This window comes from Bradyrhizobium sp. dw_411, from assembly GCF_018449695.1.
Lineage (GTDB): Bacteria > Pseudomonadota > Alphaproteobacteria > Rhizobiales > Xanthobacteraceae > Bradyrhizobium.
The window spans coordinates 1-57671 of sequence record NZ_JAAVUY010000030.1; the positions used below are offsets into that span (position 1 = coordinate 1).

Here is a 57671-nt window from a genome sequence, read left to right on the forward strand (position 1 = left end):
AGCCGGCCGTGGTGGAGGCGAAGGTCGCGTCAGTCGCAGACGGACCGGTACCCAGCAGGTTGTCGGCGGTCGCGCCGCTGATGGCGCCGGTCGTTACGTTGGATTTGGTCGAGTAACCGACCGGGCTTTGCAGCACCTGGTTGGCGATCGACTGGGCGGAGGCGACCAGGCTCTGCAACGAGGTGATGCCGGTGTTGGCGGCCTGCAGGACCTGCACACCGTTGCCGATGCCATCGAGCAGGTTGTTGATATCGCTGGCGCGGTTGTTGAGGCCCTGCGCCGTGAAGAATTCCGTGGGATTGTCCAGCGCCGAGTTGACCTTGTTGCCGGTGGAGAGGTCATTCTGGGTGGTGGCGAGCAGTGACGCGGTCGACTGCAGGGAGAGAAGGTTCTGGCGAACCGAAGCCGAAAGAACGATACCTGACATTTTCATACCTTTCTGGTGTGAAATTAGAGTGCGAGCGTAATCCCCACCTTTTCTGATCGGGGAACCGGGTTACGTTGGGAGCTAGCCGCTAACAAAGCATGAATCGGCATGTGGACTTCGGCCTGCCGGCCATGCCGACAACGCGCCCCACATGTTTTCCCTTTCGCACAATTTGCAGAATCGCATTGATACGACTGCACATTTTCGTACCGCCGCCGCGCATTAACCAAGCGTTAACTACAATCGGAAAGGATTGCGTTCGCGTTAGCCGGCAGAGCGACAGTTGCGTCGCCGGCGCGACCCAAACCGATACTCGTTCGAATGCATTGATGACGCCCCCAGAGGCGGCAACGGAGAACAGGCATGGCCCTAAAAGTCGAGCTCAAGCCGCACGAACGGATCATTATCGGTTCTTGCGTGGTCACCAACACCGATCAGCGCGCCCGATTGCTGATCGACGGCGACAAGATTCCGATTTTGCGCGAGAAGGACATCATGACGCCGGCGATTGCCGATACGCCGGCCAAGCTGGTCTATCTCGCCGTGCAGCTGATGTATATTTCGCCGGATCCGCAGATCAATCACGGCACCTACTTCAATCTCATCCGCGATATCGTCACCGCCGCACCGAGCGCCTGGCCGATCATCGAGGGCATCAACACCAATATCCTCAAGGGCGATATGTATCAGGCGCTGAAGGAAGCGCGCAAACTTGTCGCCTACGAGAAGAAGCTGCTGGATCTCAATGCGGCGCGCAACAAGGCCAAACTCGAAGCGCGCAAATCGGCCTGACATAAGTCTGCCTGATAACGGACGACTTATATCGACCACGACTTATATCGATAACGGCGGAGCTGGCGCGGCTTCCGGTCGCCGCCGTCAGGCCGCCGACCGCCGCGCTCCGAATTCAAGCACCGCCGCAATCAGCGCATCGAGATCGCATGTATCGGTGCGGTGATTGACGATCGCCGCGCGTATCGCGAGCTGGCCATCCAGAACCGTGGTCGACGGCGCCGCGATTCCCGATTCCTGAATATCGGCGACAACAGCGTCATTGAGCCGGTTGAGTTCGTCAATCCGGTTCGCGTCATCGGCGCGATAACGGAAGCAGACGATATTAAGCTGAACCGGCGCCAACAACTCGAGCCGCGGCTCGGCCAGGATCCGCGCTTCCAGATATCCGGCCAGCGCGCAGGTGCGCGTAATCATCGCACCGAGCTTATCCGCGCCGTAGGTTTTCAGCGTGAACCACGTCTTGAGCGCGCGAAACCCCCGCGACAAATCCGGACCGAGATCGCACGGCCATGGTGAGCCCGCGGCGAGGCCACGGGTTTCCCGGCGCAGATACGCCGCCGGCGCCGCAAAGGCTTCACGATGCCTGACGCCGTCGCGCACGATGAGGAAACCGGCGTCATAAGGCACCTGCCCCCATTTGTGAAAATCAAGCGCGATGGAATCCGCGTGTTCAAGTCCGGCGAGCCGCGGCGCCAATGCGGGCGCGAGAACGCCGAGCGCGCCATAGGCGCCGTCAACATGAAACCAGAGTTTCTCTTCGCGGCACAACGCGCTCAACGCGGCGAGGTCATCGATGCCGCCGATATCGACCGTTCCAGCCGAACCGACCACCATAAAAGGCATCAACCCCGCTTCACGGTCAACCGCGATCTGGGCGCGCAACGCCACAACATCGATGCGGTGCGATCGATCGGTGACAATGCAACGCAGCGCATCGCTGCCGAAACCTGCGAGATCCATCGCCTTCGACACACAGCCGTGCGCGGCGGTTGACGTATACGCCGTGAGCAGAGCGCCTTCGCTTCCAATGCCATGCCGCCGAACCTGCGCTCCAAGCATCGACGCGCGCGCCACCAGCACCGCCATCAAATTCGCCATCGACGTGCCGGTGACGAAAATTCCGCTCGCCTCAGCCGGGAAGCCGAACATCACGCGCGTCCATTCGACGATCTGACGTTCGACCTCGATTGGAATGTGATCGCGTCCGCCGAGATTGGCGTTCAATCCCGCCGCCAGCATCTCGGCCAGCATGCCCACAGCGGTGCCGCCACCATGCACCCATCCCATGAAGCCGGGATGCACGTTGCCCGTCGCATACGGCATGATGGATTCGGTGAATTCGCGATAGACCTCGCCGAGATCGGAGGGTGCTCGCGGAAGATCGTCGCGAAACCGCGCGCGGATATCATCCGGTATCGGGCGCCAGACCGGTCGCGCGCGAATATTGGCGGCGTAGTCGATCATGTCATCGAGCATGCGATGACCCTGGGCGCGAATCTCATCCCAATTTTGCGGATCCAGCGTTTCACTCGACGTCGAGATCAACGGCGCCTCATTGGGTGGCGCAGTCACGCCGCCTGCTCCCGCGCATGCCGCGCGCGACGCTCCAGCATCGCCTCAAATGCATCGAACACTTTGCGCATCTGCGGCGCCTTGTACGGAAAAATCTCGGGCGGATCCATGTTATGGACGATCGCGGTATTGTCCGCCTCGAATATCAGCAACGATCCATCTTTTGTTTCCGCGCAATCCACCATGAAATAATCGAGACCGATGCGATCGATCATGCCGGCCAATGCCGTTGCGTGCCGGCGCGCAAAGCCGATATCGAAAGTGTGCATGAACGTTTCTTCCTCGAGGCGCTTGCTCGCGCTCTGCGTCATGCCGGCGTTGAGATACCAGATATCCCAGCGATCGGCGACCGCCAGATGGCACGCGTAAGGTTTACCGTCGACGATGACGATGCGGAATTTGCGAAACAGGCCGTCGTCGCCGGAATAATCGACAAAGCGCGAGACGAAGAATTCCTGCACCTGCTGTTCGCCGAGATAATTTTCGAGAGCAGATGCATCGTCGATCTTCGCCAATCCCTTGCCCGCATGAGATCCGCGCGGCCGCACGATGATGGGAAACGCAACATCATCAGCGGCAAATTGCGCACGATTCACAGCGATCGTTGCGGGAATCTCAAGACCCTCGATGCCCGTGAGCAGACCGTGCAATTTGTCGCGATCAAGATTGCACACGCGATGCGGCGGATTGAGCAACGGCCGCGGCCAGCTAGCGGCGACGTTATCGATCATGCGAAGCGTATCGCGGCAATCTTCCGAGTCCGACGCGATCACGATCGCGATGTCATGCTCGGGAAGCGGGCGCGGCAATTCGACTTCCGGAATGACATAGAGCGTCATCAGCTCGACGCAGGGATTTTCGAGCAGGAATTCGATCGGCGTGTTGCTGCCCATATCGGTTGCCGCGGCGAGCGCCAGCACACGCAGCGGCGGCTGCTGCACCGAACATTTCGAGCGAAACAATTGATGCGATTTGAGGATCTCATGCTGGATCGCGAGACCGGCCTCCTTGTCGCCGAGCAACTGCGCGATCAGCGACAGATCAAGTCCCTCGCCGGCTTCGATGGTGCCATCCATCAGCTTGGCGATCAGCGCATTCCACAGCGGGCGAAGATCGGCTCCCGTGGCGGCCATGGTGGTGAGCTTCGCAAGACCGACGCGGTCGGCGCAAGGCAATTGCGCTGTCGCGATCCCCTTGGTGACGGCGGCGTCCATCTTACGCCGCATCGGTCGCGAGCGCCGGCACCGGTGCTGCGAATTGCGACGAGATATCGCCGTGGAACACGGACGGCCCGACATGATCGAGGCGGCTCTGAAGATCAGTCCAGATTTCGCCGCCGATATCGGTCCAGCGTTTGCAGAACGCAAAGTCCTCGCTCAGATAAGTCCCGCTTTCCGGATCGATCATGCATTCGAACAAGGCAAACCGGTTCGGGCTTCCCGCCAACGCATCGCGCGAATGTTCGCGAAAGAATTGCAGCGAGGCATAGTCGGGATGCGCGCACATCTTCTCGAAGACATGACGGCGGATCATCAGGAATCCGGTGCCGGCGTAACGCACGCGGGTAAAGCCGTTGACCACGGCGACATGATCCGGGTTTTCGATCTCCAGCACATAATCGAGTGCGGCGGCAGCGACGTTCGGAAGCCCGGTATCGATGGCCCGCTTCGCCTTGTCCCAGTTGACCCGTTTGATCGGATAGGAGCCAGCGACGACGTCCGCGCCGGATTCGATCAACCGAAACACCTGGTCGGGCGTAAAGCCGATATCGGCATCCACGAACAGGAAATGCGTCGCTGTCGGATCGTTGAGGAACAGCGTCATCAGATTGGCCCGCGCGCGCGTGATCAGCGCATCGCCGTCCCGCATCTCGATCTTGAGTTTCACATTCGACAGCGAGCGCACCGCGCTCTGCAGATGGAAGATGGAACTGGCATAGATGGTGGAAACCTGGCCGCCAAAGCAGGGCGTGGCCACCACCAGATGAACTTGCTCGGTCATGAAGGGCTCCGAAGGTGGCGGGTGCGGTCCGCAAATCCTAACCAACAGTAAATAGACGTGGTTAACGAAATCCTAACGCCGGTACGCGGGCCCCTGCCCGGCCCCTCTACCCAGCCAAGTGCCGCAACTCATCGTGGAGACAGCCGATCACGCTGTCCCAATCGCCAAATTCCGGCTGCCGAACCAATTTGGCCTGGGGATACCAGGGGCTGTCATCGCGGCCCCGCAGCCAGCGGAAATCGGCCGCATAGGGCAGGAGAATAACGACCGGCTTGCCCATCGCACCCGCCAGATGCGCCACCGCGGTATCGACGGAGACGACCACATCGAGCAGCGCGATGACGGCAGCGGTATCGGCGAAGTCGCGGAAGGAATCGCCGAGATGAATCAGGTTCGGAAGCCCTTTCAGAACGTCTTGATCGGCGACGCGCATCCCGCTCTGCAGACTGAAACAGCGCAACTGCGGATTCTCGAACAACCCGGCGAGACGCTTGAGCGGAATCGACCGGTTGGCGTCGTTTTTGTGCGACGGCTGACCGGACCAGACGAATCCAACGCGTGGCCCACCCGGCGGCAAACGATCGCGCCATTGTTCCAGCAGCTCAGCCGGAGCCGCGAGATAGGGAATGGCGGCGGGGATCGTGGCAGGCTGCGTGCCGAACGCGAGGGGAAGACTGAGCAAGGGACAATGCAGATCGAACGCCGGCAGCGGCGCGCCTTTGGCGATGACGGTGATATCATGACCGTTCTCGATCTGCGCCAGCAACGGCTGCAATTCCGGCTGAACTTCGCAGATCACCTTGGCGCCCTGCCCCGCGAGCAGCGGCGCATAGCGAATGAACTGGATGGTGTCGCCAAATCCCTGCTCGGCATGCAACAGAATGGTCTTGCCGGTGGCGGGCGCGTCTCCCATCCATAGCGGCTTTTGAAATTGCCGGCGCTGCGCGGCAAAGGCGGCGGTGCGCCAGCGCCATTCATAGGCCTTCCAGCCGGCCGCGAAATCGCCGAGCGAAAGCCGCGTCATCCCAGCCTCGAAATGAGCCTCGGCAAAATCCGGTTTCGCCGCGATGGCGGCTTCAAACCCGGCCAGCGCCTCAACCGGCCGGTCGAGACGGCGCAGCGCATGGCCGCGATTGGTCAGGATCTGCGGATGACCGGGCATTTTCGCCAATGCAGCGTCATAGCTCGCGATGGCTTCAACGGGCCGGTTGAATCGCAGCAGCGTGTTGCCGCGATTGACCAGCGCGCCGACATGATCGGGGGTCTTCGCCAGCGCCGCATCGAAATGCGAGAGCGCATCGTCGATACGGTTCAGCTCGAGATACGTATTGGCGAGATTGTAGAGAATTTCCGGATGGTCCGGCGCGAACTTCAACGCGTTGCGATAGCTTGCGATCGCCTCTTCCAACCGTCCGGTCGCATGCAGCGCCAATCCAAGATTGGACATCGCATCGGCCGAAGTGGAATTGACCCGCAGCGCCTGCGACAGAAAGCGAAGCGCCTCCGTCAGGCGATGGCGTTGGAAGTTGAGCACGCCAAGCAGATGAAGCGCGTCGAAATCTTCCGGCCGGTACTCCAGAATGCCGGCGCATAATTTCGCGGCGCGATCGAGATCACGCTCCTCGAACGCGCTGTAGGCCTGCCGCTGCAGGCGCGACAGGTTCGGCATTCCCGCGGAGGCATTTTTCCACTTCGCCGACAACAGACCTTCTCCGCCAGGACAAGCCGCTTCGAAAGCCTGCGCCGCTCAAGCGATCACTTTCGAATCAGCCAATGCCCGGCAAATTATCATTTTCCGTGAGCGACCGCCCTCGTGCACGCAACTTTGACGCAGCGGCAATCCGGCGTTCTGGTCCGCAACTTGCATTGAAAATCATAACAGTTCTGCGAAATGGGTGATCCAATGCGATTTTATCCGATTTCCTGCGTTATCGTGCTGGCCGCATTACTTCTGTCGCAACAACCCGTTCGGGCCGATACGACGCTTCGCATCGCGATGACCGCGGCCGATATCCCGACCGCGACCGGCCTTCCCAATAACGGCTTCGAAGGCATGCGTTTTCTCGGCTATCCGATCTTTGAAGGACTGGTGCTGTGGGATCTGGCGAGTACCGATCGTCTGGCGGGCTTGCGTGCGGGACTTGCGGAGAAATGGGAGCAGGCTCCTGACGACAACAAGACCTGGATCTTTCACCTGCGCCACGGCGTCAAATTTCACGACGGCAATGATTTCAACGCCGATGCCGTGATCTGGAATCTCGATCGCTATTTCAAAAGCGACAGCCCGCAATATGAAGTGGCGAGTTCTGCGATGACGCGCGCACGGGCGCCGCTGGTCGCGTCTTACAAGAAGATCGACGACGACACGGTCGCGATCAGCACGACCAAGCCGGCGTCCTATTTTCCGTTCATGGCGGTCTATATTCTGTTCACCTCGCCCGCATCTTTTGAGAAAGCCGGCCATGATTGGGCTGTTGTCGCCACCCTGCCCGCGGCCGGCACCGGACCTTTCAGGATTTCGAAAGTCGTGCCGCGCCAGGAAGTCGATCTCGACCGCTGGGACGGTTATTGGGACCCGGCGAAGAAGGCCAAAGTGGATCATCTGGTGCTGATGCCGATCCCCGAAGCCAATGCGCGGCTCGCGGCGTTACGTTCGGGCCAGGTGGACTGGATCGAAGTGCCGCCGGCCGACGGCATTGCGTCGCTGAAATCCGCCGGCTTCAATGTCACGACCGGTTCTTATCCGCATGTCTGGCCATGGTTTTACAACATCGGCGCATCAGGCAGTCCCTTCAAGGACGTCAAAGTTCGCCAGGCCCTGAATTACTGCATCGATCGCGAGGGCCTCGTGACCCTGCTCAACGGCACCGCCGAACCTTCCTTGGGCTGGCTCAAGACCAGCGACCCGAATTTCGGCGCGCCTGCCAATCGCTACACATTCGATCCCGCCAAGGGCAAGGCGCTGCTGGCGGAAGCCGGCTTCACGCCGCAAAAGCCGCTGACGTTCAAGGCAATGATTTCGACGTCCGGCTCCGGCCAGATGCTGCCGTTACCGATGAATGAATTCCTGCAGCAAAACCTCAAAGAAGCCTGCGGCGTGAACGTCGAATTCGAGGTAGTTGAGTGGCAGCTCCTGCTTACCGCGGCCCGCGCGACGCCCGACAGCCCGAGCCTCAAGGGCGCGATGACGCTCAATATCAGTTCACCTTCCTCCGACGTCGGCATCATGGCGCGCTATTTCTCGTCGGCGAATTTCTCGCCGAACGGTTTCAATTTCGAGCAGTGGAAGGATGACGAATTCGACACCGCGCTGACCACGCTTGCGGAAACCAGCGACCCCGCTGTGATCACAAGCGCGCTACGCAAGGCCCATGAGCGGCTGGTCGATAATCCGCCGTGGCTTTATATCGTGCACGACCTCAATCCGCGCGCGATGAGCCCCAAGATCAAGGGTTTTGTCTCGCCGCAATCGTGGTTCGTCGATCTGACGCTGGTCAGCATGCAATAAAAGATTGATGTAGGACTCGGGCGAGTTCATCCTTCGAGACGCATCGCTTCGCGATGCTCCTCAGGATGAGGTCGGAGAAAGTGCAACGATTCAAACTAAAGCGTTACGCCGCGCGTTCCCGGTCAGGCCGGGAGCGGCGCGACAACATGGCCGCGAAGGCGTCGAAGATTTTGCGCATCTGCGGGGCCTTGTAGGGATACAGCTCCGGCGAATCCATATTGTGGACGACGGCAGTGTTGTCGGCTTCAAAGATCAGCAATTCGCCGTTCTTGTTTTCCGCGCAATCGACCGTGAAATAGTCGAGACCGATCCGGTTCGCCATCGCGGCAAGCGCGCTTTGATGGCGGACCGCAAACTCGTTGTCGAAGCTGCGCATGAAACGCGCTTCCTCGTTGCGCTTGCTCTCGCTGAAAGCCATGCCGGCGTTGAGGTACCAGATGTCCCAGCGATCGGCGATCGCCATATGGCAGGCATAGGGGCGGCCATCGACCAGAACGATCCGGTATTTGCGAAACAGACCATCGTCATCGGCATAATCGACAAAACGCGTGACGAAAAATTCACTCTCCGGCCGCCCCGCGAGATAGTTCGCGATTCCAGCGCGATCGTCGATCCTGGCGAGCCCGACGCCGGCATGCGAACCGCGCGGACGAATGATGATCGGAAACTGCGCGGCCATATCGGACAATTGCGCCCGCGTCAGACACGTCGTCGCCGGAATATCCAACCCCTCGATGCCGTCGAGCAGGCCGTGCAGCTTGTCGCGATCGAGATTACGCACGAGGTGCGGCGGATTGAGCAGCGGTCGCGGCCAGCGCGACATCGCCTGCTCGATCTTGCGCAGCGCGTCACGACATTCCTCCGAATCCGACGCAATCACGATCGCGACGTCATGGTCCGGCAGCGGCATCGGCAGTTCCACGCCGTCGACGACATACAGCGTCTGCAGTTCGATGCCGGAACCTTCCAGCAAAAACTCGATCGGCGTGTTGCCGCCCATATCGATCGCGGCCGCGAGCGCCAGAACGCGCAGCTTCGGCTTTTCCACCGCGCATGGCGAGCGGTAGAGCTGATGAAAGGCGAGCACTTCCGCCTGAATGGCAATGCCGACCTGCTTGTTGCCCAATAGCTGCGTGATCAGCGACAGGTCGAGCCCCTCGCCCGCGCCGGCGGTTCCCTCGGCGACCTTCGAGAGCAGTTGATCCCGCAACGGACGCAGATCCGCGCCGCCAAACGCCATCGTCGTCAACCGGGCAAAGCCAATTCGCTCGGCCGTTGGATAGCGCGCGAGACCGGCGACCTCGCCGTTCTCAATTTCCATGTTCTCAAGCACCATGGCAAACCTCCGCTAAATCCGCATTGTCCATCTGCGCCAGCAGCCATTCGATCTTGGCGACGACCGTGCCGACATGGCCGAGTTCACGTTGCAAATTGCCGCGCGCGATATCCGCATCCGGCGACCACACCTCGGTGACCATGCGCGCGCCCGTGCAGATGCGCAGCGCCGCGATCGGCTGTGCCTCGCAGCCCAGCGCGACCGGCTGTCCGATCAGGCAAGGTTGTGATGCGACCGCGGCCGGCGCGTCGGCGGACGCCACGTCGACCGCGTCGCGCGCCAGCGCGCGATATAATTTCTTGCATGCTTCCAGCGAGAGAATGCGATCGCCACGCCTGATCACGAATGGAAAGATCGTCCGCTGCGAAAACTCGTCCTCGTCGGCGCCTTCAGCGCCAGACCTCTGTTGCGGCGGCAACAGCCGAAGCGACGGGGAGGATGCGATGATCCACTCCACGCCCTCGCCGAAAGTCGTCAGTGCTGACAGGCGAAATGCGTCGGGCACGCGGTAATAGGCGCGGATTTCCTCCAGCGCCGCTTCCCAGCGCAGCCATTGGCCGACATTGGCGCGAACCGGGAAACGCGACCGCAAGCCCGGCCAGTTTTGCGGCCAGTCGCTGCGGCTGGAGTATTCGAGAAGTCCCGGCGCGATATCGCCGGCCGCCTCGAAGCCTTGTGCCAGTGCCGAGGGCACCAGTAACGCACCGCTGAAGGGCGGGCCGGTGAAGAACTTGGAGCCCGTTATCAGCACGAGATAGCCGCGATCGAGATAGTTTCGCAACCGCGCGCGGCCAAGACGCATCTGGCAGGCATCGACCACGACTTGCACCTGATGCGGCCAGCGCCGCGATATTTCCTCAAGGCATGACTCGCTCGGGGCGCGCCATCCGAATTTCGAGGAGTCCATGACCTGCAGCAGCACATGGCTTCCATTGGCGATGGCGTTTTCGACCGCGCGGATAACCATCGCATCGCTTGCCGTCCCTGAGCGGATGTCGCCGGCTTCGTCGAACAGCCGCAGCGCGACGCTGTTGACGAAAGGTGCCAGCCCGGCGATCGGCTCGCCCTTGCGCACCCGGCTGCCATTCGCCGTCTCAACGCTGAAGTGACAGCCGCGCGAGGTGTTGACGGTGCCGCTGCCGGTTTGATCGGCGGCCACGATCACCGTCGTCACCGCGGGCCCAAGCCGTGCCCGCGTCAGGAACAGCGCCTGCAATTGCGCGTCGGTGCCGGACGGGGAAAACACCACATCGGCTTGGGTGCGGGATAATCCGAGACAGGCCTTCAATTCGTCGCGCATGGCCTCGACGCGCGCATCGAACGCGGCCTCGATGCCGACGACGATGGCCGACTGCATCAATTCGTCCCGCGCTTCCCGCGCGCGATCGTAGCCGCGCTCCGAAATCGAGGTCGCGGTGGAGGAGGAGAAGGTCAGCGTATCCGGTGAGGGAAACGGCCGGCAGCCATATTCATTGAGCCCGGTCGCGGGATTGATGGTCAATCGCGGATCGCCGCCGCCGCTGAGCAGCCGGTCCAGCGGCGCGAACAGCTCGGCCATGGCGGAAGCAGAGCGGGACTGATCCCTCGGGATCGCTTTCTCGGCCATTTGGTCGGCCACTGGCTCGGCCATCTGCAATCGAACACCGCCGTCGCGCATTGCTGGGACCCCACGCCTATACCGCCGCGCATGGCCAGCGCGACACAAAGGCCTCAAGGGGTGCCAACGCGGCGTTAGCCTGCTTTCCAAGAAGTAAACAGCTATGGTTAACGAAAGCTTTATTTCGGGAGCCGTATGGTGCCGGTATCGCCTCCCCCGACTAGGCCAATGGATTATCCGCCGGCCGGCAGGAACTTGGTCAGGGTCAGGCCGGCGAGCATCGAGGTGGCCTCGTAGGACGCCGACAGGCTGTTCTGCAACGCCAGAAGCTGGCTCGCGACCTCCTGCGTCGAGACGGTCTCGGTCTGGTCGATGACGTTCTGCAATTGCGTCGTGCTCTGGGTTTGCCGGGCGGCGGCATCCTTCATGATGCTTTGCGCGGCGGCATAATCGGTTTGAATGTCCGAAACGCTCTGCTGGCCAGGCTTGGCCGTCAGGTTGGTGGAGATGCGCGAACTCAAGGCCGAGATCTGCGCGGCCGAGTTGGTCCCGGTCGGCGAGACCGAGACGGCGGCGAACACCGCTACTCCCTCGATCTGCTGACGGATAGCCTGCTCATTGGCCTGGGTGCCGTATTGCACCGTGATCGATGGATCGATCCGGGCCGTCTCCGACCCCCGCGGCGAGGGGGACGAATTGCCGGTGTACCAGGCCACCGTGGTGGCGGAGCCGTTGACCAGCGAATTGCCGTTGCTCGAAACCCGCAGCGGCGGCTGGACCGCTGATATGGGCGAGGAGCTGAAACCGAGCGAACTGAGCGCGGCCGAATTCGAGCTTGAGATATTCAGGCTCGCGGCACTGTCGCTGTTGAATTCAACCACCCCACCGCTGACGGTCGATGGCGTCGAAGTGCCGGTGATCGTATCGACAGCGCCCAGGAGAGTGCTGACGGTCGCCGTGTTCAGGTCGATGTAGGTGGTATTGAGCGCGTTGCCGGCCGCGTTGGCGGTGGGCGGCGTGGCGGTGGAGTTATAAAAAGAAATCGTCTTGCCATTGACGCTGATGGTGTCGCCCGGCGCGAAACTGGTGGTCAGCGAATTCGATCCCGCCGGACCGGACAAGGCTGTCGTGCTCGAAATAACCGACGGCGCGGTTGTGACCGCGGTTCCGGCGGCGCTTGCCGAGCCCGTGACGGGGCCGCTGAAGCCGAGCGCCGCGAGATCGCCGGAGGACGAGCTCGAGATCGAGACACCGCCGGCGACATCGTCGTTCAGCGTGATCACGCCGCCGCTAACGGTCGATGGCGTTCCGGTCCCTGTGATCGTGTCGATCGATGTCAGCAGGCTACCAACGGTCGCTGGGGTCGAGCCTCCTAGATCGAGGTAGGTGGTGCCGGGAGTGGTGCCGGCCGCGGTCGGCGGCGTGGTGCTGGAGTTATAGAACTGGATCGTCTGGCCGTTGACCGTAAGGGTGTCGCCGGCTGCGAAACTCGGGGATACCGAATTGCTGCCGGGGGCACTTGATAGAAGCGTCGAGCTGGTAACAGGCACGGAAGCCGCGGTGCTGGCGACGCTGCCGGTGGCGGTCCCGGACGGATCGAAGAAATCATTGCCTGCAGCCACCGCCGAAGCCGCCACCAGTGTCGTATTGGCGAGCGTGCCAATCGACGAGTTCAGCGCCGTGTTCAGATTGGCGGCGGTCGCGGCAGGGTTAGCGCCGATGGTGAAGCTGCCGGTGGGAGGCGGGTTGGTGTTCGTCGCGGTCAACTGAACCGACGCGGTGGTGCCGTCGGGCAGCTTGAAGTTAAAGCTGATCGTGTCGCCCGGATTGGGGTTGGTAGCGGGGTTGTTGGTTCCCAGCGTCACCGCTTCGCTGCTTGGCGAACCGGACGGCGCGGATACCGACGAGCCGGTCAGAGACGAGGTGATCGAGCTCAATTTCAGTCCGAACGGCGAGCCGGCGACGTCCTCGGCGACCGAAACCGTATTCGGGGCCGCCGTGCTCGGCCCCGTGATCACCAGGCGGCCAAGGCCGGTGGTGCCGTCCGCCTGCGCGCGCTCGGCGATCACCTGTTTCAAGCCGGCCTGGGTCCCATTGCCGTTCATGATGGTGTCGACGGTCGCCACGGACGGCGTGTTGATCGCGCTGCCGGAAAAGATGAAGTTGTTGCCGACCTGGGTATTGAGAATGCCCACGATTGACGACAGCTCGGTCGCCGCATTTTGCTGCGCGATGGTCTGTCCGGTGCTGTTGAGGGCTTGCGGCGTGCTGGCGGCGTCGCTCTGCACCTGCCCCGAGATGTTCGACAGCGACTGCAGCGCGGTGTTGGCCGCGCTGATCGTCGTGTTGACGTTGGTCATGGTGTCGGTGAACGCCGAAATCTGGGAGAGCTGCGCGCGCGCCGCGATCGCGAAACCCTCATTGGTGCCCATGCCGGCATAACTGGTCGATTTCTGCCCGGTGGCAAGTTGCGTCGACAGGTTGTTGAGCTGGGTGTTGAGATTTTGGACCGCCATCCCGAACAGCGAGCCGCCAAATCCTACGCTATTGATCGACATCTGGATCGCCTTACATTTGAGCCTGAAGCAACGTGTTCATCATGCTTTGCACCACCGACATCACATGCGCGTTGGCGGCGTAGGCATTCTGCAGCGCGATCAGGTTCGACATTTCGGTGTCGATGTTGACCGCGGCTGTGGAATTGAATTTCTGCTGCAGCGTGCTGACCACGACGTCTTGGCCCTGCTGCAATTGCGTCGCTGACGCCGCCGCATTGGACTGCAGGCTCATGAACTGCTGCAGGTAGCCGGGGATCGTGCCCGTAAGCGGCGTCGGGTTCGAACCCAGGCCGGTTTTCGGCGAGTACGTGAACGTGCCCGCCGTCAATTGCGTATAGATGAAATCCGAGCGCGTGGTGTCGCCGGCCGCCGTCGGCGGGTTCGTGCTGTAGACCGTCAGGTTCGCCGGGTTGTTGAGCAGCGCCGAATTGACCGTGATGCGTCCGGCAAGGCCGGTCATTTCCGAGCCGTTGCCGGTGATCGCGCCGGTGTAAGGCGACCCGGCGTCGGTGAACAACGCCAACTGGGGATTGCCGCTTGTCAACGAGGTCGCCGTGGTGGTGACGGCGGCCGAATTGATGGTCGTCGCCCCGGAAGTGCTGTTGAGCACCTGCAGCGTATTCGATCCGGCAGGCGTATTGGAGAATTGAAGATTGCTGGAGCCGAGCGCCGCATTCAATTGGGTAACAGCCGATGCCATACCGGCGGCGAAGTTGATACCGATCTGCCTTGGATTGGCGTTGGGTGCGTTCGGCAACGGCAGCGCGCTCGGATCGGTCACGTTGACGATCTGAATTTTCTGCTGGGTATTGGTCGCGGTGTTGGTGAGGGTCAGATTGATCGTGTTGCCCGGCTGCAGGTTCGATACATCGAGCGAGAAGCCGTTCTGCGATCCCGAATTGACGGCCGTACCGGCCGTGGTCTGATCCGACAGCGCGCTCGACATCGTCGCGGCCAGTTGATCGACCTGCGACTGCGCCTGCACCAGAGTGTTGTCGCGCAACGTCAGGTCGGCGGCAATCCGTCCCGAACTGATCACGTTGTTCGAGATCACATCCATGCTGGCGCCGTTCGGAAGCGTGATCGAGAGCGACCCCACTCCGGACTTGGTCGGATCGGTATTGTACAGCGTGTTGGCGGTGAGATTGCCGGGCGACGTGAAACTGAATTTGGAGGCCTGCGAATTGGTGACGAGTTGAACGCCGGAATTCGTAAAAATGCTGACCTGGTTGGCACCCGACGTGACGACCCGAACATCTACCAGACCCGACAGATCGTTGATCGCGTTGTCGCGCTGATCCTCCAGCGTCGCGGCGCTGGGATCGCTCGGGCTCAAGCCCTGCAATTGCGTGTTGATCTGCGCGATCTGGGCCAGATCCGCGTTGGCCTGGTTCACGGAGGTGCCGATATCCTGCTGCACATTGGTGCGCAGCGACTGGATGCCTTGCGAGGTTGAATTGAGCTGCTGCGCCAGCGCCTGTGCCGCCGACAATGCGGTGACCTGCGTGGTCTGGCCGCCCGCGCTGGTCGACAGCGCCTGAATTGCGGTGGTAAAATTATTGTACGCGCTTTCAAGCGTGCCGGTGCCGCCGGGCGTGCCGTAGACGGTCTGCAACTGGCCGAGAATATTCGCGGTCTGGTCGGCATAGCCGGCACCGGATGTTTCGGTGCGCAACTGGTTCTGCACGTAGACGTCGAGTTCGCGGTTGACGCCGGTGACCGCAACGGTCGAGCCGGGCCCGCCGCTGCTCAGTTCGATCTGGTTGGCGTTCTCGGTGACGTAGCCCGGTGTCTGGGCGTTGGCGATATTGCCCGATGTAATCGACAATCCGAGCTGGTTGGCGCGGATGCCGGACATCGCATTGGCGAGGGCTGAACTCAAACCCATCTTTGTTACCCGCCTTGAGTTACGTCACGCCGAGGGGGTGCCGCGCCAATCAGCGCAGCACGTTCAGCAGATCCTGAACCATGTCGTTGGCCGTGGTGATGACCTTGGTGTTGGCCGAATAGGCCTGCTGCGTCACGATCAGCTTGGTGAATTCGTCGGCGATGTCGGTGTTGGATCCTTCCAGCGACGAACCCGAGATCGTTCCGGAAGCGCCCTCGATGGCCGGACCGGATTGATCGGTGACCGCATAGGCGCCGCCATCGAGCGCCTTGAGGTAGTTGGTGCCGTTGAAGTGCGACAGCGTCACCGAAGCCAGGTCGATGTTCTGGCCGTTGGAGAACGTGCCGACCACAAGGCCGGAATTGTTGATCGCCACCGACTGCAACTGGCCGGCCGCAAAGCCGTTCTGCGAGACGGTGCCGACCGTGGCGGTGCCGCCGGTGGTGGCAAATTGCGTCAAGGCGCCGGAGCTGACATTGAACTGGACCGATCCAAGCGACTGACCGTCCACCTGGACGCTCGGGATCGTGATGCCCGAGCCCGACGGGCTGGTGAGGTTGCCGTTGGAGTTGAAGACGAAGTTCTGGCCGGCGTTGACCCAGGCGGTCTGCCCGCCCGTCGCCGTGGTGTCGGTCTGATAGAACAGATTCCAGGTGTTCTGATGCCCGGGGCCCAGCGTGGCGCTATCGGTCATGGCCCAGCGCAATTGCAGGTTCACCGGCGTTCCCGCGGAGTTGTAGGCCGTCACGGCGCCGCCGCTGATGGATTCACTGGTGAAGGCCGTCAGGTCGCTCGCGACAACCACACCGGAGCCGGTGTTGGTGCCAGGTGCCATTGCCTTGCTGATTGTCCCTGTTCCGAGACCAAGCCCCGCGAGCGCGGCCGTGTTGCTGCTTGTGATAGCCAAATCCTGCGTCGTGCCGGTGCCGATGGTGATCAGACCGGCGGGGCCGGGGCTGGCTCCCGAGATGCTAGCCGGGCCACCGGTGATCGACGAAATCTTGTTGAGCAGCGCCTGCATATTGTCGGTGACGTTAAGTTGGTTTCCAGTGGCCCCGGAAGCAACGAAAGTGATGGTCGTGCCGTCAACCGTGATGGTGTCGTTGACCGCGAACCCCGAAGCCAGCGAGTCGGTTCCGGTGGCGCCCGACAGCAGTGTCGCGCCGCTGATCGGAGCCGGCGTTGTCATCTGGTTATTGACGGCGGTGCCGGTGATATTGGCGTTGATCGGCGGCGCCGCCGTGCCGAAGACCGTGGGATTTGTCGTGAAGTCGTCAGGGTTGAGACCGCCGGCTGCGACGATCGATTTGGGCGCGCCCGTGGGGCTCGACGCCGTGACCGGAACGGTCGGCAGGTTTGCGGCGTATTGAATGGCGGTGGTGGCCTGCGCCGGAATGAAGTTGTTCTGAAACTGCAGGACGGTCGGAACGTTGCCGAGCGGGTTGCCGGTCTTCGGATCGACCGCGACGCCCATCAGGTAATAGCCGGCGCCGTTGACCAGGTTGCCGTTGTCGTTGATCTGGAAGTCGCCGCGCCGCGTGTAGTCGACGACGCCGCCGAAGGTCGGCACGTTGTCGGTGATGCCGCTGGGCTGCTGCACCGAAAAGAATCCGTCGCCGTTGATCGCGATGTTGGTCGCCACCGTCGAGGCCGAGACCGTGCCTTGCGTGGTGATGGTCTGTTGCGCGAAGGCGGTCACGCCGCCGGCCACCTGCTTGTTGGGTGTCAGCGAGTCCGGGATCAGATCTTCGAAACTGGTATCGATGCCCTTGTAACCGACCGTGGAGGCGTTCGCGATGTTGCCGGAGATGTTCTGCAGGGCGAAGGACTGAGCCTGCAAACCGCCAACCGCGGTGTTAAGTGCGTCGAAGATACCCATAACGTTGTCTCCACATTCGATCCGGACAGCCCGCCGGCATCGCCAGGGCGTGGCTGTCATCGAAAGAGACATCGCAATCGGCGTGCCAAATATGAAAATGCATGTTTTTCAATGGCTTGAATAAAAATGCCCCAGTCCATGGACCGGGGCACAATTGCCGGGCGGGCAACAATTGCCGGGAGCAATAGGTCTTTTGATCAGCTCGATGTCGGCGTCGCCGGATGGAACTGCAGGGCGAAACCGTCCATGCAATAGCGCAATCCCGTCGGCTTCGGACCGTCATTGAAAACATGCCCGAGATGACCGCCGCAGCGGCGGCAATGAATTTCGGTGCGCAGCATTCCAAGCGTGCGGTCTTCATGCTTGCCGACGGCGTTCTCGAGCGGCTGATAGAAGCTCGGCCAGCCGGTGCCGCTCTCGAATTTCGTTTCCGAGGCGAACAGCGGCAGGTCGCAACCGGCGCAGGCGAAGGTGCCCTTGCGATGCTCCTTGAGCAGCGGGCTCGTCCAGGGCCGCTCAGTGCCTTCCTGGCGCAGGATCTGGTACTGCTGCGGCGTCAACTGCGCGCGCCACTCCGCATCGGTCTTCTCGATCTCGAACTTCTCCGCGGCCGCGGCCGCGGAACCTCGCAACCAGCGTATGGCGGCAAGGCCGAGGAAACCGGCGGCGGACGCGAGCAGGATACGGCGGTCAAACATGATGGTCTCCGTGCAAGGCGAATAAGAATGGTTCGCCTTCAAATACGGGGCACTCGGGCAGAAGTTACACCGATCCCGGCGGAAACTTCTCACTTTCCTGCGAGTGCATCAGTTCCGGCGAATGGCCCTGTTCGGCCACGCCGGGGCTTACCAGGGCGGCATTTACCTCGGCGGGAGGCCTTGAGCTGGGAGGACTTGAGCCAGGAGGACTTGAACTGGAAGGACTTGGGCGCACCGGGCGCGGCCGGCCCGGCGGCGGGCGGGGCCGCGGTGGCCGGGTTCCGGCCTGCCGGTTAGCCTCCGCCAGACGCGCATCGCGGATGCGCTCCTTGGCCCGCGCCCGCTCACGGTAACGCGCCAGCGCGCCGGCCGCGGCCGAGGCTCCCCGCTCCCAGGTGGCGATCACCTGCCCGGCGACGCGTCCGGTTGCGCCACCGGCCCAGACCAGTTCGAACGGCGAAAACAGCCGCCAGCGTTCGTCGCCCCACAGGATGCTGCGGGCAATCAACTGTCCGGCCATCGCCGCCGTGTTCATGCCCTGACGGCCGAAGCCGCTGGCGACCCACAGGCCGCGGCGCAACTGGCCGATCTGCGGCATGCCATGCACGGTCTGCCCGATCGCGCCGCTCCAGGTCTCCGATATCTCGACCCGCCCGAGCTGCGGGAAGATCGTGCGGATGCGGCGCGCGATAGCGGGCGCAAACCGCTCCGGCCGCGCATCCCATGTGGTTTCCGGACTGGCCCACATCAGGCGGTCGCCATCCACGATCCGGAAATGATCGATGCCGTCGGTGTCGGTCACCGATCCCTGAAACGTAACGGCATCAGTCAGGCGCTCGCCGAGCGGCGCAGTCACCGCGGCGTAGCGCCAGACCGGCAGCAGTGTTTCCGACAGCCGCCGCAACGGCGCGCCGAGATGGATGTTGCCGGCGAGCACGATATGCGACGCGCGCAACCGCGCCGACGGCGTCACGATCCGCTTGCGAATGCCGGAGGAATCGATACTGACGACCGGTGTGTCCTCGAAAATCCGCGCCCCCGCCCGCCGCGCCAGCGCCGCCAGACCGTGGACATATTTGCGGCCATCGACCTGAAACGCTTTGGGATAATACACGCCGTGAAAATAGCGATCGGTCTTGAGATGATCGCGGACGCGATCGATCTGCCAGCCCTCCACTTCGGTTTCGAAATCCTCGCCGAGCATCTGCAACCGGCTGATCAATTGATCGCCGACATCGACATTGGAGACTTCAAGCGCGCCCTCGGTCAGCGCAATGCCGGGCATCTGTTCTTCCGTCGCATTGGCGCGAATGGATTCGGCGCCCTCCCTCGATAGCGCCCATAATTCGCGGGTGTCCTCGAAGCCGATCCGCGCGATCAAGTCGGAGATCGGCAGGCCGAAGCCCGGCATCACAGTGCCAAGCTGATGGCCGGAGGCGTTCCAGCCGACATGGCGGCCTTCGAGCACCGCGACACTGGCGCCGAGGCGCGCGGCCTCCAGCGCTACGGTGAGGCCGGCGAGCCCCGCGCCGACCACACAAATGTCAACATCCAGATCGAACGACAACCGCGCGCGATCGCGAAACGAACCGCCCTCACCGCCGCTGGTCGTGCTTGTGGATGTCTCGCTCATGCTGTTTTCTTACGGACCGATCCGGCGCTTGTCACCTTGTCCTGAGATAATCTATTGAAAAGCACCTGATCTTTTCGCCAAACCGCCCCACACTTTGGCGGATCGTGTGCGGGCCTGTACATTAATCGGCAGAGTTGAACCGAATCGAGATCGCGCCATGCGCCGTTTGCTGCTGCTGCGTCACGCCAAGACCGAAAGCGACGCACCCAGCGGTCGCGACAAGGACCGCCGGCTCGACGACCGCGGCCGGCGCGACGCCGCCGAGATCGGAGGCTGGATCGGCCGGCACCCGCCTGCTCCCGATGCCGTGCTGGTCTCAAACGCGGTCCGGGCGCAGCAGACCTGGGAGATCGCCTGGGAAGCCATGAAACGTCAGGTCCCGAAACCGCAGGTGGAGACCCTGCCGGAACTCTACGGCGCCGATCCGGCGCAACTGCTGCAAGCCATCCATGCCGCCGGCGCGAGCGACCCGAAGCGGCTGATGCTGGTCGGGCACAATCCGGGAATGCATGAACTGGCCCTGGCGCTGACCGGTGGCGGCGATCCCGCCAGCCACAAGGCGCTTGCCGAAAATCTGCCGACCTCGGGTCTTGCCGTGTTCGACTTTGCGATCGACGATTGGGCCGATGTGGCATTCCGCCGCGGACGGCTGGTGCAATTCCTCAGTCCGAAATTACTGAAACAAGGATCAGACGATTAAAGCATGACCCGGAAAAGTGGGAACCGGTTTTCCGAAAAGGTCATGATCAAACAACAGAACGCGTCAACCGCGTCATCCGTCTGTCAATGTGTGCTACATTCATGCGCAACAGGGAGGCGCAGATGTTCAACTCTATTCTCGTGCCGCTTGATCTCGCCGACACCGATCTGGCGAAACCCGCGATCGCGACCGCGGCGACGCTGTCGCAAACCTGGAGCGGTTCGGTGCGCCTGCTCAACGTCATGCCGATGACGCCGGTGATGCTGGCTGAATATGTGCCGGCCGATTTCGACGTCCAGCAACGCCAGACCTCCGAGGAAGCGCTCGCGATCGTGGCGCGCGAATCCGGCATCGACGCCCACCGTATCTCCAGCATCGTGCGCCAGGGCGGCATCTATCACGAAATCCTCGAAGAGGCCGCCGCGATCAAGGCCGATCTGATCGTGATGACGTCGCACCGCCCGGCGATGAAAACCTATTTTCTCGGCTCCAATGCCGGGCACGTCGTGCGCTACGCCAAATGCTCGGTGCTGGTGGTGCGGCATTAAAACGATTTGATGACGACCTCGCGCCTTCCGGAACCGTCGTCACCGTCAATTCATTTGCTATCCAGGCAGGCGCGATCAACGATCGCGCGCTGACCACTGGAGTATGTGATATGCGCTTGCCCATCATCCCGCCCGCGGAACTGAACGCCGAGCAGAAGCCGCTTTTCGATGACATGAAACAAGGTATCGCGGCGAGCTTCCAGGGCTTCGTCAACATCCGTGATGACGGCGCCTTGCTCGGCCCGTGGAATCCATGGATCCACGAACCGAAATTCGGCAAACCGGTATGGGAATTGACCAAGGCGATGGTTTCAAGCCCCTCGCTTCCGGGTCCCGTGCGAGAAGTCGCGATCCTTGTTACCGGCTCGCACTTCAAGTCGGCCTACGAACTCTACGCGCATGTGATCGTCGCCGAAAATCGCGGCCTGTCGGACGAAAAACTGGCAACGATCGTGGCTGGACAACGCCCCACCGACCTGACGCGGCCGGAAGCCGTGGCGTATGATGTGGCCTATGCACTAGTCAATGGCGGCGTGCTACCGGAATTGACGTATCGTGCAGCGGTGCAGGAATTTGGCCAGCATGGCGCGGCAGAGCTTTCCTATCTTATCGGGCTCTATTGTCTGGTGTCGGTGACGCTGAACACGTTCGACGTTCCCGTCCCCGATTAAGTCCGCGTTACGGCAGCAACGCTTTCGGCAGATGATCGAACGAATAGGCCAGCGGCCGGTTGCGCCCGACAAAGCCGCCGACCTGCCACGCAAACAGCGCGGCGAAGCCGACCAGGAACAGCGCACCGGCGAACTCGCCGGTCGCCAGCGCGCGCACCAGCAATCCCGACATCGCGGTTGCGACCAGCGCCAGCAATAGGATCGCCGCCGCATAGATGCGCGGCTTGAGGCCGCCGGCGAGATTCGCCCGGCTTCCGGCCTGCGCGAGGCGCGCATGCAACGCGGTAATGAACGCGCGGTAGTCCTGGTCCTGCGGCGCCATCAGCGCCGCACTCTGCCAACTGGTCGAGAGAATGGCGATGCGTCCGCCATCTTTGTTGCCGATGTCGGCGCGAAACCGGCGCGACTGCATCGACACCGGCCGGTATGACAAGCGAATGGCGTTGATATCGGTGTAAGGCCACACCCCGGATTTGCCGGCGATGCGCCACGATAACCCCGCGTCGGTCAATTCGAACAGATGCGCCGCCCCAACCAGCGAGGCCTTGTAGGCGTAGCGGATGCCGGGCACGTCCGCCGCCGCTGTCGTTGCCGGGTCTTGCAGTGGCTTGGACAATCCGATCAATCCCGGTCAGGCCGGCGCAATCGCGTGTCGGCTTGCGCACGCCGCCGGCTTTATCTTACAAGCGGAGCATGGCCGAGACGACCTATTTTCCGCGCCGCCTGATCCTCGCCGGTGCAATGATTTCCGGCGTGCTGCTGGCGCTTGCCGTGCACATGCTCGGCGCGCGCTTCGGGCTCGATCTCGGCGGGCTGTGGCGATCCGATACGCACCAGTTCATGCCGCCGGGTTCTGCGATCGCCTGGTGGCTGATCGCCACTGTCGGTTTCTGCGGGGGCTATTTCACCGCGACGCTGATGGACAGCGCGGTGTCGGGACAAATCCCGCACCGGATGCGCCAGTTCCTGATCGGGGTCGGCGTGCTGGTGCTGGCGGGCGCCGGCCAGGCCGCCTCGGCGCCGAGCCCGATCCCGACGGTCTCGGGCGTGCTGGCGGGACTGGCGGCGCTGTGCCTTGGCGCGGTGATGGCGTTCTGCGGCGCTCATTTTGCGCTGCGCAAAGCCTAGAGCCTTTTCGGTTCTGATTAGATCAGAACCGGGCTCTAGTATTTTGTTTGACGCGTTTTCTTCACGCGAACCGGTATCCACGGAGCCTGTCATCGGGCGCGCGTTCGCGCGACCCGTTGGCTCGAAAACGCTCTAGAACTTATCGCTTGAGTCCGGCGTCGGGCGATCGTTGGGGCGCGAGCACTTTCGGCAATTGCACATCCCATGCGAGCCCCAACAGAACCAGCAGACGCAGGAACAGATAGGTCAGGTCGAACTCCCACCAACGGTGCTGGTTGGAGGCGGAGTTGGGATCGGCGTGGTGGTTATTGTGCCATCCCTCGCCGTTGGTGATGATGGCCACCAGCATATTGTTGCGGCTGTTGTCGTCGGTTTCGTAGTTGCGATAGCCGAACAGATGCGGAAAGGAATTTCCGCACCAGGTGATATGCCAGACCAGGATGGTGCGGATCACGACTCCCCAGAGCCAGATGCTGGCGCCGAATTGCGCGGCCGCGCTGAGCGTCCCGCCGAACAACAATTCGATCAGAAAGCCCGCGGCAAAATACACCAGCGATTGCCCCAGCGTGATCCACACCACGGCGCGCTCGATCCATCGATAGAATTTATCGCGGACGATGTCGCGCGCGTAACGGTCATAGGCCACGCCGCGGCAAAGATCGGTGTTTTCGAGAAACAGCCAGCCGGTATAGGACCAGAACAAATTGACCAGCGGACTGTGCGGGTCGGCCTGATCGTCGGCGCGGTGATGGTGCAGGCGATGCGTGGCAACCCAGCGTGCCGGCGTATCCTGCACGCAGCAGACCGCGAGCATGGCCAGGGCATGTTCGAGCCACAACGGGCAACTGAAGCTGCGGTGGCTGAGCAGACGGTGATAGCAAAGATTGATGCCACCGCTGCCAAACACGAAGACGCCGGCTATCGCAAGCGCGACACCGGTCCGGCTGAAGAACCAGGGCAGCAAGGCCAGCAGCGCAAGCAGATGATAGGTGCCAACCGCCGAGGCGTAGCGCCAATTGATCTGTCGTTGGCAGGCGCCGATCGGGATCGACAAGGGACGCGCCCGGCAGGTCGCGACATCCGGGCCCGCGCTGGCTTGGCCAATTTCATTCATCAACTGGCCCTGCTCCGCGATGTCAGTCTGTCTTGTACACGGCTTCGGCCTGAACACATCAGGGAATGCTGTGGAACCGACAGTTCCCAGCGCATTTATCGAGAAACGCGGCTCCCTGTTCCCGGACACACCTTCGCAAACGCGAAATGCCGCGCAGATCGCGCCGCGCGGCATTTTGTCTCAATGTGTCTGACGCAAGATTTCGCGCCGGAAATCAGCTTGCGGCGCGCAGATTGATCCGGCTCTCCGCCAATGTGGTCAATTTCTTGTCGGTCGCCTTTTCTTCGTCGAGCGTCTTTTGCAGGACGCTGGCGCAATCATTGCGGCCGAGTTGCTTCGCCCACGAAATCAGACTGCCGTAGCGCGTGATCTCGTAATGCTCGGCGGCCTGGCCGGCGTTGATCAGCGCTGCATCCAGCACCGCCTTGTCCGCGACTTCGCCGGTCACCTCGTCGGCTTCCTTGATGATGCCGTCGATCGCCGGACAATCGACCGCCTTGACCTGCGCGCCGTGCATCTCGAACACCTGTTCAAGGCGCTGCACATGGGTCTTGGTTTCCTCAAGATGGGTCAGAAAGCCCTGCTTGAGCTGCTTGTCCGTGGCCTTTTCGGCCATTTTCGGCAGCGCCTTCACGAGCTGCTTCTCGGCATAATAGATATCCTGCAACTGATGCACGAACAGGTCATCCATGGTCTTGATGTCGTTGGTGAACAGTCCCATCGTTTCAATCCTTCCTTGTTCCGGGAACACAACGGCGCGGCCCGTTCACGCCGGCACGCGCACACCCATGTTCGATTGCTGATACGGCGCTAACCGGCTGATCGCGCCGTTGTTCCTGACGACAGTGAAAACGCCGCCAGGGAACATCGGGAGCAACATCAAGAGGAACGTCGCGCGGAATACGAGGTGCGGCCAAACGCACCGGTTCGAGACTCGATTCCGGCGCCGCAACGCCTATCTAAGGCTTGTCCAGAACTTGGGGTGTCGCATCGATCCAGGGTGCAAGCTCGCGTTGTCAAGGGACTGCACAACGGGATGTTTTTGCCTTATGGGTCTTGGTTCCGGCGCCTTTTGCGGCCACCAGCCAATGATCGCTTCGGAAAAGGCCCGCAAATTGTTGCCGCCCCCGCCGGGAGGAAGAATGCATCGACTGCTGACCACGCTGCGGCGTGGCTTCAAGGAACGGATCGGATGGAAACGGGTCGGAATCGCCGCCAGCCTCCTCATCGTCGCCTTTGCAATCACGACGCTGGTCCGCACCCTCAAGGGCGTCGATACCGGCGTGATCCTGACGGCGCTGACCGAGATTTCCCCGCACCGCATCGTGCTCGCCGCGCTGTGCGTGATCGGCGCGTTCTGTACCCTGACATTCTATGATTTCTTTGCTCTGCGGACGATCGGCAAGAAGCATGTGCCCTACCGGATCGCCGCTTTGTCGAGCTTCACCAGCTACTCGATCGGCCACAACATCGGCGCCACCGTATTCACCGGCGGCGCGATCCGTTTCCGGATCTATTCGGACTATGGGCTCAGCGCCGTCGATGTCGCCAAGATCTGCTTTCTCTCTGGCCTGACCTTCTGGCTCGGCAATACCTTCGTGCTCGGCATCGGCATGGCCTGGCATCCCTGGGCGGCCTCGGCGATGGACCAGCTTCCGCCCCCGGTTAACAGGCTGATCGCGCTTGGCGCCCTCGCCGCCATTGTCGCCTACTTCGTCTGGTTGACGCTGGGTGAGAAGCGGCGCGAGCTCGGGCAAAACGGCTGGAAGGTAAGGCTGCCCTCGGCGCCGCTGACGCTGGTGCAAATCCTGATCGGCGTGGTCGATCTCGGCTTCTGCGCGCTGGCGATGTATTTGCTGATGCCGATGCAGCCCGACATCGATTTCATTTCGCTGGCGGTGGTGTTCATCCTGGCGACCCTGCTCGGCTTCGCCAGTCACGCCCCGGGCTCCATCGGCGTGTTCGACGCCGCGATGCTGGTCGCGCTGCCTCAGTTCGGCAGGGAGCAATTGCTGGCGACGCTGGTGGTGTTCCGGATCCTGTACTTCATGATCCCGTTCGGCATCGCGATTTCCATCATGGGCGGGCGCGAATTATGGATGAGCGTGATCGTACCCTGGCAGAAGCGCCGCAAACTGAACGGAGCCTATCCGGCCCCGGTTCCGACCTCTGCGACCGTCCCTCGCCCGGTCGAAGCCGTCGAGAGCCTGCAGTCGCAGCAACGCGTGCGACGCTCATCAAAGATTTAAAGCGTTTTCGAGCGATAGCCTGTCCCGGACGTGATCCGGGATGGATACCGGTTGGCGTGAAACCCGGTCCGCTCTAGCGAGCCGGTGCTGGTGCAGGCGCGGTGGTCTTTTTCGCGTTGGCCGCAGGCGCCGGCGGCCTCATCGCAGGGGCCTGCGTCGGCAAATATTTGGCGACGATGGCGGGATCGACCGATGCCATTTCGGTGTCCGGCAGACGTTGCCAGGTTTCATTCTTGCCGAGCAGCGGCGTGAGAACATAGCCACGCAGCGTAAGCTCCTGCCCGTCGGCGCTGACGCTCATCTTGGCCTTCCAGACTTCGCCATCGCGCGGATCGAGCACATTGCCGCCTTCGTATTCAAGGCCGTTGCGCTTCATGTTGCGGATGAAGGAAATGCCCGCCACCGGCGCATTCTTGCGATCATCTGTGCATTTCGAGCAGATCTCGCTGGGATCGAGCGGAAACGTCTTGGCGATCGCGCCTTCGAACATGCCGTCGTGATGATCGACCACGAGAACCCATATCACGGGCTTGCCTTTTTCGGACTTCTGCCACAGCCCCGCAGCCGTCACATCGGCGGCGCGCGCCGGAAGCGCCGCGACCAACAACATCGCAAGGCCGGTCACGATCGGCTTCGTCGGTCGCAATCTGGATACAGCATTCCACATCGTCATCACCTGCCAGCCTCTCAAACGATGCCGGAGATTACGGCCATTTGGCCGACGGTTCCAGTACCTCGCTTCGGATATCAAGTGTCCTGCAACGACGCCGTGTTGCCACAAATGTGTCGCAACGGACTCGCCTTGCGTATCGTGCCGTTCAATTGACCCCGAGCTTCTTCTGCAGGCTTGAGGACGATGTCGTGTACTGAAACACCAGCCGCTTTTCCGGATAGATGTAACGATGCGCCTTCTGGGCCATCAGCGATCCCTCGTGGAATCCGCACAGGATCAACTTCAGCTTGCCGGGATAGGTATTAATATCGCCGATCGCGAAGATACCGGGCACGCTGGTCTCGAACGCCGAGGTCTCGACCGGCACCAGATTGTTCTCAAGCTCGATGCCCCAATTTGCGACCGGGCCGAGCTTCATGGTGAGACCGAAGAACGGGAGCATGGTGTCGCATTCGATCTTCGAAAGCGCGTTGTCATTGCCCTTGACGGTGGCGCCGGCGAGCTTGCCGCCTTCGCCATGGAGTTCCGTGACCTGGCCGATCTTCAACTCCAGTTTCCCGGAAGAAACCAGCGCACGCATCTGTTCGACACTGTGCGGCGCGGCGCGGAAATCGTCACGCCGGTGCAGCAGCGTCACGCGCCTGGCGATCGGATGCAAATTCAGCGTCCAGTCCAGCGCGGAATCGCCGCCGCCGACGATCAGCAGATCCTTGTCGCGGAACTGTTCCATCTTGCGCACCGCATAAAACACCGAGGAGCCTTCATAGGCTTCGATGCCCGGCACCGGCGGGCGCTTCGGCTGGAATGAACCGCCACCGGCAGAGATCACGACCACCTTGCACTCGAACACCTGGCCGGCATCGGTGGTGACACGGAAACCGGGATCGCCGATCTTCTCGATCGACTCCACCATCTCGTTGAGATGGAAGGTCGGATTGAACGGCTTGATCTGCTCCATCAGCGCATCGGTCAGGCCCTGGCCGGTGACCAGGGGAATGCCGGGGATGTCGTAGATCGGCTTCTCCGGATACAGTTCGGCGCATTGGCCGCCGATCTTGTCGAGAATGTCGACAAGATGCACCTTCATATCGAGCAGGCCCAGTTCGAAAACGGCAAACAGCCCGCAGGGGCCCGCGCCGATAATCAGCACATCGGTTTTGATCGTTTCGCTCATATCGCTTCTTTTCAGTTGGACATCCCGTCAGGCTGCGCCTGTCTAACCAAGCCAGGCCAGCGAGGAAAGCCATAATATGCCCGGAGCGGCCGCGGCAACCCCTTGCCGCCGCTCGACAACTGCGCTGTAAGGGCAAGAAAATTGAGGAGATCATCTCGTGAACGCCCCTGCCCGTCTCGATTCAACGCCGCGGCTCGATGATTTCCCCTACCGGCTGTCGGACAATGTGCGTTTTGCCGATCTCGACCCCAATCAGCACGTCAACAATGCGGTTTATGCGACCTATTTCGAAACCGGCCGCGTCACGCTGATGAAGGACCGCAGCTACGGGTTGATGCCGGCGGGCCTCGCCTGGATCATGGTGCGGCTCGATATTCATTTTCGCGCCGAACTGCGCTGGCCGGGCAAGATCGAGATGGGGCTCGGCGTCTCGAAATTCGGTCGAACGTCTGTGACCTTCGATCAAGTGGTGTTTTCGGAAGGAAAATGCGTGGCGTCGGCGCAGTCGGTCACGGTGCTGATCGACGGGGCGACGCGCAAACCGACGCCGCTGACGCCCGAGATCCTCACGAATTTCCAGCCCTGGCTGCGGCGCGGCGTGGACGCCGCGTAACACAGCGTTTTCAAGCGAAGTGGGAACCGGTTCGCGTCAAGAAAATGCGTCCAAACAAAAGAGCGTCGATCCTGATTCAATCAGAACCGAAGCGCTAAGCTTGCCGCTCCGGCGTCGAGACGATGAGGCCGTCGAGTTCGTCGCTCACCTTGATCTGGCACGACAGCCGCGAATTCGGCCGCACGTCGAAGCCGAAATCCAGCATGTCCTCTTCCATCGGGGTCGGGCCGCCGACCTTTTCGCGCCAGGCCTCGTCGACATAGACATGGCAGGTCGCGCAGGCGCAGGCGCCACCGCATTCGGCCTCGATGCCCGGGATCGCATTGCGGATCGCCGCTTCCATGACGGTAGCGCCGTTTTCAACGTCAATAATGCGGGTTTCGCCGGAATGGTCGACAAAGCTGATCTTGGCCATGGGTGCTCGTACTGCCGGATGAGAGAGGTCCGGGTTGTCCTATAACGGGTCGATCCGCTCTGCGCTAGCGGCCGGAATGAAAAGCTGGGCTTTGTCCGGGCCTGTCGTTTCCGGCCGGATCAGGACCGGTGCAGGATCGCATCGATGGTCGAGCGGACCCGTGCGACGGCATCGCCGAGTTCGGCGAGCACTTGCGCCGGATCGTCGCTGCGCCGGATCAGGGCTTCCAGAGCCTCCGCCGCATCGGCGACGCCAAACGCGCCGATCGCGCGCGCCGACCCCTTCAGCGTATGCGCCAGCGCGCCCGCGTCCTCGGGCATGGTTTCGAGCATGACGATCAGACTGCCAGCCTGGGCCGAGAACATCGCCAGCACCTCGCGCTCAAGGCCGGCATCGCCAAGCGTCATGCGCTTGAGATGTTCGATATCGATCGGACCGTCATCGGGGGCGAGTGGCGGCGATGGCATCCATTCAATCCGTTCCAGATGAAGCGACATGGCGATTATCCAAATTGGCCCCGCTTGCAGAGAAGTTTTGCGCTGACCGCGAAGTTTCGGCCAGCCAATCACGGAAATGGTTAACAGAACGTTTGAGGTATTTGCCGCAAGTTCGCCGTTTTTTCGGCGAAGAGTTGCCCCAATTAAGCAAAGCGAACGCGAATTTTGAGGTCTCGTAAGGCTTTACGGCTTTGCGCTGTTAACGATGATTAAGATTGTATTAATCGCGGCCATTTCATTCGAGCCGCTCAGCCAATAGGATGTTTGCGGATGTAGCGGACAAGCCGGTCGTCAAGGCCGTGCTTTCGCGCCGTTCACGGGTTCGAGCTTGCGGGGGCAAAACGCAAACTTGGACAGAACGCCGCGAAAACTCCGACGCGTAAAAGTAAAATGAGGGCTCAGACTCAACATGGCGAACAATCCCAAAAAGGTCAAAGACCCTACCGAAGTCGCGCTTTCTGCCATTCAGGAAGCCCTCAATATCGGCGACGCGCCGATGTCCGACAATTCGCGCAGTTCGATACACAGCGAACCGCCATTGATGAATTCGCCCGCGCCATCGTCTTACGACGAGCCTGCTTTCGACACCCGCGACGTCAGGCCGAGCAATGACCGCCCGGTATTCGATCCCATTGAAGAGCCGCGCTCGAGCCGCCGTGCCGCCAATGACGATCGCGAAACCATCGGCCAGATTCTGCAGGCCATCCAGAAGGGCCGCCCCGCTCAAGGTATGCGCACGACATTCACCGTCGTCGCGGGCTTATGGGTCGTCGGCTGCGGCATGCTCACAATCGGCTTTCTGCCCTCACTGCAGGCCGCGATCGGTCAGGGCGCCGGCGGAACGCTGGCGGTGGCCGGCCTGGCCGCCTTGTTCTTCGTGCCGATCGCCCTGTTTTATTTCATGGCGAGTTTGGCCTGGCGCGGCCAGGAGATGCGCATGATTGCGCAATCGATGGCACAGGTCGCGATCCGTTTCTCGGAGCCCGAAAGCGCCGCCAGCGATTCGATGGTGACAGTCGGTCAGGCGATCCGCCGCGAAGTCGCGGCGATGGGCGACGGCGTGGAACGCGCCATCGCGCGCGCCGGCGAACTTGAAACGCTGGTTGCCAATGAAGTCTCCGCGCTGGAACGCGCCTACAGCGACAACGAGGTGCGGATCCGCGCCTTGCTGCAGGACATCGCCCATCAGCGCGACAATCTGGTCGGACAGGCCGAGCAGGTTCGCAGCGCCATCTCCGGCGTGCAGATCGACCTTCGCCACGACATCGCGCTGATCTCGGACGCGATTGCGTCGCGGGTCGACGAAGTCGCCAAGAGCATCACCGGCGCGCTGGAAGAGCGCGGCAGTCACATCACCAGCGCGCTCGGCAATGCCGGCGACAACATGATCCTGGCGCTCGGCGAGCGAGGCGGCGACCTGCTCGACCGGCTCGAGGAAGCCAGCGCGGAAACCACCCGCGCCGTGCTCGACGCCAGCGAGCGCCTCACCACCAGCCTGAATTTCAAGACCGGCCACGTCCATGACGAGTTCGTCGAACTGGCCGACCGCGTGCACGAGATGCTGAACGAGCGGATCGACCGCATCACATCGGAATTCGAACAGCGTTCGTCGACCATCGTCGACGGCATTTCGGACCGGACCGAACAGGTCCATGACTCCCTGAAGAATTCCAGCGACTCCCTGCTGCTGGAGCTCGAACTGCGCAGCGGCGATCTCGTCAGCAAGATCGACGACGCCGGCAACCGCCTCGCGACCCAGATCATGAGTTCCGGCGACAAGGCCAGCGACGCGCTCGACGTGACCGTGAACTCGCTGGTGGCGAAGGTCGTCAGCCAGACCGAGAACGCGCACGACTCACTCAGCCTGCAGATGAGCGCCTTCGACGAACTGGTGAAGAACCAGGGCGGAGAACTGGTCGAAAAATTCGCCCGCGACAGCGGCACACTCGGCGCGCTGATTACCCGCCACATCTCGGAGTTCGACCGCACCGTCAAAACCTTCGGCGGCGAAATCGTCGATCGCATGGGTCAGCGCACCCAGGACATCCATGAATCGCTCAAGACCTATGTCGACACTTTCGATACCCGCCTGACCTCGAATGGCGGCGAGATCACCGCGTCGCTGGACCAGCGCCTCGTGCAATTCGAGACCACGCTCGGAAACCGCGTCGCCCATCTAGACACCTCGCTCGACACCAAGATCAAATCCTTCGACGAATCGATCGACGGCCGGCTCAAGTCGCTTGAGGAGACCTTCGACACACGGGCGAAGTCCGTCACCGAGACCATCGACACCAGACTGGACTCGCTACACTCATCGCTGACCGATGGCGCCTCGCAGGTGATCCAGTCGATCGACTCGCGCCTGACGTCGCTGACCTCGTCCCTGACCGATGGGGCTTCGCAAGCGCTCAACTCGGTCGACTCCCGCCTGACTTCGCTGACCTCGTCGCTGACCGACGGCGCCTCGCAGGCCCTCAACTCGATCGACTCTCGCCTCACCGCGTTGAATTCGTCGTTGACCGACGGCGCCACGCAAGCGATCCACGCGATCGATTCTCGCCTCACACTGCTCACCTCTTCGCTCACCGACGGCACCGCCCAGGCGATCGCCGCCGTCGACCAGCGCATCACCAACGTGACCGAAACCATCGACGGCCGCAGCACCCACTTGACCGACACCATCACGGCGCGGTTCCAGGAAATCCATCAGGGCATCGAAACCCGGGTCGGTGAAGTGGCTTCCGATATCGACACGCGCGTCGCGCAGTTCGAAGACTTGCTGGGTTCGCGCATCGAAGCCGTGGCCGGCCGCATCGAGAGCAGCGGACGCCAGGCCAGCGACGATCTGATGGCCCGCGCCGAGGAATTGTCGCTCGGGATCAAGTCCCATGTCGAAGATGCGGAACGCTCGCTGACCAACCTCGTGGTCAACACCAGCGAAACCATCCAGACCGGCGCCCGCTCCGCGCAACAGGCCCTGCTGGCGGTGTCGACCGACGTCGGCGCCCAGCTACAGCTCACCTCGGCGGAAGTCGAGCGCACGCTCACGGCCGTCGGCAGCAGTTCCGCGAATTCGATCCTCATTAGTGCACGCGATGCCCAGTCCGGCCTCCTGACGGCCTCATCTGATGTCGCCGAGCAAATCAAGACGCTGTCGGCCGACGTCGAGCGGACGCTCTCGGCTGCCGGTTCGGCAACCGCCGGTTCGATCGTCACCGGCGCACGCGAAGCACAGACGACCCTGGTCGCGGCTTCCGCGGACGCGGCCAGCCAGGTCAAGTCGCTGGCTGCCGATGTCGAACGCTCGCTCTCCGCCGTCGGTTCGGCAACCGCCAGTTCGATCGTCACCGGCGCACGCGAAGCGCAGACGACCCTGGTCGCGGCTTCCGCGGACGCCGCCGCCCAGGTCAAGTCGCTGGCTGCCGATGTCGAACGCTCGCTCTCGGCCGCCGGCAACGCGACCGCCGCCTCCATTCTCGCCGGTGCGCGGGAAGTCCAGAGCTCGCTCGTCACCGCCTCGTCGGATGCCGCCACCCACGTCAAGTCGCTGGCCGCCGATATCGAACGCTCGCTGTCGATCGCCGGCACGACCACCGCCGAATCGATCGTCGCCGGCGCGCGCGAGGCTCAATCGACCCTGACCACCGCTTCGACGGCTGCCAGCAGCCATGTCCAGTCATTGACGGCCGACGTCCAGCGTTCGCTGTCGATCGCCGGAACGTCGACCGCCGAATCCATCACGGCGGGCGCACGCGAGGCCCAGTCCACGCTGTTGACTGCCTCTACCGACGCCGCCAACCACGTCAAGTCGCTGGCCATCGATGTCGAGCGCACCCTGACCGCGGTCGGCGCGGATACCGCCGCCTCGATCCTCAGCAGCGCGCGGGAGGCCCAGCATTCGCTGGCCGCCACCTCGGCCGATGCCGCCAGCCAGATCAGGGCGATCTCGACCGACATCGAGCGCTCGCTCTCGGCGGTCACCGCCAACACCACCGACAATATCGCGACCAGCGCCGTCACCGCGCAGAACGCCTTGGTCGCCGCGTCGAACGAAGTCAGCTCGAAGGTCAAGTCGACCTCTACGGACATCGAACGCTCGGTTCTCGCCGCCAGCGGCGCGTTCAGCTCGACCATGACTGGCAAGACCGACGAAATCGTCAACTACGTGCAGCAGCAGACCGATCGTCTCGCGCAGATGATCGACGGCAAGCGTGGAATACTGGTCGATGCCATCGGCTCCAAGACCAACCAGCTCACGGTCGATATCGACCGCGTGACCTCGGATGCGCTGAAGTCGATCGAAACCCGCGGCCAGACCTTCTCGCAATCGATGCTGAGCAACGGCACCGACGTCGCGCGGACGATCACGTCCGCCGGCGAACTGGCGACCGGTGCGGTCAACAAGTCGCTCAAGGATCTCGAGACGTCGTCACGCGCGGCCATCGACCAGTCGCGTCAGGTCTCGATCGCGGCAGTCACCGAGATGCAGGAGACCAGCAAGATCCTGCGCACCGACACGGTCGCTTTGTTCGAGCGGCTGCGTGAAGGCAACATCCTGCTGCAGGAAGTGCTCACCGGCGCCCATGACAACCTCAACTCGCTCGAGCGCGCTTTGGTGACGCGTGTGGCCGACTTCGTGTCCGCCATGAACGACGTCACTTCGCGCAACGGTGCGGCGACCCAGACGCTGGAAGATCAGTTGAGCGTCTTCAACTCGAAGACGTCACGGGCCCTGGAAGACCTCGGCTCGCTCTCCAGCCAGTTCGAAAGCCATGGCAAGACCCTGGTCGATGCCGCGGCCGTGGTCGAGCAAAGCAACCGCAGCACCACCTCCTCGGTCGCCGAACGCAAGGCGCTGCTGGATTCGCTGGTCAGCACGATCGATCATCGCACCACCGATCTCGATGAGCGGCTGTCGCGCTTCACGAGCCTGCTCGATGAATCGCTGGCTGCCGCGGAAGAGCGCGCGCGCGATATCGCCCGCGTCGTGGCGGAAACCGCCGGTGCGGGATCAGCCGCGATCAGCCGCCAGTTCGAAGCGGTTCGCGCCGCGGCCGAAGAAGAACGCCGGCTGACTTCCGACTCGATGGCTGAGCTTTATCAGCAGAGCACGCAGGAAGCCGACGGCATGTTCACGCAGTCCGCCGAGCGCTTTGCGACCATGGTCCAGAGCATGAAGCAGATGGCGGCCGAGATGCATCTCGAACTCGAAGCAACCCGTAACGAGCTGCGCCGTGGCGTGCTGGAAATGCCGCAGGAAGCCGCGGAAAACACCGCGCAGATGCGCAAGGTCATCGTCGACCAGATCGAAGCGCTGGCCGAACTGAACCGGATCGTCGCGCGCCATGGCCACGGCCTCGATGTCGTGACCACCAGCCGCGCCAGCATTCAGCGCGAGGAAGAGCCGATGCTGGCCACGGCCGGCGGACGCGGCGAGTCTCGCGCTGCAGCCCCGCGCATGCGCGACAGTGGCGGCAGTGCGTCCACCCTGCCACCGCCGGATCTCGGCCTGCCCGCCTCGCGCCGCACCGAAGCTCCGCCGGTTTCCCCGGCGAGCGCCGACCAGGGCCGCGACGGCTGGCTTTCCGATCTCCTGAGCCGCACCGATGGTGCACCCGCTGGCGGCGGCAACCGCGAGGTTCCGCGCGGCCGCACGCCACAGCAGGCCACCGGCGGCAACCCGCTGGAGTCGCTGACGCTTGACATCGGCCGGCTGCTCGATCGCAACCTCGCCGCCGAAATGTGGGACCGCTATCAGCGCGGCGAGAGCAAGGCATTCTCCAAGCGGCTCTACACGCCGGCCGGCCAGAAAGCCTTCGACGAGGTTGCCCGCAAATATCGCGCCGACCGCGGCTTCAAGCAGACGGTCGATCGCTACATCACCGAGTTCGAGCGGCTGCTCGACGAAGTCGCCCGTGACGAGCGTGGACCGTCAGTGCTGCGCAGCCATCTCACCTCCGAGACCGGCCTCGTCTACACGCTGCTCGCGCATGCGGCGGGACGGCTCGGGTAAAGCGCCAATCAATCGCGGATAAAGAAACGGAGGCAGCAATGCCTCCGTTTTTGTTTGGGCGGTGAAATATACAGCCTATAACTTGCAACTGACGAAATTCTGGATATATTTCTGGATATATTTGCGAACTTGGAGAGCCAGCCATGAGCGACAACGCGCAGAAAAAAGCCTTACGAAATTACCGGACACGGCTGGTCAAGCGTGGCATGGCGCGATTCGAAGTGCTCGGGCTGGATGGCGACCGCGATCTGATCCGATCTTTGGCGAAGCGGCTTGCGGAAGACGACCCAGACGCGGCACAAATTCGTGCCGCAGTTAGTCAGACAATTTCCGGCGATCCACCAAAGAAAGGCGGCATCCTTGCCGCATTGCGCCGATCGCCTCTCGTTGGAGCCGATCTCAATCTCAACCGCCTTGATGAAGCCGGTCGCAAGGTTGCCTTGTGACGCGCTATCTCCTCGATACCAACGTCATCAGTAACGTCATCAAGCCAAATCCATCCCCAACGCTTTTGGAGTGGATGGCGGAACAGAATGACATCGACTTGTTCATCTCTACACTAACGGTCGCAGAGCTTCAGCGCGGGGTATTGGAAAAGCCCAAAGGAAGAAAACGTACTGCGCTGGAAGCCTGGTTCACCGGTCCAGAAGGTCCGCAGGCAGTTTTTGCTGGCCGCGTTTTGCCGTTCAACGAGAGAGCGGCTCTCGTTTGGGCCCGACTAATGGCCGAAGGCACGGCCAAGGGGCAACCCCGAAGTGCGCTCGACATGATCGTCGCAGCAATCGCGGAGGCCAATGGCTGCATCGTCGTTACAGATAACGAGAAGCATTTTAACGGACTAAAATTTATCAATCCACTTCGAGCATAAGGCAAATTAACGAAGTCCGCCCAACGTGTCCGTTTACTGCCTCTTCGGCGCCGCGGTCGGCCCTGGTGTCGGCACCGACGCTGAGGCCGCGGCTGGCGCGCTGGAGCCGCCGGCGCCGAACAACAGGCGCGTCGGGTTGCGGTCGAGATTGTTGACCGCACGGCTGATGTCGCCGAGCGTTCGGCGGCCATCGGTCATCAACGCGCCCGAACGCTTGTCGAAATCCTCGGCGAGTTCGCGGATCGATTTCACCGCCAAAAACAGTTCGCCGCCATCCCTCCCGCCAGCCAGCGCATTGAGGCCGAGCATCAGATTGTCGGCCTTGCCCATCACGCCATCAACCTTGAGCATGACGTCGTCGATCTTGTCGGCGTTACGCGCCAGCGAACCGGTGAAGGTCTCGAGGTTCTTCAGCGAGTTTTTGATCGCCGCCTGATTGTCCGCCACCACCCGGTTGATGTTCTGCAGTGTGCCTCTGATCGCCTCGGTCACGTCCTGCAGCGCGTTCGGATCGGCGGTGAGCACGGGAACGCCATCCTCATCCAGGGGAACCGCAGGCGCGGCCTCCTCGCCGCCCTTGAGCGATATCGCGGCGACCCCGGTCAATCCCTGGAACTCGAGCCCGACCAGCGTGTCTTTGCGCAGCGGCGCGTTGTTCTCGATCATCGCGAGTGCGACCACCCGCCGCGGGTTGTCCAGCTTCACCGAGATGACTTCACCTACCCGAATACCGTTAAAATTCACGCTGCCGCCATTGCGCAGGCCGGTGGCCGGACCTTCGAAGATGACGCGCAAGGGGCTGCGGGCCTTGGTGGTGTGGAGACTCTGGAACCACAGCACAAAGCCAAAGGCCGCGGCGATCACGGCCAATGTGAACGTTCCAATCAGGACGTAGCTCGCCCGCGTTTCCATCAAACCAACTCCGATACCGAATAAATGAACTAGCCCGGTGACCTAGCCCATCACTGCGCGGGCGCGCTTGCCGTGGAAATAGGCCCTCAACCAGGGATGCTGCGAGGCCTGCATGTCGGCCATCGATCCTGAGGCAATGATCTTACCGTTCCCTAAAACGGCAATACGGTCACAAGCTGTGTAAAGGCTGTCCAGATCGTGGGTTACCATGAAAACGGTCAGGCCCAAAGTACGCTGCAGGGTCCGGACCAGTTCATCGAAGTCACCGGCGCCGATCGGATCGAGGCCCGAGGTCGGCTCATCGAGGAACACGAGTTCCGGATCGAGCGCCAGCGCGCGCGCCAATGCGACGCGCTTGATCATGCCGCCGGAAAGTTCCGACGGAAAGCGATCGGCGACTTCCGGCTTCAGGCCCACCATGCCTAATTTGGCCATCGTGATCTCGTCGAGCAATCGCTGCGAGACCTTGAGATATTCGCGCACCGGAAACTGGATGTTCTGCCGCACGCTGAGCGAGGAGAACAACGCCCCCTGCTGGAACAGGATTCCCCAGCGCCGCTCGACGCCGCGCCGTGCGGCGGCGTTCGCTGAATCCAGGTCGACGCCGAATACCTCGATGCGTCCGCTGGTCTTGGGGACGAGGCCGATGATGGTGCGCGTCAGCACCGACTTGCCGGCGCCGGATGGACCCACAAAACCCAGGATCTCGCCGCGCTTCACGTCGAGATTGAGGCCGTCCAGAATCTTGGTCGAACCGAACTGCACGGAGATATCGCGAACGCGGATAATGGCATCGGCAATTTCAGGGGCCATCGTCACATTCCGATCGACGCGAAGAAGATCGCGAACACGCCGTCCATCACGATGACGAAGAAGATTCCTTGCACCACGGATGCGGTGGTGTGCGCGCCGAGCGACTCGGCGCTGCCTTCGACCGCGAGCCCTTCGACGCAGGCCACGATGCCGATGACGGCCGCCATGACCGGTGCCTTGATGAGGCCGACGGTAAAGTGATTGATCGAGATCGCATCGCGCAGCCGCAGCATGAAGGCTTCGGGATCGACGCCGCCATACCCCCAGGCCACGAGGCCCCCGCCGACCAATGCGGCCATCGCGCCGAGGAAAGCCAGAATCGGCAATGCAATAATCAGCGCCAGTAGCCGCGGCAGGATCAAAACCTCGATCGGATCGAAACCCATGGTGCGCAGCGCGTCGATCTCCTCGCGCATTTTCATCGAACCGAGTTCGGCGGTGTAAGCGCTGCCGGAGCGTCCCGCGACCATGATCGCCACCAGCAGCACGCCGATCTCGCGCAGCACCAGCACGCCCAGCATGTCGACGACGAAGATATCCGCACCGAACTGGCGGAAATGAAAAATGCCCTGCTGGGAGATGATGCAGCCGATCAGAAAGGTGATCAGCACCACGATCGGCACGGCGCGCCAGCACACCTGTTCGAGATGATGCACGGTCGAGGTCAGACGGAAACCGGAGGGATGGATGAAGACGCGCCCGCCCGCCGCCAGCACGGCGCCGAGCATGTCGAGCAGGCCGATAATCGTGGTGCCGAAGCCGGCCATGTTGCGGCCGATCTGGTCGAGGATGCCCGTGATCGTCACCGATACGGCACCGGCGGCCGGCGCCGGCTTCACCCGGCGCACTTCGTCGACCAGGCTGGAATAGTTGGCCGAGAGCCCGGCGATCTTCGCCTCATTATCGCCCTGGGTCAGGCTGCGGCGAAGCCGCTCGATCAGCCAGGCTCCGAACGTGTCGAGCTTGGATACCTGCGACACGTCGATGAAGATATTGGGGCGGCTTCCGGTCAGCTTTTCAGCGTCGGCCACCATCTTCTCAAGCACCGGCGCAAAACGGGCGGTCCAGGAACCGGCCGCGCACAGCGCAAGCCCATTGCCTTGTGCAATCCGCTCCAATGTCGGGTCGCCGTTCAAGATGCCAACTCCAGTGTCGATTCGGCGCCGTTCATCGCGGAGGAAAATCCAGCAACACAGCCGCCCTCTTGCAGAATACACCCCCGACCGGCCATACAGTAACCAGTCATACTTGGTTGCGCCGGGCAAGCATACGGTTCAGAAATTGCCAGATATTAAAACGACTTCCACTAAATCGACCGCGCTCGCGGCCCGAATCGAACGCTGGCCGATCGCCGGCAGCTTTACCATCAGCCGGGGCGCCAAGACCGAGGCCGTGACCATCCTCGCGCAGGTCGCGCGCGACGGACATATCGGACAGGGCGAATGCGTGCCCTATCCGCGCTATGGCGAGACCCCGGAAGCCACATTGGAAGCCCTGTTGTCGATGCAGGAACCTCTTGGACAGGGACTCGACCGGCAGGCGCTGCAGACGGCGATGCCGCCCGGCGCGGCGCGCAACGCGCTGGATTGCGCGCTCCTGGACCTCGAAGCCAAGATCAGTGGCCGGCGGATTTGGGAACTTTTGGGACGCCCTGCCCCGCGACCCTGCACCACCGCCTATACGATCTCGTTGGGAACGCCGAAGGCGATGGCCGCGGCGACCGCCAAGGCGGCGCACCGGCCGCTGCTCAAGATCAAGCTCGGCGGCGACGGCGACGCCAAGCGGATCGCGGCGGTGCGCAAGTCCGCGCTCGAATCCGAACTGATCGTCGATGCCAACGAGGCCTGGACCGCGAAAAATCTCGAAAAGAATCTCGCCGCCTGCGCCGAGGTCGGCGTCACGCTGGTCGAGCAGCCGCTGCCCGCCGGCCAGGACGAGATTTTGGCGCGCATCCGCAAGCCGCTGGCTGTCTGCGCCGACGAGAGCGTGCATGACCGCGCCTCGCTCGAAGGCCTGCGTGAGCGCTACGATGCCGTCAACATCAAGCTCGACAAAACAGGCGGACTGACCGAGGCGCTGCTGATGGCGGATGCGGCGCACGCGCTGGGATTCGAGATCATGGTCGGCTGCATGGTTGCGACGTCGCTGGCGATGGCGCCGGCCATGCTGCTGACGGGACGAGCCCGCTTCGTCGACCTCGATGGTCCCTTGTTGCTGGCGCAGGACCGCGACAGCGGCCTGCGCTACGACGACAGCCTGGTCTATCCGCCGGATGCCGAATTGTGGGGCTGATCGGCCGATCTCGGCTCCAATAGAAGCCGTCGCGCCGACCACATCAGGATCGCACCCGACAGCGCCATCACGGCCATGACGTAATAGACGCCCTGCCCGTATCGGGCATAGATCACGCCGGACAGGATCGACGCACCGCCCCCAACGATGCCGGAACAGGCCGCCAGATAACCTTGCCCTCGCGCCATGGTGTGAAGGGGCACTTGCCGCACCAGAAGGCCCATGGTGCCAAGCTGGGTCAGGCCGAAACTAAACCCGTGCAGCAGTTGGACAGCCGCCAGCAACACAGCGGACGGCTCCTGCGCTGTGAGCAGCCAGCGCAGCATGGCGCAGAGCGCCCCGATCACCACCAAGGCCGAAGGCGGCCACGTAAAGCGCGGCGATAGCGCGAACACCACGATCTCCGCCAACACGCCCAGCACCCATAGCGCGGCAATCGTTAGCCCGCCAAACCCGGCTAGCTGCCAGGTGATCGAAGAGAAAGTGTAGAAGGCGGCATGGCTGCCTTGAATCAACGCCGAACTCAGGATGATCACGAGAAAGCCGCCGTCGCGCAGCAACGCGGTCGCACCGTGCAGCGCCGCCGGATGCGGCTTTGGATTGTCCAGCGGCTTTAATCCGAGGCTGACGACGGCGCCGATTGCGGCCAGCGCTGCGATCACCCAGATCAACTGCCGGGCCTCGATCACCTCGACCAGCAGCCCGCACGCCAATGCTCCCACCACGAATGCCGCAGAGCCCCATAACCGCAACGGCCCATAGTTGAGGCCGTATCGCACGACTCCGCGCAGCGCATAGGCGTCCGTCAACGGCACGATCGGCGTCCACACGCAGGCGGTGACGGCATAGGCGAGAAATACGAGAATGGCCTGATGCTGGGTCCCGACCGCTGCAAAGCCGAGCGCGGTCATGAAGGCCGTGACGATCAACGCGCTGTGCAGAGAGCCGCGTTTTTCGGCAAGGCCGGCGATGAATGGCAAAACCGTAAATCGCGTCACCGCGGGAACGGCGGCAATGACTCCGATCCACGACGCATCGATTCCGACCGCCCGCAGCCAGACCGGGAAAAACGGCATCTGGGCGCCGACCAGGGTGAACACGGCACCGTAAAACAGCGCCAGGCTGGTCGCGAATCGCTTTGGCGCCAGCATTGCCGCAGATGCGATGGGGATTTGTGATTCGCCGGGCATCAATTCAATTGCGATTCGCTCGATATCGTGATGATCGTTAGCGTAACGCGCGATGATTTGCGCGATGAGTTTGCCATGGCCGACGAAGCATTCGCCCTGTCACCTATTTCCGCACGCGCGGCCCAGCCGCGCGAGGAGGATTACGACGCGATCCGCGAAGCGTTCATGGAGACCTCGCGGGGTCGCTGGTTTCTCAGCGAGTATGCCAAGCGCAACCGCAATGCCGATACGCGGATGGTACTCGATGCGGTGGCGCGGATCGAGGAAACCATCGCCGCCCAGAAGAAACCGGCGCCCGACGACAACAAGCTCGACGAGGCGCTGGCGGCGATCAAGGCTTCGCTGGTTGAGGCCAGAGCCAATGCGACGGCGGCACTTGGCGATCTCGGGCTTGAAGAAAGCCTCGCGCCCGCGCGCAAGGGCGCCCGGGTGATCCGCGAGATCGCATGGCGGCTGCGCGAGATCGGCGCCGACGGGCGGATTTGCGACCTGATCGATTCGCAGGTCGGCGCCATCGAAGGCGCCTGCAGCAAAATCGCCGCGACCGACGCGATGCCTGCCCTGACCACGGCGTTCGATCTGATCGAGGGACGGATCAAGGCGTTCGGCGACAGCCAGGCTGGAGCGCCGCAGCCGGCGGAGAAAGAAGTTCCCCGGCCGGCAGACAAGGTTGTCGCATTTCCGCAAAAGGCCGCCGAAGAGAACGCTCCCGTCGAAGCCGCTCGCCCTGTTGCGCGCGCCGCAGAGGAAGCAATTCCCCCGGCCCCGCTGCCTGAAGCGCCTGCGGCAATCGAAGCGCCGGCAGCGAGTACGGCCGCCGATACCGAGACCGCGATGAGTAGTCCGGCTTTGGCGGCTGAGCCGGTCGCGCCAATCGCCGAGGCAATGGAGGCGAAGGCCGAGTTCGCAGACCCATCGTCTGAAGCCATCGATATCAGCGCGGACGACGCCGATGCGGAAGCCGCCGAGGCCCACGACGATGCCGTCCTCGACATGGTCGCGATGGAAATGGCCGCGTTCGATCCGGAGGATGCTTACGATCCGCCGGAGAGCGAGATCGACGAGGCCCCAACCTCTTATGAAACTCAGGCCTCTTCCGAGCCTGAGCTTCAAATCTCGTATGAACCTCAAGCGACCGCTTTACCGCCGGTTACGCCCCTCGGCGTCGTTGCCGAACGGCCGCAGCCGGTTATCGCCGCGGCCCCTCAACCTGTGCAAGAACCCAGACCGTTGCCTGAACCGTCGCTCGGCTCAAGCCTGATCGCCAGCGGTCTGGTGCGGGGCCACGCGGCTTCAAAGCCCGATCCGCTGGCCGCAATCCGGCGCATGAGCCAGGCCGAGAAGATCGCGCTGTTCTCCTAACCGCGCCCGCCGATCAGCTTCGCGAACATATCCGCATCGACATTGCCGCCGGACAGCACGATCACGATGTTCTTGCCGGCCGTATCGATGCGGCCGGCGAGCAAGGCGGCAAGGCCGACCGAACCGCCGGGCTCGACCACCAGCTTCAACTCGCGGAAGGCGAATTCGACGGCCGCACCGACTTCGGCATCGGACGCGACGAGGCCCTTGGTGAGGAGCCGTCCGTTGATCGAAAACGTGATCTCGCCGGGGATCGCGGCCATCAGCGCGTCGCAGATGGTGCGGCCTTTGCCATCGTGCGCCTCGCGCTTGCCGGCGCGCAGCGAACGCGCGTGATCGTCAAAAGATTCCGGTTCGGCCGACATCACGCTGGCTTGCGGAAAGCGCGCCTTGATGGCGGTCGCGACCCCGGCGATCAGGCCACCGCCCGATACGGGCGCCACCACGATATCCGGTGCGATCCCGAGTGCGGTCATGTCTTCGGCGATTTCCCGCCCCGCGGTGCCCTGGCCTGCGATCACAAACGGATCGTCATAGGGCCGCACCAGCGTCGCGCCGTGTTTGGCAGCGATGCCGTTGGCGATGGCTTCGCGGTCCTCGTTGTCGCGGTCATACAGCACGACCTCGGCGCCGTAGGATTTGGTGCGCTCGCGCTTCAGCAGCGGCGAATCCGCCGGCATCACGATGGTCGCGCGCATGTTGAGAATTTTCGCCGCCGCCGCCACGCCCTGGGCATGGTTGCCGGAGGAGAACGCGACCACGCCGCCGCCACGCGCGCTTTGCGGGATCGACGACAGCTTGTTGAAGGCGCCGCGGAACTTGAACGATCCGGTCCGCTGCAGCATTTCGGGTTTCAGGAACACCCGGGTTCCCACGCGCTCGTTGAGAACCGGCGATGACAATAGCGGCGTTCTTACCGCGAAGGGGGCCAGCACGCGCGCCGCGGCGTCAATATCCGCAGCACTGACCGGCAAGGATTGGGTTGATTCAGACATGGCCGCTTTGTATCGCGTCCGCCGAGGCCGGGGCAAGCCTGCTTCACCCCCCTCACGCCACGAAGCGTGGCTGCTTTGCGGCAAAGTGCATATCGTCATTGTGCGGGTCGAGGGTGTGAATACTGGTGGCATTTTCGACGAATATCCGCGCCGAGGCTTCCCAGGTATGCTTTGCTGCGAATTCGCGGCAGGCCTGCGGCGAAATCCGCAACGCCGACAGGCACGCCAGATGCAAATCATCGTTCAGCGCGCCGACCGGCGCGGAACCGATCACATCGCGCGGACCTGTCACCGGAAACGCCGCGACCGGCACGCCGCTGGCCAGCGCTTCGAGCAGAACCAGCCCAAAGGTATCGGTCTTGCTCGGGAACACAAAGACGTCGGCAGCGGCGTAGGCCTGCGCCAACGCTTCACCCTGCATTGAACCCAGAAACACGGCCTGCGGATATTTTCGCTCCAGCGCCGCGCGCGCCGGTCCGTCGCCGACAATGACTTTGCTGCCGGGCAGATCGAGATCGAGAAACGCCTCGAGATTCTTCTCAACCGCGACACGCCCGACACACAAAAACACCGGACGCGGCAGGCCTAGGTCGGCGGTGGGGCGCGGGTAAAACAAATCCGTATCGACCCCGCGCGGCCACAGCACGACATTGCGAAAGCCGCGCGCGCGCAGCTCATCGGCCAGCGCGGGTGTCGCCGCCATCACCGCTTGGCTGGCGCCGTGGAATTTTCGTAGCGCTGCCCAGATCCAGGATTCGCGCACCGGCACGCGAGCGGAGACATATTCGGGAAAACGCGTATGAAAGCTGGTCGTGAACGGCAGCTTATGTTTGCGGCAATGACGCCGCACCCGCAATCCGATCGGCCCTTCGGTCGCGATGTGAATGCTGTCGGGTCGCGCCTCGTCGATCAGGCGCGCGATCTTGGCCTGAGACGGCAGCGCCAGCCGCAAATCCGGATAGCTCGGCATCGCGAAGGTGCGAAACGATGACGGCGTGAGAAAAGCGAGCTCGACGCCAAAAGCCCTGGCCGCATCCGCCGTCATGGTCAGCGTGCGCACCACCCCGTTGACTTGCGGGTGCCACGCATCGGTCGCGACCAGGATACGCGTCATGCCGCGCGCGCGGTAACCGAGGCGACAGGAGCAGCCCGCCGCAGCGGATCGGTCCAGGTGATGATTTCAAAGCGGCCGTCTTCGTGTTCGGCCAGCGCTGTGCAGCTTTCGACCCAGTCGCCGCAGTTCATGTAGCGAATGCCATGCTCGTCGCGGATCGTGGCGTAGTGAATATGACCGCAGATCACGCCGTCGGCGCCGTGACGACGCGCTTCGGCCGCGAGCGTGGTCTCGAACGCGCCGATATAATTGACCGCGTTCTTGACCTTGAGCTTGGCCCATTGCGACAACGACCAATAGGGCACGCCGAACGCGCGGCGGAAGAAGTTGACCAGCCGGTTCATCTGGATCGCGAAATCATAGGCCTTGTCGCCGAGATGGGCGAGCCAGCGCGCGTTCTGCACCACGAGATCGAAGATGTCGCCGTGAATGACCAGATATTTCCGCCCGTCGACACCGGTATGGATGGTGTTCTCCATCACGTCGATGCCGCCGAAATGCGTGCCGTAGTAGTTGCGCAGGAACTCGTCGTGATTGCCCGGCACATAGATGACCTTGGCGCCCTTGCGCGCCTTGCGCAGCATCTTCTGCACGAAGTCATTATGCGATTGCGGCCAGTACCAGTTGGACCTCAGCGCCCAGCCATCGACGATATCGCCGACCAGATAGATCGTATCGGCATCGTGGCTGCGCAGAAAATCCAGCAAGCGCTCGGCTTGCGAACCGCGGGCTCCGAGATGGACATCGGAGATAAACAAAGTGCGAAAGCGTCGTTCAGGACTCTCTTCGCTCATAGCGTCACTATCCATGCGCGCACCTAACAGATTCGCATGACAGTGCGATGACTGCTCATGCTGACCGCCCCGTCCAATAACCACCCGGTCTCAAAGCCGAATTCGCTGTTCCGCGTTAACCACATCGCGAATCAAACGCACCCTGCTTTGCACCTGCGATAACAGCGCCTTGCGACAATCAGGCGACATCGGCCGCGGGTCCGGTGCGCTTCCTACTTCCCTTCCCCCGCGAAGCGGCGGGGAGGGATCGAGGGTGGGGGGTGGCGCTGCAAACACTGCTGTCAGCGAGTGCGCCGATAGACCCCCCACCCCCGACCCCTCCCCGCCACGCGCTGACGCGCGCGGAGGGACGGGAGAAAGAAACCGTCATTGCGAGCGAAGCGATCCATCGTGCGGCACAAAGAAAGAGTTGGTTGTTTCGTCGCTTCGCTCCCTTGCGCAAACGCTACGCGTTTGTCGCAGGCAATGACGACAGATACACCTTCGCATTCTCGCGGCGCGTTTCGCCTGAGTTTTGCTCTGCTCATTCCGCCCTCTTAGAGGGCACAGGGAATGCCGGGCGCCTGGTGCGCCCGCAGCCGCGCGTGTGGTGGTAGTAAGCACGCGCGTTAGTCACCACGGTCACACCGGAAACGCCCGGCATTCCCCGCGCAATGGTTTTAACGGTTTCCTTCGTACTCTCCCCGGTGATCGGGCTCTTTTGTCACCGTCATCAGCGAATTGAATCCGCCAACTTGACACCAGCGTCGAGGCGTCAGGACCACACGACTTCGCCGTCTGCATCAGCACCATTCGTCAAAGGCGCATCCACATCCATCGCATTCCCGCCCAACGTCCGTGACGATCGCGATACGCCCCTCTGGCGGGCAGGAACGAGGCCGAAATAGCCACCGATCGAAATCGATTTGAAGCGGAATATTTTTGAGGGGACATCTGGACACTCCAAATCAACTTGAAACGGCTGAGCAATTTACGTTTTACGCTAAAGTCGTTTTTTCTGCTTCGAGGCTCGCGAAAACAGGCGAGATCGCGAAAATGATCGCTTGATTTGCCCGTCGGGCAAATCAGTGGAAGCGCCGGATGTTTTTCCGAAGCACTTTTTAGGCACTTCAAATCCCGGACGCGATCAGCGCGGCACCGCCGCCGATCATCGCGATTCCGAGCCATCCGGCGAGCGACGGCCGCTCACCCAAAGCCAGCACACCGAAGATCGCGACCAGCACGACGCTGAGCTTGTCGACGGGTGCGACCAGCGACGCCGGGCCCAGTTTCAGAGCCCGGAAATAACACAGCCAGGATGCGCCGGTGCCGAGGCCGGACAGAACGAGAAAAATCCAGGTCCGTCCTGAAACCGTGCCGGGCTGCACGAACTGGCCGGTGGCAAACAACACCACCACAAAACTGATGAGAACCACGATGGTGCGAATGAATGTCGCCATGTCGGAATTGATGTTTTCGACGCCGATCTTCGCAAAGATCGCGGTGAGTGCCGCGAACATGGCGGACAGAATGGCCCACAACTGCCACGATTGTTGCCAGGATTCGAACTTCATCCGGTTTCCTCCGCATTCTTCGGTGCGCCAACCGCGCACGATCGCATCAACTCAAAATGTGAACAGCACCGAGGCGTACCAGGAAATCTGGTCGGTCTCGTTGGCGTTCTCGATTCCGTGCCTGACATAGCCGAGCAGATGGTAATTGTCGTTCAGATCGTAGCGCCAGCCGACACCGACGCTGGTCGTGGCAGGTGTGCCGCTCGAATCCGCGGTCTGATGCAACAGTTCCGCGCCGATCTGAAGTTTCGGCAGGAGCTGATAGGTCAGAACACCTCCGATCTGGCAGAAGTCCATGGCGCGAAACTCGCTGACCGTGCAGCCGCCACCGCCGAACGCCGACCATCCGCCGCTCCAGTCTTTCTGAATCCAGACCGGCAGCAGCACCGATGCGCGATTGTCACCAATGAGGTTTGAGCCGCTGGGGAGAAAAACGCGCGGGAAGATGCTGACATCGAGCCCGAACGCGTCCTGATGCAGAAAGCGATACTTTGCCGCAAGTTCGATGTTGCTCGCACCGAGGCTGGCGCCGCCGCCAGTGGGCCGCTCAAAACCGGCAGGCAAGACCGCCGTCAACTGCAGGTCGGGCGCGGCACCGTAATTGAAATCGATTCCGCTTTCGCCCGCTGTGCCGGCGCGCGTCGCAGTGCCGTTATTGAACGTGTAGATTTCAAAATGACCGGTGTCGGTCGGTTGGGGATCGTCGGAGACATAGGGTGGCCCCGCGATCGCCGACCGTGTCAGCATCGCCAGTCCAAACGCACAACAACGCAGCAGACGCCGGGAGCCGATGCCCATCCCTATTCCGCTTGCCTATCCCGCTTGAAATCGCATTCATGTAGTATATGCTACACTTGTTCATTGTCGAGCAACATTTGCTACATGCTCAACATTCCCCGCGGGAGAGTTCATTGACGGATACCGCCATCGGCTCCTGGACCGGGCTCGATCACATGCTACGCCGGGCTCATCAGCAGCTTGGCGCGGCGGGCTTTCGGGTCGCAAAATTCATCGACGAAAACCGGCCAGTCGTTCTGGCAAGTTCTGCCGCCGCCCTCGGCGCCCGCATCGGCACCTCCGACGCCACCGTGCTGCGGACGATTCAGACGCTCGGCTTCGCCAGCCTTGCCGATCTCAAAAACGCGATCCTGAACGGCGAGCCGGTCTCGACACCCGCCGATGACATGCGGCGCACGCTCATCGATCTCGACAAGGCGACCGGTGCGGCGCTTGACGGCATCTTGCGGGCGCATGCCGATGGCCTCAACGTCCTGCGGTCAAAAAAATGCCGCGCCCAGATGGCCGCGGCCGTTCGCATTTTGAACGACGCCGACCGGATCGCCGTGTTCGGGATCGGCCCCTCCTCCGCGCTCGCAAGCTATGTTTCGGTTTTGCTGGCGCGAAATGGCCGCCGCAGCCGGACGATCAGCGCTACCGGCTCGATGCTGGCCGATCAACTACTCGATCTCGGCAAAGGCGATGCGCTTTTGATCCTCGCCTATGGCCGCCTGTATCGCGAAGTGAAAGCGGTGTTTGCCGAGGCCACGGCGCTGGGATTGCCAACTGTCTTGGTGACCGAAGCCGAAGACACGCCATTGGCAAAACTGGCCGATGTCTGCGTGGCGATACCACGCGGACGGCCGGGCGAGATCGCCCTGCACGGCGCTACACTTGTCGGCCTTGAAGCGCTGGTGCTCTCGCTGGCCGCCGCCAAACCCGAAGCGGCGCTCGCCTCGCTCGACAATCTCAACCGGCTTCGGCGGGCCACCGAAGTCCAGGGCAAAAACGCGAAATAGCGCAAGCGGCAAGATTCAGGACAGGAAGGATATCGGTATGAATCAGGAGTTCGAGCGCAGCAAGGTGCCTGAAGTTACGCTGGTGTTCTGGATCATCAAGATCCTCGCCACCACCCTTGGCGAAACCGGCGGCGACGCCGTCTCGATGTCGATGGATCTCGGTTACGCCGTCAGCAGCTTCATCTTCATCGGTATCTTCGTGGTCGCGGTGATTGCGCAGATTTCGGCGAAGAAATTTCATCCGTTCCTGTACTGGCTCGTTGTCATTGCCACAACGACCGCGGGCACGACTATGGCCGACTTCGCCGACCGTTCGCTCGGCATCGGTTATCCCGGCGGCGCTTCGCTGCTGTTCGTACTACTGATGGCTTCGCTGGCGATCTGGTACCGGTCGGCGGGAACGATCTCGGTCAACACGGTTTCGACGCCGCGCATCGAGATATTCTATTGGGTGGCGATCCTGTTTTCACAGACGCTCGGCACCGCGCTCGGCGACTGGATGGCCGATACCAACGGCCTCGGATACGACGGCGGCGCGCTGGTGTTCACGGCGGGGCTGGTGCTGATCGCAGCCGGCTATTTTTTCACGCGCATATCGAGAACGCTGCTGTTCTGGGGCGCCTTTATCCTGACCCGGCCATTGGGCGCCACGCTGGGCGACCTGCTCGACAAGCCGCTCGACAATGGCGGCTTCGCCTTCAGCCGGTTTTACGCCACCGGAATCCTGGCCGCCGTGATCATCGCCTGCGTGGCGTTTCTGCCGCAACGCGCCGGCACGCATCCGGGCAAATCGCAGGCGACGCCGGGCTGACGGGATGCTGTTTTCCCGACCAGCCTATCGCGGCAGCGGCGCCGACAGGATGCTCCAGGCCTCAGACGATACGGAACGATTTCCTCGGGTGTGGATTGGCTTTGCGAGTCTATCGCCGGCCAAGGCAAGGCGAATTGATCGTTTGATTTGATCATTCCTGTCCGCCCCGGATTCTCGCAAGGAGATTTCATGAGCGCCGCATCGAGAACCGCCGCTATATTTTTGGCGACATCCGTACTCGTCGCTTTCGGCGGCTTGGCGAACGCTCAGACTGCTGCCGAAAAATCGGCCGATAAACCCGCCATATCGTCGTCAACAGCCGATCCCGCCGCTAAAGCCGATCCCGACATGGCGAAGGTGCTCGCGGCCTTGAACGATCTCCACCCAAAACCGATTGAAACGCTCACGCCAACCGAAGCGCGCAAGCAATATTCCGCCACCGATGCGGTGAAGAAGGTGATCAAGGACGAAGGCCTCAAGGTCGATCCGCATCAGGGCCTGTCGATTTCCAATAACCATTTCGCCGATATGGGATCGCTTCATCTTCGCTTCTACACGCCCGCGAACACCAAGAAAGACTCCGACCTTCCCGTCATTGTCTATTATCGAGGCGGCGGCTGGGTGATTGCCGACCTGGACACCTACGATGCATCCGCCTCGGCGATTGCGCGCAAGGCAAAGGCGATCGTCGTATCGGTCGACTATCCCATGGCGCCCGAGCATAAATTCCCCGCGGCCCATGGCACCGCGTTCGAAGCCTACAAATACATCGTGAAACACGCCAAAAGCTGGGGCGGCAATACCGACCGGATCGGCATTGTCGGCGAAAGCGCGGGCGGCAATCTGGCGGTGGCCATGGCCGTTGCGGCGCGCGACCAGCATATCACGATACCCGTTGCCGTCGTGGCGGTTTATCCCGTGGCCACCACCAGCATGGATACACCGTCGAAAAAGGAACAGGCCGCAGCGAAGCCGCTCAACACGCCGATGATGGCCTGGTTTTTCGACAAGCTTCTGAACAATCCCGGCGAGCAACAGGATCCGCGCCTGAACCTGGTAGCGGCCGACTTGAAGAACCTGCCGCCGATCACAATCATCAACGCTGAAATCGATCCGCTGCGGTCCGACGGCGATATGCTGGCCGACCAATTGAAAGCTGCCGGCAACGACGTCACCCACAAGGTATTCAACGGCGTCACCCACGAATTCTTCGGCATGGATGCGGTCGTGGCGAAGGCCGGCGAGGCGCAGGATTTCGCCGTTGCCCAGCTCGGCAAAGGCCTGAATGCGGTCGGCGGCACGATCGGTACCGGCCCCGGAAAGTGAGAGTCAGGGACGCCGGCAGTTTGCGCCCTCACGCAAGCCGCGCAACTTTCAGGTGACCGGGGCGTTTAATTTTTGTGCTTTCACACCAGAGGAGTGGCCAATGCCGGATAGCTCGCAAATCAAGGAACACATGGACGTCATTTCGTCCGACCGAAAAACGGTCGGAAAGGTCGATCACCTCGACGGACCCGACAAGATCAAGCTGACAAAACAAAGTTCACCGGATGGGCAGCACCATCATTTCATCCCGGTGTCGTGGGTGGATCATGTGGATCAACATGTTCATCTGAATAAATCAGGTGCTGACGTCACGGCGCATTGGCAGCACGGTCAGAAGTAATTTCCGACCGAGCGATCAACCGGGTCTTCGGAGCGCTAACCATGGTAGAATGCGCTCCGAAGCGACGTCTCGCGGCCAAGGAACTCCTAATGCAAGGAACTCCTAATGGATGAGAATCGGTTTGCCGCCCTGCTTGGCCACGCCGCGCTTAAGGTTTGGCCGGATCTTCCGCGCGAAGCGCAGGAGCGTTTGTTCTCGGCGGCTGTCGATGACGCTGTGATCGCAAATTCGCTTGCAGAGTTTTTGCATGACCGGCATCCCAAGACTTTGCAACCCAAAACCTCGCATCCGCCCAAACCCACCCGGCTTGCGTAAGCGGCATCCGGATATAGACCTATGCCGGTTCACACGTCGGATCTGCTGAAGCGGCTGATCGACGAGGTGCCAAAGGACACCGTCGATCTGGACTGGCTTCTTGGACATCTTCAGAAGCGCGCGTTCGGACTTCTACTGCTCATCCTGGCCATCGCCATTATCATCCCGGGCCTCGGGGTTGTCGCAAGCTTCGCGATGGTCTTTCCCGCCGTGGAAATGCTGCTCGGTCGTGATCGGCCGACCTTGCCGCATTTTCTCACCAAACGTCCCTTTGCAGCGCAGCGCTTCACGAAGTGGGCTGCCCGGGCTCTCCCGGTCCTGCGGGCTATCGAGCGGGTAAGCCGGTCGCGTTGGCACACACCCGCGGCTGCCACCAAACGAACGCTCGGTCTTCTTGTCCTGCTGCTGGTGCTTTCCGGCATCTGGCCGCTACCCCTCATTAACGTCGTTCCAGCCATCACGATTGCGGTCCTGGCAATTGCCCTTCTTCAGGAAGATGGGCTGCTGCTAGCCGTCGCGTTCTCCGTGGGAATCCTGTCGCTGCTGGCTTTCGGATTGCTGGTTTGGAAGTCGGCCGACGCTCTCGAACACCTCTTCAGTAGCTAGCTCCATACGCCCTGGCGGCAAGTCTTGAAGCCGCTGTCGTCGCTGGCTTGCCGGCCCCGAAAACAAGTGTCTGCTCATTCGGAACGCATCTGCTCTGGTCGGGTTGAATTATGACAGCGCGCGAGCCAATTCGCGCGATCCGAACAAAAGCAAGGACACGTGACATGAAAAGGACGGCACTGACGGTCGCCGCGACGGCACTCCTGATTTCCACATCCGCTTTCGCGCAATCGGTCGGGGAAAAGACCGGCGTCAACTCCACGCTCGGCATCAGCCCGACCACAGCCGATTTCGTCAAGGAAGCCGCGATGAGCGACATGACCGAAATCGCGGCCGCCAAGATCGGCCAGGAGCGTGGCAACGCGCCGGAAAAGGCTTTTGCAGCTCAGATGATCACCGATCACACCAAGACATCCGAAGAGCTCAATTCAATAGCTCCGGCAGACGCCAAGGCCACGGTCCCTCCTGCGCTTGATAGTTCGTCGCAGAGCAAGATCGACAAACTCAAGAATGCGAAGCCCGAGGACTTCTCCTCCGACTACGATTCGATGCAGGTCAGCGCCCATAAGGATGCGGTTTCGCTGTTCGAGCGCTACGCCAAGAGCGGCGATGATCCGAAGTTGAAGGACTGGGCCGGCAAGACGCTTCCGGCCCTGCAGCACCATCTCGAAATGGCGCAGAACCTCCGCAAGATGGATTAGCCGCCATATCAAATTTGCTCCAGAGCACGCAACATCAACGGGTTGTGGCCGTCATTGGCCTGATAAATGCGAGGAACAATGGCGCTTGTTCGCGTAAACCCCACCCGCGCTGACTTCGCGATCGCCGACGGCATCGCCGCGCGAACCGATCCACCTGCCGAACATGTTGCCGAAGCAGTCACTTGGGGCGCCGACGAACACGTCCTGTGCGCCCTCGCTGTCGGCTGGTGGCTCTACGCGCGAAAGCGCGGCGCACCCGTTCGTCGTGCCAGCGATCATGTTCTAGTCACGACACTCGCCGCCGCCGCCCTGCCGCATGTGCTCAAACGTATTTTCGATCAGGAGCGCCCTGATCGTTTGACGGCACTCGGACACCTGCATGGCATCCCGTTATCCGGAAAGCGCCTCGACGCGTTTCCCTCCGGCCACGCCGTCCATATCGGCGCCCTGGCATCAGCGGCGACAGTAATGCCGGCGGCCCAGCGCAATGCCATCTGGGCAGTGGGAGGCGGATTGGTGCTCACACGGATTGTTCTGCTCGCCCATTGGACAAGCGATGTCGTCGCGGGCCTGGCTGTCGGGGTCATCGTAGAGCGCCTGCTCCGGTGTGTGACCGGCTTTGGGCGGCGCTGAACTTACCTCTTCTTGCCTGAAAGCATCGCATGGCTGTTCTCGAATCTCTGAAGAAAATGGCTGAAAAGGCAACCGGCATGGCGAGGCCGTCACGCAGCCAGGTCAAAGAGCTGGTCCGGTCGCGCAAGGCAAACGCGTTCTCCTTCAAGGACGACGGCGTAATTCCAAATCATCCCCGTTGGCCGCTGGTGCTTTATCGGGGAGCTATTTCTCTCCCCGGCAATCTCGATCCGGCGGCGATCATCGAAGATCTCTTCGATGAAAATGGCTGGGGAGATTCCTGGCGGAACGGGATTTACGACTACGTCCACTACCATTCGCGCATTCACGAGGTGCTCGGCATCGCCAGGGGCACAGGCGCGGTTCGCTTCGGCGGCAATAACGGCAGGACCATTCAACTAAAGGCCGGCGATGTCGCTATTCTTCCCGCCGGTACCGGCCATCAATGTCTGGCCGCGAGTACCGATTTCCTGGTGGTCGGCGCCTATCCGCCGTCGGGCACCTACGATGAATGCACGAAAAGCGAAGACCACGCCCGCGCGCTGAAAACAATCCCCAGAGTCGGCCGGCCCCGCAAGGATCCCGTCTACGGCACCAAGGGGCCGCTTCTGTCGGCGTGGGAAGCTCTCTCATCGCGCCGGAAAACTCGACGAGCCGGGTAAGGGCCCGCGTCTTGGTTCGATTACTAGTTTTGCGCGTGCATAATCACGCGCCCGAAGGGACGATCCTCGATCAGATAGCGGACGGCTTCAGCAGCCTTAGACATCGGGAATGTCCGGGCGATGGTGGGCTGCAAGGTGCTCTCCTTCAAATATTCGAGCAGCGCCTGGCCGGCTGACGCCACCGTTTGCGGGGTGAAGAGCCTGAAAGTGAAGCCGCGGATTGTCGCCGCCTTCCAGATGATGTCGGTCACGTTGACATCCGCCTCGCGTCCCCCGGCATAACCGGCGATCACCATGGTGCCGCCAAAGGCGAGCGAGGACAGCGCTTGACCGGTCAGCGTTCCGCTGACGCCGTCCACGACCACATCCACGCCCTTGCCGTCGGTGATACGCAGAACGCCATCCTTCAGGCTCTCTTTGGAGAGGTCGATGACATGCTGATATCCTGCCGCGCGGGCGCGCTCGGATTTTTCGGTGTTGCTCGCGGTGGAGATCACCAACGCAGCACCGAGGCGGCGCGCGACCTGCACGGTTTCCATGCCGACGGCACCGCCGATGGCCGGCGCCAGCACGCTCTGTCCCGGCTTGAACTGCGCAAGCTCGGTCAACGCCAGGTAGCCGGTCAGATATCCGGCGCCGGCGAGATAGGCCGCGGCGTGATCGTCGTCGATGCCGTCGGGGATAAGTGAAAGGCCCGCCGCCGGGGCCGCAACGAACTCGCGCCAGGTGCCATCCGCCACAATGCCGAAACCCGGCCCCCTGACGAACACGCGATCGCCGGCACGAAAGGCATTGCTGTTGGTCTCGACGACGACACCCGCGCCGGTCTGGCCGCCGATGCGCGGCAGGTTTTGCGGCGTCGCCGCGTAGTAGTGACCCGAACGAAACGTATTGTCCAACGGGTTGATGCCGACGCTGCGCATCTCGACGAGAACCTCGCCGTCGCGCAATTGGGGCCGCGGCAGCTCGAAGAGCCGGTTTTCGCTGTAATCGCCGTAGGACTTGTACTGAATGGCTTTCATCATCTGGCTCATGTGCTGGGTGCCGCGGGATCGTGCTGGCCGACGATCTACGCCTTCCAAATTCCACTACTAGCGGATAAAATCGGGAAGTGTCCTCTCATGAATGGAAGGCTGGAGATCATCCATGGATCGTCTGGAGGCAATGACCATTCTGGTGGCGGCGGTGGATACCGGCAGCCTCTCGGCGGCCAGCCGGCATCTGCGCATCCCGCTCGCGACAGTCAGCCGAAGGGTTTCGGAGCTGGAAGCGCAGTTGAATGTCCGCCTGCTCCACCGCGGCAACCGAAAGCTTGTTGTGACCGACATCGGGCGCAGCTATGTCGCCTCATGCCGCCGGATCATGGAGGAGATCGCCGAAGCCGAGCGCGCGGCGTCAGGCGAATATCACTCGCCTCAGGGCGAACTGATCATCACCGCGCCCTCGGTCCTGGGCCGCAGTCATGTTCTGCCGATCGTCGTGGAATTTCAGCGGGCCTTTCCGGATATCAGAATGCGGATGCAACTCACCGATCGGCAGGTGAATTTGGTGGAAGAGCACGTCGACCTCGCCGTGCGTCTCGGCGAATTGCCGGACAGCAGCACGATCGGCACACGCGTTGGAGCTATCAAGCTGGTGCTGTGCGCCAGCCCCGCTTACTTGAAAAAGCGCGGCACGCCGAAACGGCCCGCCGATCTCATGGCGCATGACTGCGTGATCCATGAAGGCCATGCAGCGTCGTACCATTGGCAGTTCTTTACCGGAGGGACCGCGCAGACGATCCAGGTCCCCTCACGCCTCGCGGTGAATTTGGCGGAGGCCGCGGCGGTCGCAGGGGCAGGAATTGCCTGGGTATTGTCTTATCTGATCGACGATTTGCTGAAATCGCGATTGCTCGTGAAATTATTAGGCGCGTACGAGCCGCCGCCTATTCCCGTCAGTTTGATCTATCCGAGCCAGCGCCAGGTGCCGCTGAAGTTGCGCGCCTTCCTGGACTTTTCGATTCCGCGGCTGCGGCAGCGGCTCGGCTACAAAAATGCGTAGCGTACGCACGATTTTCGCCATGACGTAGCCGCAATGATCGCTCTCTCCCGTCAACGGATGCTGTTGCCGCGGCGCGAGCCGGACGACGACAAATAAATCGGCGACGCCGGCCGCAGCGGGAAAGGGAACTCGCGTTCCCGCAAATGACGGTGATCCGGCGTTGAGCCGCACCGATAAGAGGCTGCGTCTGCAAAACAAATTCAGAAAATCGATGCAGGATGATGACCGCTTTCGATTCTGGTGTTTTTCGATTCTGGTGTTTTTGCGCAACAGCTGGCCGCGAAAATTCTGTCACGCCGCCGCACGTCATCCAGGGTTCATCGACCGCGCTCAAGTTTCAGCGGCCATAGTGGCAGGGCTTTTGCAGTGCGCAGGAGGTTGTCATGAAACTCGATCCGGTGGCGTGCGCGTGCATGCCAGTCGCTCGTCTTCCGCAAAATAGACGCGGCGGCGGTCTGAAGATCAAACGCGGATTCGGCGGATTGCTGGTGGGTGCGCTGTTTGCGGCATCGCAATTTGCGGCGATGCCGGCTCATGCCGATGAAGCACAATTGCAGCGGCAGATTGACGCCATGAAGCGGCAACTGGCAAACATGGAGCGGGAGCTCACGCAGGCAAGGAAGCAACCAGCTCAGCCACGAACGGCCAGCGCGCCGCAGGCGCAGGGAGCGGTTGTCACGGCTCGCAATGGAAATGAAATCGTCATTCCTGCGCCGGCTCCCCCGCGCCCGGATGACGGCGCAACGATTTTTACCAAGGCGCTCCCGGCCTGGGTTGATGGCATTCATTTTTCGCTGGCCGGATCGTTCATCGCGCTGGACAGCGCGGTAAGACAACATTCCGAAGTCGCGGACG

Annotated in this window: 52 protein-coding genes and 1 pseudogene (1 of these 53 running past the window's edge); 23 read left to right on the forward strand and 30 right to left on the reverse strand. The window is 62.1% G+C overall.

Annotation, left to right across the window (positions count from 1 at the left end):
- A pseudogene (locus tag HB676_RS32140) lies at nt 1–427 on the reverse strand (flagellar protein); the annotation flags it as partial.
- Between the two features lie 363 nt (nt 428–790).
- On the opposite strand from HB676_RS32140, the gene flbT reads away from it, so the two are divergent.
- Entirely contained in the window at nt 791–1219 is a 429-nt protein-coding gene (gene flbT, locus HB676_RS32145; protein WP_213742529.1) for a flagellar biosynthesis repressor FlbT, read from the forward strand.
- A gap of 87 nt (nt 1220–1306) precedes the next feature.
- Here flbT and HB676_RS32150 read toward each other — a convergent pair whose 3' ends face one another.
- The 4 genes from HB676_RS32150 to HB676_RS32165 form a co-directional block, all read right to left on the reverse strand.
- A complete protein-coding gene (locus HB676_RS32150) occupies nt 1307–2794 on the reverse strand; it encodes a pyridoxal-dependent decarboxylase (RefSeq protein ID WP_346347474.1) in 1488 nt (495 codons plus the stop codon).
- Entirely contained in the window at nt 2791–3927 is a 1137-nt protein-coding gene (locus HB676_RS32155) for a hypothetical protein (protein WP_213742581.1), read from the reverse strand. Before HB676_RS32155 ends, HB676_RS32150 begins: the two co-directional genes overlap by 4 nt.
- Nucleotides 3928–4009: 82 nt before the next feature.
- Nucleotides 4010–4795 carry a hypothetical protein gene (locus tag HB676_RS32160; RefSeq protein WP_213742530.1) on the reverse strand — a complete coding sequence of 262 codons (786 nt, stop codon included), beginning with the start codon at nt 4793–4795 and terminating at the stop codon, nt 4010–4012.
- Between the two features lie 106 nt (nt 4796–4901).
- Nucleotides 4902–6497, reverse strand: coding sequence for a tetratricopeptide repeat protein (locus HB676_RS32165; RefSeq protein ID WP_213742531.1), 1596 nt, complete (start codon nt 6495–6497; stop codon nt 4902–4904).
- A 201-nt stretch (nt 6498–6698) separates the two neighbouring features.
- Between HB676_RS32165 and HB676_RS32170 the strand changes: the two genes are divergently transcribed.
- Nucleotides 6699–8303: an ABC transporter substrate-binding protein gene (locus tag HB676_RS32170; protein ID WP_213742532.1), complete on the forward strand. Its 1605-nt coding sequence runs from the start codon at nt 6699–6701 to the stop codon at nt 8301–8303.
- Between the two features lie 103 nt (nt 8304–8406).
- On the opposite strand, the gene HB676_RS32175 is transcribed toward HB676_RS32170, so the two are convergent.
- The 7 genes from HB676_RS32175 to HB676_RS32205 all read right to left on the reverse strand — a co-directional run bounded on the left by HB676_RS32175 (nt 8407) and on the right by HB676_RS32205 (nt 19892).
- Nucleotides 8407–9624 carry a hypothetical protein gene (locus HB676_RS32175; protein WP_213742582.1) on the reverse strand — a complete coding sequence of 406 codons (1218 nt, stop codon included), beginning with the start codon at nt 9622–9624 and terminating at the stop codon, nt 8407–8409.
- Between the two features lie 4 nt (nt 9625–9628).
- Entirely contained in the window at nt 9629–11269 is a 1641-nt protein-coding gene (locus HB676_RS32180) for a hypothetical protein (RefSeq protein ID WP_249780567.1), read from the reverse strand.
- A gap of 200 nt (nt 11270–11469) precedes the next feature.
- Complete coding sequence (locus HB676_RS32185; protein WP_213742533.1) at nt 11470–13794, reverse strand: flagellar hook associated protein; 2325 nt, start codon at nt 13792–13794, stop codon at nt 11470–11472.
- A 10-nt stretch (nt 13795–13804) separates the two neighbouring features.
- A complete protein-coding gene (flgK, locus tag HB676_RS32190) occupies nt 13805–15682 on the reverse strand; it encodes a flagellar hook-associated protein FlgK (protein ID WP_213742534.1) in 1878 nt (625 codons plus the stop codon).
- Between the two features lie 49 nt (nt 15683–15731).
- A complete protein-coding gene (locus tag HB676_RS32195; RefSeq protein ID WP_213742535.1) occupies nt 15732–17561 on the reverse strand; it encodes a flagellar hook-basal body complex protein in 1830 nt (609 codons plus the stop codon).
- Between the two features lie 197 nt (nt 17562–17758).
- Nucleotides 17759–18259, reverse strand: coding sequence for a peptide-methionine (R)-S-oxide reductase MsrB (gene msrB / locus HB676_RS32200; RefSeq protein WP_213742536.1), 501 nt, complete (start codon nt 18257–18259; stop codon nt 17759–17761).
- 64 nt (nt 18260–18323) lie between these two features.
- Nucleotides 18324–19892, reverse strand: a complete 1569-nt coding sequence (locus HB676_RS32205) for an FAD-binding oxidoreductase (protein WP_213742537.1) — start codon at nt 19890–19892, stop codon at nt 18324–18326.
- Between the two features lie 157 nt (nt 19893–20049).
- Here HB676_RS32205 and HB676_RS32210 point away from each other — a divergent pair, with 157 nt between their 5' ends.
- The 3 genes from HB676_RS32210 (at nt 20050) to HB676_RS32220 (ending at nt 21811) form a co-directional block, all read left to right on the forward strand.
- Nucleotides 20050–20592 (forward strand): histidine phosphatase family protein, encoded by a 543-nt coding sequence (locus HB676_RS32210; RefSeq protein WP_213742538.1) that lies wholly within the window; start codon nt 20050–20052, stop codon nt 20590–20592.
- Between the two features lie 122 nt (nt 20593–20714).
- Nucleotides 20715–21140, forward strand: coding sequence for a universal stress protein (locus HB676_RS32215; RefSeq protein WP_213742539.1), 426 nt, complete (start codon nt 20715–20717; stop codon nt 21138–21140).
- 110 nt (nt 21141–21250) lie between these two features.
- Nucleotides 21251–21811: a carboxymuconolactone decarboxylase family protein gene (locus tag HB676_RS32220; RefSeq protein WP_213742540.1), complete on the forward strand. Its 561-nt coding sequence runs from the start codon at nt 21251–21253 to the stop codon at nt 21809–21811.
- A 7-nt stretch (nt 21812–21818) separates the two neighbouring features.
- On the opposite strand, the gene HB676_RS32225 is transcribed toward HB676_RS32220, so the two are convergent.
- Complete coding sequence (locus HB676_RS32225) at nt 21819–22427, reverse strand: hypothetical protein (protein WP_249780568.1); 609 nt, start codon at nt 22425–22427, stop codon at nt 21819–21821.
- 77 nt (nt 22428–22504) lie between these two features.
- On the opposite strand from HB676_RS32225, the gene HB676_RS32230 reads away from it, so the two are divergent.
- A complete protein-coding gene (locus tag HB676_RS32230; RefSeq protein WP_213742541.1) occupies nt 22505–22939 on the forward strand; it encodes a hypothetical protein in 435 nt (144 codons plus the stop codon).
- Nucleotides 22940–23078: 139 nt separating this feature from the next.
- On the opposite strand, the gene HB676_RS32235 is transcribed toward HB676_RS32230, so the two are convergent.
- Nucleotides 23079–24053: a fatty acid desaturase gene (locus HB676_RS32235; protein ID WP_213742542.1), complete on the reverse strand. Its 975-nt coding sequence runs from the start codon at nt 24051–24053 to the stop codon at nt 23079–23081.
- A gap of 214 nt (nt 24054–24267) precedes the next feature.
- Entirely contained in the window at nt 24268–24774 is a 507-nt protein-coding gene (locus HB676_RS32240) for a ferritin-like domain-containing protein (RefSeq protein WP_213742543.1), read from the reverse strand.
- Between the two features lie 421 nt (nt 24775–25195).
- Between HB676_RS32240 and HB676_RS32245 the strand changes: the two genes are divergently transcribed.
- Nucleotides 25196–26302, forward strand: a complete 1107-nt coding sequence (locus tag HB676_RS32245) for a YbhN family protein (protein ID WP_213742544.1) — start codon at nt 25196–25198, stop codon at nt 26300–26302.
- Between the two features lie 73 nt (nt 26303–26375).
- On the opposite strand, the gene HB676_RS32250 is transcribed toward HB676_RS32245, so the two are convergent.
- Together HB676_RS32250 and HB676_RS32255 are read right to left on the reverse strand one after the other, a co-directional pair.
- Nucleotides 26376–26969, reverse strand: a complete 594-nt coding sequence (locus HB676_RS32250) for a DUF2147 domain-containing protein (protein WP_213742545.1) — start codon at nt 26967–26969, stop codon at nt 26376–26378.
- 151 nt (nt 26970–27120) lie between these two features.
- Nucleotides 27121–28149, reverse strand: coding sequence for an NAD(P)/FAD-dependent oxidoreductase (locus HB676_RS32255; RefSeq protein ID WP_213742546.1), 1029 nt, complete (start codon nt 28147–28149; stop codon nt 27121–27123).
- A 157-nt stretch (nt 28150–28306) separates the two neighbouring features.
- On the opposite strand from HB676_RS32255, the gene HB676_RS32260 reads away from it, so the two are divergent.
- The gene (locus HB676_RS32260; RefSeq protein WP_213742547.1) at nt 28307–28762 is read left to right on the forward strand and encodes a thioesterase family protein; all 456 of its coding nucleotides are present in this window, start codon (nt 28307–28309) and stop codon (nt 28760–28762) included.
- Nucleotides 28763–28856: 94 nt separating this feature from the next.
- On the opposite strand, the gene HB676_RS32265 is transcribed toward HB676_RS32260, so the two are convergent.
- Together HB676_RS32265 and HB676_RS32270 are read right to left on the reverse strand one after the other, a co-directional pair.
- A complete protein-coding gene (locus tag HB676_RS32265; protein WP_213742548.1) occupies nt 28857–29177 on the reverse strand; it encodes a 2Fe-2S iron-sulfur cluster-binding protein in 321 nt (106 codons plus the stop codon).
- A gap of 119 nt (nt 29178–29296) precedes the next feature.
- On the reverse strand, nt 29297–29674 hold the full coding sequence (locus HB676_RS32270; RefSeq protein ID WP_213742549.1) for an Hpt domain-containing protein: 378 nt from the start codon (nt 29672–29674) through the stop codon (nt 29297–29299).
- 409 nt (nt 29675–30083) lie between these two features.
- Between HB676_RS32270 and HB676_RS32275 the strand changes: the two genes are divergently transcribed.
- The 3 genes from HB676_RS32275 to HB676_RS32285 all read left to right on the forward strand — a co-directional run bounded on the left by HB676_RS32275 (nt 30084) and on the right by HB676_RS32285 (nt 36558).
- Nucleotides 30084–35690, forward strand: a complete 5607-nt coding sequence (locus tag HB676_RS32275) for a negative regulator of septation ring formation (RefSeq protein WP_213742550.1) — start codon at nt 30084–30086, stop codon at nt 35688–35690.
- 143 nt (nt 35691–35833) lie between these two features.
- The gene (locus HB676_RS32280; RefSeq protein ID WP_213742551.1) at nt 35834–36136 is read left to right on the forward strand and encodes a hypothetical protein; all 303 of its coding nucleotides are present in this window, start codon (nt 35834–35836) and stop codon (nt 36134–36136) included.
- Nucleotides 36133–36558 carry a PIN domain-containing protein gene (locus tag HB676_RS32285; protein WP_213742552.1) on the forward strand — a complete coding sequence of 142 codons (426 nt, stop codon included), beginning with the start codon at nt 36133–36135 and terminating at the stop codon, nt 36556–36558. The genes HB676_RS32280 and HB676_RS32285 overlap by 4 nt, the downstream gene beginning before the upstream one ends.
- A 33-nt stretch (nt 36559–36591) precedes the next feature.
- Here the strand turns inward: HB676_RS32285 and HB676_RS32290 are convergent, their stop codons facing one another.
- The 3 genes from HB676_RS32290 to HB676_RS32300 are packed head-to-tail and all read right to left on the reverse strand — an operon-like array spanning nt 36592 to nt 39419.
- Nucleotides 36592–37470 (reverse strand): MlaD family protein, encoded by an 879-nt coding sequence (locus tag HB676_RS32290; RefSeq protein ID WP_213742553.1) that lies wholly within the window; start codon nt 37468–37470, stop codon nt 36592–36594.
- Between the two features lie 42 nt (nt 37471–37512).
- Nucleotides 37513–38283 carry an ABC transporter ATP-binding protein gene (locus HB676_RS32295; protein ID WP_213742554.1) on the reverse strand — a complete coding sequence of 257 codons (771 nt, stop codon included), beginning with the start codon at nt 38281–38283 and terminating at the stop codon, nt 37513–37515.
- 2 nt (nt 38284–38285) lie between these two features.
- Nucleotides 38286–39419 (reverse strand): ABC transporter permease, encoded by a 1134-nt coding sequence (locus HB676_RS32300; protein WP_213742555.1) that lies wholly within the window; start codon nt 39417–39419, stop codon nt 38286–38288.
- Between the two features lie 145 nt (nt 39420–39564).
- Here HB676_RS32300 and dgcA point away from each other — a divergent pair, with 145 nt between their 5' ends.
- Nucleotides 39565–40575: an N-acetyl-D-Glu racemase DgcA gene (gene dgcA / locus HB676_RS32305; RefSeq protein WP_249780569.1), complete on the forward strand. Its 1011-nt coding sequence runs from the start codon at nt 39565–39567 to the stop codon at nt 40573–40575.
- Here the strand turns inward: dgcA and HB676_RS32310 are convergent.
- Entirely contained in the window at nt 40545–41765 is a 1221-nt protein-coding gene (locus HB676_RS32310) for an MFS transporter (RefSeq protein WP_213742557.1), read from the reverse strand. The two genes, dgcA and HB676_RS32310, sit on opposite strands and share 31 nt — an antisense overlap.
- Nucleotides 41766–41840: 75 nt before the next feature.
- On the opposite strand from HB676_RS32310, the gene HB676_RS32315 reads away from it, so the two are divergent.
- Complete coding sequence (locus tag HB676_RS32315; RefSeq protein WP_213742558.1) at nt 41841–43127, forward strand: hypothetical protein; 1287 nt, start codon at nt 41841–41843, stop codon at nt 43125–43127.
- Here the strand turns inward: HB676_RS32315 and HB676_RS32320 are convergent.
- The 5 genes from HB676_RS32320 to HB676_RS32340 all read right to left on the reverse strand — a co-directional run bounded on the left by HB676_RS32320 (nt 43124) and on the right by HB676_RS32340 (nt 48381).
- Nucleotides 43124–44122: a threonine/serine dehydratase gene (locus tag HB676_RS32320; RefSeq protein ID WP_213742559.1), complete on the reverse strand. Its 999-nt coding sequence runs from the start codon at nt 44120–44122 to the stop codon at nt 43124–43126. The genes HB676_RS32315 and HB676_RS32320 overlap by 4 nt on opposite strands.
- 52 nt (nt 44123–44174) lie before the next feature.
- The gene (locus tag HB676_RS32325; RefSeq protein WP_213742560.1) at nt 44175–45236 is read right to left on the reverse strand and encodes a glycosyltransferase family 1 protein; all 1062 of its coding nucleotides are present in this window, start codon (nt 45234–45236) and stop codon (nt 44175–44177) included.
- On the reverse strand, nt 45233–46045 hold the full coding sequence (locus HB676_RS32330; RefSeq protein ID WP_213742561.1) for a UDP-2,3-diacylglucosamine diphosphatase: 813 nt from the start codon (nt 46043–46045) through the stop codon (nt 45233–45235). The genes HB676_RS32325 and HB676_RS32330 overlap by 4 nt, the downstream gene beginning before the upstream one ends.
- A 1094-nt stretch (nt 46046–47139) precedes the next feature.
- A complete protein-coding gene (locus HB676_RS32335) occupies nt 47140–47583 on the reverse strand; it encodes an EamA family transporter (RefSeq protein WP_213742562.1) in 444 nt (147 codons plus the stop codon).
- 51 nt (nt 47584–47634) lie between these two features.
- Nucleotides 47635–48381, reverse strand: a complete 747-nt coding sequence (locus tag HB676_RS32340) for a hypothetical protein (protein WP_249780570.1) — start codon at nt 48379–48381, stop codon at nt 47635–47637.
- Nucleotides 48382–48494: 113 nt separating this feature from the next.
- On the opposite strand from HB676_RS32340, the gene HB676_RS32345 reads away from it, so the two are divergent.
- The 4 genes from HB676_RS32345 (at nt 48495) to HB676_RS32360 (ending at nt 51856) form a co-directional block, all read left to right on the forward strand.
- Complete coding sequence (locus HB676_RS32345) at nt 48495–49379, forward strand: MurR/RpiR family transcriptional regulator (RefSeq protein WP_213742563.1); 885 nt, start codon at nt 48495–48497, stop codon at nt 49377–49379.
- Nucleotides 49380–49416: 37 nt separating this feature from the next.
- On the forward strand, nt 49417–50190 hold the full coding sequence (locus HB676_RS32350; protein ID WP_213742564.1) for a hypothetical protein: 774 nt from the start codon (nt 49417–49419) through the stop codon (nt 50188–50190).
- A gap of 189 nt (nt 50191–50379) precedes the next feature.
- Nucleotides 50380–51516, forward strand: coding sequence for an alpha/beta hydrolase (locus tag HB676_RS32355; RefSeq protein ID WP_213742565.1), 1137 nt, complete (start codon nt 50380–50382; stop codon nt 51514–51516).
- 100 nt (nt 51517–51616) lie between these two features.
- Entirely contained in the window at nt 51617–51856 is a 240-nt protein-coding gene (locus HB676_RS32360; RefSeq protein ID WP_213742566.1) for a DUF2171 domain-containing protein, read from the forward strand.
- A 102-nt stretch (nt 51857–51958) separates the two neighbouring features.
- Here HB676_RS32360 and HB676_RS34310 read toward each other — a convergent pair whose 3' ends face one another.
- Nucleotides 51959–52105: a hypothetical protein gene (locus HB676_RS34310; protein WP_213742567.1), complete on the reverse strand. Its 147-nt coding sequence runs from the start codon at nt 52103–52105 to the stop codon at nt 51959–51961.
- Nucleotides 52106–52192: 87 nt separating this feature from the next.
- Between HB676_RS34310 and HB676_RS32370 the strand changes: the two genes are divergently transcribed.
- The 4 genes from HB676_RS32370 (at nt 52193) to HB676_RS32385 (ending at nt 54773) form a co-directional block, all read left to right on the forward strand.
- Nucleotides 52193–52777: an exopolysaccharide biosynthesis protein gene (locus HB676_RS32370; protein ID WP_213742568.1), complete on the forward strand. Its 585-nt coding sequence runs from the start codon at nt 52193–52195 to the stop codon at nt 52775–52777.
- Nucleotides 52778–52941: 164 nt separating this feature from the next.
- Nucleotides 52942–53478: a DUF4142 domain-containing protein gene (locus tag HB676_RS32375; RefSeq protein ID WP_213742569.1), complete on the forward strand. Its 537-nt coding sequence runs from the start codon at nt 52942–52944 to the stop codon at nt 53476–53478.
- Between the two features lie 78 nt (nt 53479–53556).
- On the forward strand, nt 53557–54111 hold the full coding sequence (locus tag HB676_RS32380) for a phosphatase PAP2 family protein (protein WP_213742570.1): 555 nt from the start codon (nt 53557–53559) through the stop codon (nt 54109–54111).
- Between the two features lie 29 nt (nt 54112–54140).
- The gene (locus HB676_RS32385; RefSeq protein ID WP_213742571.1) at nt 54141–54773 is read left to right on the forward strand and encodes a cupin domain-containing protein; all 633 of its coding nucleotides are present in this window, start codon (nt 54141–54143) and stop codon (nt 54771–54773) included.
- A 23-nt stretch (nt 54774–54796) separates the two neighbouring features.
- Here the strand turns inward: HB676_RS32385 and HB676_RS32390 are convergent, their stop codons facing one another.
- Entirely contained in the window at nt 54797–55807 is a 1011-nt protein-coding gene (locus tag HB676_RS32390; RefSeq protein WP_213742572.1) for a zinc-binding alcohol dehydrogenase family protein, read from the reverse strand.
- A gap of 112 nt (nt 55808–55919) precedes the next feature.
- Between HB676_RS32390 and HB676_RS32395 the strand changes: the two genes are divergently transcribed.
- A complete protein-coding gene (locus tag HB676_RS32395) occupies nt 55920–56816 on the forward strand; it encodes a LysR family transcriptional regulator (RefSeq protein ID WP_213742573.1) in 897 nt (298 codons plus the stop codon).
- A 383-nt stretch (nt 56817–57199) separates the two neighbouring features.
- On the forward strand, nt 57200–57671 hold the beginning of the coding sequence (locus HB676_RS32400; protein WP_213742574.1) for a hypothetical protein. It continues 1322 nt past the right edge of the window; only the first 472 of its 1794 coding nucleotides appear in the window; its start codon is at nt 57200–57202; its stop codon lies off the right edge, out of view.

Excerpts from the sequence above, each read along its gene's own strand:
- flbT (WP_213742529.1), top strand. The coding sequence starts at position 791 with ATGGCCCTAAAAGTCGAGCTCAAGCCGCACGAACGGATCATTATCGGT.
- HB676_RS32155 (WP_213742581.1), bottom strand. The coding sequence starts at position 3,927 with ATGGCCGCCACGGGAGCCGATCTTCGCCCGCTGTGGAATGCGCTGATC.
- HB676_RS32160 (WP_213742530.1), bottom strand. The coding sequence starts at position 4,795 with ATGACCGAGCAAGTTCATCTGGTGGTGGCCACGCCCTGCTTTGGCGGC.
- HB676_RS32170 (WP_213742532.1), top strand. The coding sequence starts at position 6,699 with ATGCGATTTTATCCGATTTCCTGCGTTATCGTGCTGGCCGCATTACTT.
- HB676_RS32175 (WP_213742582.1), bottom strand. The coding sequence starts at position 9,624 with ATGGAAATTGAGAACGGCGAGGTCGCCGGTCTCGCGCGCTATCCAACG.
- HB676_RS32180 (WP_249780567.1), bottom strand. The coding sequence starts at position 11,269 with ATGGCCGAGCCAGTGGCCGACCAAATGGCCGAGAAAGCGATCCCGAGG.
- HB676_RS32185 (WP_213742533.1), bottom strand. The coding sequence starts at position 13,794 with ATGTCGATCAATAGCGTAGGATTTGGCGGCTCGCTGTTCGGGATGGCG.
- flgK (WP_213742534.1), bottom strand. The coding sequence starts at position 15,682 with ATGGGTTTGAGTTCAGCCCTCGCCAATGCGATGTCCGGCATCCGCGCC.
- HB676_RS32195 (WP_213742535.1), bottom strand. The coding sequence starts at position 17,561 with ATGGGTATCTTCGACGCACTTAACACCGCGGTTGGCGGTTTGCAGGCT.
- msrB (WP_213742536.1), bottom strand. The coding sequence starts at position 18,259 with ATGTTTGACCGCCGTATCCTGCTCGCGTCCGCCGCCGGTTTCCTCGGC.
- HB676_RS32205 (WP_213742537.1), bottom strand. The coding sequence starts at position 19,892 with ATGAGCGAGACATCCACAAGCACGACCAGCGGCGGTGAGGGCGGTTCG.
- HB676_RS32210 (WP_213742538.1), top strand. The coding sequence starts at position 20,050 with ATGCGCCGTTTGCTGCTGCTGCGTCACGCCAAGACCGAAAGCGACGCA.
- HB676_RS32215 (WP_213742539.1), top strand. The coding sequence starts at position 20,715 with ATGTTCAACTCTATTCTCGTGCCGCTTGATCTCGCCGACACCGATCTG.
- HB676_RS32220 (WP_213742540.1), top strand. The coding sequence starts at position 21,251 with ATGCGCTTGCCCATCATCCCGCCCGCGGAACTGAACGCCGAGCAGAAG.
- HB676_RS32230 (WP_213742541.1), top strand. The coding sequence starts at position 22,505 with ATGGCCGAGACGACCTATTTTCCGCGCCGCCTGATCCTCGCCGGTGCA.
- HB676_RS32235 (WP_213742542.1), bottom strand. The coding sequence starts at position 24,053 with ATGAATGAAATTGGCCAAGCCAGCGCGGGCCCGGATGTCGCGACCTGC.
- HB676_RS32240 (WP_213742543.1), bottom strand. The coding sequence starts at position 24,774 with ATGGGACTGTTCACCAACGACATCAAGACCATGGATGACCTGTTCGTG.
- HB676_RS32245 (WP_213742544.1), top strand. The coding sequence starts at position 25,196 with ATGCATCGACTGCTGACCACGCTGCGGCGTGGCTTCAAGGAACGGATC.
- HB676_RS32250 (WP_213742545.1), bottom strand. The coding sequence starts at position 26,969 with ATGTGGAATGCTGTATCCAGATTGCGACCGACGAAGCCGATCGTGACC.
- HB676_RS32255 (WP_213742546.1), bottom strand. The coding sequence starts at position 28,149 with ATGAGCGAAACGATCAAAACCGATGTGCTGATTATCGGCGCGGGCCCC.
- HB676_RS32265 (WP_213742548.1), bottom strand. The coding sequence starts at position 29,177 with ATGGCCAAGATCAGCTTTGTCGACCATTCCGGCGAAACCCGCATTATT.
- HB676_RS32270 (WP_213742549.1), bottom strand. The coding sequence starts at position 29,674 with ATGTCGCTTCATCTGGAACGGATTGAATGGATGCCATCGCCGCCACTC.
- HB676_RS32275 (WP_213742550.1), top strand. The coding sequence starts at position 30,084 with ATGGCGAACAATCCCAAAAAGGTCAAAGACCCTACCGAAGTCGCGCTT.
- HB676_RS32280 (WP_213742551.1), top strand. The coding sequence starts at position 35,834 with ATGAGCGACAACGCGCAGAAAAAAGCCTTACGAAATTACCGGACACGG.
- HB676_RS32290 (WP_213742553.1), bottom strand. The coding sequence starts at position 37,470 with ATGGAAACGCGGGCGAGCTACGTCCTGATTGGAACGTTCACATTGGCC.
- HB676_RS32295 (WP_213742554.1), bottom strand. The coding sequence starts at position 38,283 with ATGGCCCCTGAAATTGCCGATGCCATTATCCGCGTTCGCGATATCTCC.
- HB676_RS32310 (WP_213742557.1), bottom strand. The coding sequence starts at position 41,765 with ATGCCCGGCGAATCACAAATCCCCATCGCATCTGCGGCAATGCTGGCG.
- HB676_RS32315 (WP_213742558.1), top strand. The coding sequence starts at position 41,841 with ATGGCCGACGAAGCATTCGCCCTGTCACCTATTTCCGCACGCGCGGCC.
- HB676_RS32320 (WP_213742559.1), bottom strand. The coding sequence starts at position 44,122 with ATGTCTGAATCAACCCAATCCTTGCCGGTCAGTGCTGCGGATATTGAC.
- HB676_RS32325 (WP_213742560.1), bottom strand. The coding sequence starts at position 45,236 with ATGACGCGTATCCTGGTCGCGACCGATGCGTGGCACCCGCAAGTCAAC.
- HB676_RS32330 (WP_213742561.1), bottom strand. The coding sequence starts at position 46,045 with ATGGATAGTGACGCTATGAGCGAAGAGAGTCCTGAACGACGCTTTCGC.
- HB676_RS32335 (WP_213742562.1), bottom strand. The coding sequence starts at position 47,583 with ATGAAGTTCGAATCCTGGCAACAATCGTGGCAGTTGTGGGCCATTCTG.
- HB676_RS32340 (WP_249780570.1), bottom strand. The coding sequence starts at position 48,381 with ATGGGCATCGGCTCCCGGCGTCTGCTGCGTTGTTGTGCGTTTGGACTG.
- HB676_RS32350 (WP_213742564.1), top strand. The coding sequence starts at position 49,417 with ATGAATCAGGAGTTCGAGCGCAGCAAGGTGCCTGAAGTTACGCTGGTG.
- HB676_RS32355 (WP_213742565.1), top strand. The coding sequence starts at position 50,380 with ATGAGCGCCGCATCGAGAACCGCCGCTATATTTTTGGCGACATCCGTA.
- HB676_RS32360 (WP_213742566.1), top strand. The coding sequence starts at position 51,617 with ATGCCGGATAGCTCGCAAATCAAGGAACACATGGACGTCATTTCGTCC.
- HB676_RS34310 (WP_213742567.1), bottom strand. The coding sequence starts at position 52,105 with ATGCAAAAACTCTGCAAGCGAATTTGCGATCACAGCGTCATCGACAGC.
- HB676_RS32370 (WP_213742568.1), top strand. The coding sequence starts at position 52,193 with ATGCCGGTTCACACGTCGGATCTGCTGAAGCGGCTGATCGACGAGGTG.
- HB676_RS32375 (WP_213742569.1), top strand. The coding sequence starts at position 52,942 with ATGAAAAGGACGGCACTGACGGTCGCCGCGACGGCACTCCTGATTTCC.
- HB676_RS32380 (WP_213742570.1), top strand. The coding sequence starts at position 53,557 with ATGGCGCTTGTTCGCGTAAACCCCACCCGCGCTGACTTCGCGATCGCC.
- HB676_RS32385 (WP_213742571.1), top strand. The coding sequence starts at position 54,141 with ATGGCTGTTCTCGAATCTCTGAAGAAAATGGCTGAAAAGGCAACCGGC.
- HB676_RS32390 (WP_213742572.1), bottom strand. The coding sequence starts at position 55,807 with ATGAGCCAGATGATGAAAGCCATTCAGTACAAGTCCTACGGCGATTAC.
- HB676_RS32395 (WP_213742573.1), top strand. The coding sequence starts at position 55,920 with ATGGATCGTCTGGAGGCAATGACCATTCTGGTGGCGGCGGTGGATACC.